Source organism: Planococcus circulans (genome assembly GCF_020023385.1).
Classification (GTDB): Bacteria; Bacillota; Bacilli; order Bacillales_A; family Planococcaceae; genus Planococcus.
This window is the reverse complement of record NZ_JAIQCL010000010.1, coordinates 1-57,671: the sequence shown is the minus strand read 5'-3', so window position 1 is coordinate 57,671 and position 57,671 is coordinate 1. Positions and strand designations below refer to the sequence as shown.

Genomic DNA, 57,671 nt, shown 5'->3' with positions numbered 1-57,671 from the left:
ATTGGCATAGTCGTCCATGACCGGTCCAAGCTCAATCCCCGTGTGGAGCTTGGCCGCAATTTCTTCCGGCAATGGAATCTGGGCTCCGGCTGCTGTAAACAGACGCCCGTCTTTAGCTGCTAAGGCACCCCAGTTGCATAAATAGAGCGCGCCTTCCATCTCGTAGACACCGCCTTCCAGGCCAATGGCGAAATCATTGTCACCTAACGCGTTGTTTGCCCTATTCATTGCTCCCTGCCGTGTTTCCTGCTGGGAAAAAGGCTGCGCTGAAACATCCGATTCTGCATCTATCGCCGATAAATCGACGGACCAGTCCAAACTAGCAAGAACGCTGGACACGGCATTGATTTTTGCTGGATTTTTTGAGGCTATTGCTGCACGAATTTTTTTCATTTCCATTAGTCCTTTCAAAAAAAAAGAGCCCGAAGGCACTTTTCAGACATTTTCTTTGATGGTTTCAAGTGTTGTACGGTCGGACGCTTTAACAAGTTTCGTCAAGAGTTCTTTCGCCGCTGCATAATCATCCGTATGAATGATGGACGACGAGGTATGGATATAGCGTGAGCAGATGCCGATAACAGAACTTGGAATCCCTTCATTGGCTGTATGCACACGTCCTGCATCCGTCCCCCCTTGTGAAACGAAGTATTGATAAGGGATATTATGCGTTTCAGCAGTGTCCAGGATAAATTCGCGCATGCCACGGTGCGTCACCATGCTCTTGTCCAGGATGCGCAATAACGTTCCTTTGCCCAGCTGGCCAAATTCGTTTTTATCGCCTGTCGCGTCGTTCGCCGGACTGGCATCCAATGCGAAGAACAGATCCGGTTTGATCATAGCTGCTGCTGTTTGTGCTCCGCGCAGACCCACTTCTTCCATCACTGTCGCGCCGGAAAATAATTGGTTCGGAAGTTTTTCGTCTTTCAATTCTTTTAGAAGTTCAATCGCAAGACCACAGCCATAGCGGTTATCCCAAGCTTTCGCCATAATTTTCTTATCATTGGCCATTGGTGTGAACGGACTGAATGGAACAATTTGCTGGCCAGGTCGAATCCCCAGCGACAGGGCATCCTCTTTATCGTCTGCCCCGATGTCGATCAGCATGTTCTTGATGTCCATCGGCTTGCTCCGAAGTTCCTCGCTCAAAAGATGTGGAGGAATCGAACCGATGACGCCTGGAATTGTACGCTCTCCAGCAATGATATCCACGCGCGTTGCCAGCATCACCTGGTTCCACCAGCCGCCCAGAGTCTGGAACCGGATCATGCCATTGTCGGTGATTTGCGTCACCATAAATCCGACTTCGTCCATATGGCCTGCAACCATGATCCGTGGCCCATCCTGCTGTCCATCTTTTACGCCAAAGATACTGCCAAGATTGTCCTGGATCAATCGATCGGATACTTGTTCCAGTTCCTGCCGCATAAACTTCCGGACTGCATGTTCATTTCCGGGGGCTCCCGGCAGTTCGGTCAAAGTTTTAAACATTTCACGAGTTTCAGCATTCATATCAAAGTTCCTCCTAAATAAATTACCTCTATTAAGTTTAGAGCTTCTGTCTGACAATTTCCAGTTATATAATTCGTTTTTCGAAAGATTAGCGACATTCAAGCTTTCATTTCGCCCTTCAAAATATTTATGGTACAATTTATCCAGTAAGCAGAGGAGGGATTTTAGTGAACAATCGTGATTTACTTATTGGATTCGCTACAGGCGTAGCAGCAGCTTATTTGGTAAAAGAAGTGGTTGACCGCAAGGAAAAACTATACCCGGCAGATGATGTACTGAAAGAAGTCAAATCTGCATTTAAAGAAGAAGGCCCAATCGACGGTTCTTGGATCTTCATGAAAACCGAGCCTTACAAGCAACATGCGTTGACGACTGAAGTCTATAAAGGCGGCATCACCCGCCATAAAGAAGACGAACTCCAGCAGTTCGAGTTTTTGGCTGATGCTTTTACAGGCGCAGTAATCGAAGTCAAACAGGTATAAAAAAAGGAGCCGAATCGGCTCCTTTTTTATAGGACTTTTTCTTTGCGCTCAAGTGATTCGACAATTTCTTTGCCGTCCGCACTCCATTTCAGGATGCGGTAATAGGCATCATGGTAAAAGCTGAAATAATAGCCGTTTTCCAGCGCTTCTTTCATGAGCTTTTCTTTGGCATAAATCGAATCCATTGGATAATCATCGAATGCCAATACCCATAATGGATTTTGATGGGCGTGCGTCGGCATGATATCCGCCATATGAAGGATGGCTTTATTGCCGCTGGTCATCTTGATGACACTGTGCCCATCGGAATGGCCTCCGGTATGGATCAGTGTAATGGCACCAAATAAGGTTTTTTCGCCTTCAAAGGTTTCGACCTGATCGACGATCGGCTCCCAATTTTCTTTCCAGTAGGTGTTGCGTGAACGGATATTCGGATGCTGCATTTCATTCCATTCCACTGCAGAGACATGGATTTTAGCATTCGGAAAAGCGGAAACCAACTCTTCCCCCTGCCATTTCGTCAAACCCGCTGCATGGTCTCCGTGCAGATGGGTCATCAGGACCGTATCAATATCTTCAGCCGTCAAGCCAAGCTCCGCCAAATCCTCTTCAACACGCGACTGTTCAGAAACCCCTAAGTTGCGCATTTGGCGTTCCGTCAATTTCCCGGCGCCAAGGCCGCTGTCAATCAGGATATTGTGGCCATCGTATTGGACCAGGATCGGATGTGTCGGCAATTCGATTTGGTTTTTTTCATTGACCGGATAACGTTTTGACCAAACTACTTTCGGCACTACCCCAAACATCGCGCCGCCATCCAAAAAAGTCGTTCCCCCATCAAGCCAGGTCAGATTCATTTCGTGAAATTGAAATTTCTGCATTCCCTAATCCCCCTTGTCATGATCAACTAACTGAAAACTGTGCTTCCAACCGGTAAATCGGCTGGCCTTTTTTCGAAAACTTCTCTTCGTACTCCGTCATGATATTCCATTCAGGTTCATTGTCGTGAAGATCCAATGAGACATCCTTTAATAACATACCATATTCAGAAATGCTCGTAAGTGAATATTCAAAAAGTTTTCGGTTATCGGTCTTAAAATGGACTTCTCCCTTTTTAGGCAATACCGCTTCATAGAGTTTCAAAAAAGATTCGTGTGTCAATCTGCGCTTGGCATGACGCTTTTTCGGCCATGGATCCGAGAAGTTCAGGTAGAGCCTGTCCACTTCCCCTTTTTCGAAATAATCGGCGACGTTTTTCGCGTTGACTTTCAATAAGCGCAAGTTGGGAACACCCTTCTCCTCTTCTAAGATGGTCTCGAGCGCCGTAACGATGACACTGTCGAATAGCTCGATGCCGATATAATTGATAGCGGGATTGGCTTTTGCCATACCGATGATAAAACGGCCTTTGCCGGTTCCTGCTTCAATGTGAAGTGGATTTTTGTTGCCGAATACTTCCTGCCATTTCCCTTTTTGCTGCTCCGGGTCCGGAATGACGATCTCCGGATGTGTATCGATTAAATCTGCTGCCCATGGTTTAAATCGTGATCTCATGTTTCATCCTCTTTCTATTCCATTAATTTATTGAATTCCATTTTTTATGGCCGACCGTATAAACAACCGTTTCGTTTTGTGGGCTCATACCAGCATCATCGCCATCCACATGGCGGCAAATCGGTCTGTCGGTAGAAAGACGGAATTCCGGGCCGCTCATTTGGCTGAGCTCCTTGAAACGTGTATGTGCTCCGCTGAATACCGTACCAAAAACCAGCAAGAGTTTCAAACGCGAAATGTGGTGGACGACCGTCAATTCAAGCAATCCGTCATCTGTTTTCGATGTCGGGGATATTTTCATACCTCCGCCGAAATAGGGTTGGTTGCTGACGGTCGCCAGCCAGACATCTTTATAGACAACTGGAGTCCCGCCGTTTTCCACGGTTAAAGTGAATTTCTCGAACTTCAGGAACGTCCTGACTACATAAAGCAGATAGATCAGTTTCCCGAGGCCGACCTGGTTGAGCTTTTTCTTGATGATCGACCGGTTGACCGCAATGGAGATTGCCGCATCAAAGCCGATTCCTGAGCTGCTGACGAACTGATAACCCTCGCCATCGCGAAATTCGCCGAGGTCTTCCTTACGGGAAAAAGGCTGATTGAGAAACTGTTCAATTTCCTGTGCATCTTTGAACGTTCCATAAGCTCTCGCAAAATCATTGCCGGAGCCTGCCGCTACAGAGCCGATCATCAGCTCTTTCGCTCCTGCTGCCCCCACGACGATTTCACGCAAGGTTCCATCTCCACCGAAGCCGATCAACAAGACTGGCTGCTGCAGTTCCCGGAAGCCGGCCGCTATCTCGGTGGCATGTCCAGGAAACCGGGTAATGAGCTGTTCGAATGGAAACTGGATGGTTTTTTCAAAGTGACGCCATTTCTTTAGCGCTCTGCCATTACCCGCGACCGGATTGATGATAAATACTGTTTTCATAAACACTCGCCTTTGGACGTATTAAATGCCGGTGCTCAACGGATAATTCGCGATCTTTTGATAACGCGGATTTTCCATTGGTGCAATTCGAAACAGTGAAAACTCCGTCACTTCGAATAGCATTTTGTCGACTGAAAAATGCATTTCTGCCGGATCGCCGCCAGCCCATTTGCTGGCCAACGTAATATGCGGCACAAACTTCTTTGAATCAGGGCGGATCTGCAGCGATTTCAGATTTTCGAGCACCTGCTGCTGCAGTTCCTCCAATTCCTTGCTGTCTTCAAGAGAGGCATAAATCACTCGGGGAGTTGCAGGATTGCCGAATTTCTTAATGCCATCAATGGTCAGGCTGAATGGCTGCTGATCAATCCCTGCAAGCAGTTTTTCCACCTGATCGATTTCATCGTGCACATCTTCGCCGATGAACAAGAGCGTGATATGCATATCCTCCGGCGGCGTTTGCCTTTTATGGCTCTGTAAATTCCAGGAGCGCCGCTCTTCATCCAACTTCTCCGCAATAGCTGACGGAATTTTTATCCCAATAAAATAATGTGGTTTCATTGTCATCACCTGGCTTCAGTTTACCATGCCACGAGACACAAAAAAATAGTGATTGGCCGGGGCCAATCACTTTTCTCAAGAACTGTATCTGTTTACGATTTTACGCCCACTCCAACGCGTGCTTCAAAAGCGGTCTGCAGTTTACGGGTCAATTCCCCGGGTACACCTTGACCGACTTTTTGGTCGCCGATTTCAACGATCGGCATCACTTCAGAGGTTGTGGAAGACATGAAGAATTCGTCCATTTCGAGTGCTTGCGTTTTCGTGAAAGCTATTTCTTCCACTGGAATGTCCAGCTCTTTGCACAGCTCAAGAATGACTCTTCTCGTAATGCCATTCAAAATAAGGTTATTGGCAGGATGGGTATATAGAATGCCATCTTTAAAACCATACATATTCGATGAACAGCCTTCTGTCACGGTTTCACCACGATGCAGAATGGCTTCAAAAAACCCTTCTTCGGTAGCTTCCTGTTTGGCCAGCACATTGCCGAGCAGATTCAGGCTCTTGATGTCGCAGCGCAACCAGCGGATATCTTCGATGAATTTAGCTGTTACGCCGGATTTCATGCTTGCAATCGGGCGTTCCACCGTTTTGGTATTGCCGGTGATGACCGGAGTTGCCTGAGTCGGGAACTGGTGCTGGCGTTCTGCGGCACCACGGGTGATCTGCACATAAACCTGGCCATTATCGATATTGTTCATTTCAACAAAATCATACATCATTTTATGGAATACGTCTTTTGTATGCGGAATGACGATTTTGATTTTATCGGCGCTTTCATAAAAGCGGTCAATATGCTCTTTCGCTGTAAACAGATTGCCGTCGTAAACGCGAATCACTTCATAGATCCCGTCTCCAAATTGATAGCCGCGATCTTCCTTCGAAATCACCAAATCCTCTTCACGAATAAACTCTCCATTATGCAATATCATATCCATATCCATTCCCTCTTTCCTCATTTTTTACAAGCTAATTGGTAAATCGCTTCCGCGTAGATCGCAGTCGCTTTAATTAAGTTGTCGATGTCGACAAATTCATCCGCTTGATGGGCAACATCCGGTTCGCCTGGGAACAGCATACCGAAAGCCACTCCTTTATCCAAAACACGCGCATAGGTGCCTCCACCAATAGCGATTAGTTCTGCTTTGCTGCCGGTCTGCTTTTCATACGCGTTTTGAAGCGTCTTAATGAACGGATCGTTTTCGTCCACATAATGAGGCGGAGAATTGGACGCAATGTCCACTACGAAATCCTTTAACTGGTAGGCAGCCATCTTCTCTTCAAATGGGTAACTGACGGAATACCGCATGCTGACATTGATCATGGCGGTTTTGTGTTTCTCAAAACGGATAATTCCGGCATTGAATGTCGTATCCCCTGACTGTTCATCCGTAAAATCGAGGCCGAGCTTGCGGCCCCGTGAATCCTGATAGAACGTGTCTGCAACGAATGCAACAAATTTCTGGCCGTCGCCTTCCAACCGGTCCTTCAAAAACAGTGCCAAAAGAATGCCGGCATTGATGCCGTTATCCGGTTCCATCGCATGCGCTGCTTTTCCGTTAAGGGTCAACTCGGTTGAGCCGTTATGCTGTTCGACCACCCCTGTCACCTGATGCTCTCTGCAAAACTCCTTGAATTCTTCCTGCCACTCCTCCAGCTGGCCATTTAAAATGGCTGTCGCCTTATCGGGCACCATATTGGTCCGGTACCCAGCAATAAATGATTCCAGGATGGCATCTTCATACATCGAAAAAGTCGAAAAAACCAGATTGGCGATGCCTTTTTCCGCATTGATAATGGGGAAATCAGCGTCTGGCGCAAACGCCATCGTCGGCATTTCTTCCGTCTCGAAATAGCCTTCTACACAACGGAAGCCGCTTTCTTCGTCGGTCCCGATGATCAACCGGATCCGTTTGGTAAATTCCACATCCGCATCTTTCAGCATATTCAATGCTGTCCAGGCGGCAATTGTCGGTCCTTTATCATCGATGGCACCGCGGCCATAAAGACGACCGTCCTGAATTTCTCCACCGAACGGGTCTTTGGTCCACCCTTCGCCAACCGGCACGACATCGACATGCCCTAAAATTCCGAGTAATTCTTCACCTTGTCCAATTTCCAGATGTCCTGCGACATCCGCTACATTTTTTACCGAATAGCCTTGCTCTCTTCCTTTTTCCAAAAACCAATCCAATGCCTGCTTAACTTCTTTTCCAAAAGGAGCTGTTGGCGTTGTTTCGTCACTCAACACGCTGGGAATTGCCACTAATTCCTGTAATTCACGCAGCATGGTTTCTTTGCGTTTTGTTGCTTCTAGCAGCCAATCCATGTTTCACACTCCTTTTTGTTATGGCTATTGTACACCTTTTTTCAGTAATTTAAAGAATTTGTCTCTAATTTGCATAAAAAATTCTGTCTTTCTAATGTTATTTTTGTGTAAAAATAAAGGAAAATCCTAGAATTCGAGATGTTTTTCCGCTATAATCTAATTGTCAGACTAGTAAGAATGACACATCTTTTTAGGAAAAGGGGCTGTCTTTGGCATCTATCATAAACCTGCTGTATAAACCTCAGCACATCGTCCGCTAGTCTTTGCCAATGGGAAAAAAGATGAAGGAGTGGTTCTATTACTATGAAACCTACAACCGATCGCATGCTCATTCGAATTAAAGATATGTATAAGTACATTCTCGAAAATGGGACTGTAACGACGCAAGATCTTGTCGACGAATTCGGCATCACTCCTCGCACCATTCAAAGAGATTTGAATGTGTTAGCCTTTAACGACTTGGTGACCAGCCCAACTCGAGGCAAATGGACAACGACGCAACGGAAAGTGAAAATGACGTCCTGAAAAGATTTCCTAAACAAAGAAAATGACCGCAGCTATGCGGTCATTTTCTTTGTTTTAAACTGTTTACTTCTTCTTCCGTCAAATGCCGGTATTCCCCGAGATCAAGCTCCGGATCAAGGCTTAACGGTCCCATCGATAAACGCTTCAAGTAAACCACCTGTTTGCCGACACTCTCGAACATCCGCTTAACCTGGTGGAACTTGCCTTCTGTGATGGTCAATTCGATTTTGGAAAAAGCACCGCTTTCGAGAATGTTGAGGCTGGCGGGCTTCGTTACATAACCGTCGTCCAGCGTGACGCCCTCCTCGAATGCTTTTGTATCTTCTTCTGTAACAATTCCTTCGATCTTCGCATAATAGGTTTTGTCCACATGCTTTTTGGGCGACAGTAATTCATGTGCCAATTTACCATCATTGGTCAGCAACAGGAACCCTTCGGTATCCTTATCCAGACGTCCGACCGGAAACGGTTCGAAATGCCGGTCTTCTTCCGCCAACAGATCTATGACTGTCTGATCGTATTTATCTTCTGTCGCCGAAATGACGTCCTGTGGTTTGTTCATCAGCAGATAGATGAACTCGGTATAGGCAACCGGCTCTCCGTCGACCAGCACTTGGTCAGCGTGTTCATCGACATGGACTTTCGGGTCACGGACGACTTCGCCGTTCACTTCCACCGCTTTTGTCTTCAGCAGGATCTTGACTTCTTTTCTGGAACCGAAGCCCATATTGGATAGGTATTTGTCTATACGCATGCTGTCACTCCTAAAAGCCTAATTTCCGGGAAATTCTTGTTATTTTCGAGCCAAGCAATTTTTGCGCCAAGCCGGTTTTCAAACCGAGATAACCGTAAACGATGGCACCCACGCCACCGATCAGGATAATGCGCAGCATTGACAGGAATTTATTGTCCAGCCCGATGAATAGATCCAAACCTGACATCACCAGGTAAACCGCACCGGCCATGATCAGATTCAGGATAACGATCAAGATGACACGTCTTCCGACCATCTGCGAGCGATAGTTCATCGTTTTGACGATGACCAGCATATTCATGCCGATGGCCACCAGATAGCCGATAATCGTCGCTGCGATGGCGCCATCTGTTTCAAAACGTTCGATGAGCGGAGTGTTCAAAATCCATTTCAACAATAAGCCGAGAGTTAAGTTGATGATGATCCATTTTTGTTTGTTGATGCCCTGGAGGATTGAGGCCGTTACCGGGAAGGCCGCAAACAGAATAGCCACCGGCAAGTAATGAGCCAGGATTTCAGAACCTACATCACTGACTTCATAGAAGACATGATACAGTTCGTCGGATAACATCGTCATGCCGATAACGGCAGGCAAAGTCAGGAACAGCAGGACCTGTATTGACTGGTCCAGTGTCCGCGACACTTGAAGATGTTCATTGCGGGTAAAATGCTTGGTGATCAACGGAATCAAGGCCATTGAAAATCCAGTGGCCAGCATGACCGGAATCATGACCAGCTTATGGGCCGTCAAGTTCAAAATTCCAAGCAGGTCGATTTCTGAGAAATTGCCGCCGGAACTCATCGCCCGGTTGAAAGTCATCAGATCGACAAATTGGAACAAAGGATTGGCGATGCCGAGGAAAATGACAGGAATCGCATAGATGACGATTTCTTTGTACATATCCCGCAATTTAACATCGTAGGATTCAACTGAATTGGCCAAGAGGCGATTGTATTCCGGCTTTTTCTTTTTCCAGAAATAAGCCAATGTGACGATTCCGCCAAGTGCTCCAACGGCCGCAGACAATACAGCAAATTGAATGGCTGTTTTCGGTGTGCCGCCAAAAATATAGATGACCGCAAACGCTCCGCCCAATAGGAAAATGATGCGGACAATCTGCTCGACCAGCTGCGAAACCGCCGTTGGCATCATGTAGTTATAGCCTTGGAAAAACCCTCTCCATAGACTCATGAATGGAACGACGATCAACGCAAAACTGACCCAACGGATCGCTTCCGTAACATCCCCGACTGAATAGATTCTTTCATCTTCGGAAATGGTGATGCGGGCAAGCGGTTCTGCAAAGAGGTAAAGCAGGAGGAAAGCAACAAAGCCGGTGACCATCATGGTCAAGAGGCCTGACTTCAATAATCTCCTTCCGGTTTCATAATCTCCGAGGGAATTGTATTTGGCGGTGAATTTCGAGAAAGCGATCGGGGCTCCTGAAATGGCCAGTGCCAGCATCAGGTTATACGGTATGTATGCGTATTGATAAAGACCGATATTGTCTTCTCCCACCATGCTGTAGAACGGGATGATATAAATAACGCCAAGGATTTTTGATAAAAACAAACCCAAGGTTAAGATGGCTGTACCTTTAATTAATGACGACATTTTGCACTTCCTGACTTGTTCATGATAAAAGCAATCTACACGATAGTTTACACCTATAGAAGAAATTACTCAACGAGTTTCGCATCATCGTGTATACTGAAAGAAAAACGAAAGCGAGTTCTTATTTTATGTATGACGTTATAATCATCGGCGGGGGTCCCTCCGGTTTAATGGCATCGATTGCCGCAGCTTCCAATAACCAAAAGGTTTTATTGATCGAAAAGGGTAAAAAATTAGGGAAAAAATTAATCATTTCCGGCGGTGGGCGCTGCAATGTGACCAATCGCCTGCCTCTTGACGAAATTGTGAAACATATTCCAGGGAACGGCCGTTTTCTGCACAGTCCGTTTTCCGTATTCAATAATGAAGACATCATTTCTTTTTTCGAAGGACTCGGCGTCGCTTTAAAGGAAGAAGATCACGGCCGGATGTTCCCGGTATCCAACCGCGCACAGGATGTGGCTGATGCCATGTTCAAGGAAATGGACCGGCTGAATGTCACCGTGCTGCTCGACTCGCCTGTCAAGAAGCTGTTGATGACGGATGACAAAGTAACAGGTGTCCGCCTGCACACCGGCGAAGAGTATACCTCTAAAGCAATCGTCGTAGCGGTAGGCGGAAAAGCGGTCCCTCAAACGGGCTCTACGGGAGACGGCTACCCTTGGGCGGAAAAAGCGGGGCATACTGTCACCGACCTTTACCCGACCGAGGTGCCGCTGCTGTCGAAAGAACCGTTTATCGTCAGCAAGGAACTTCAAGGCCTTGCGCTGCGTGATGCAGCTGTAACCGTCTTGAATAAAAAAGGCAAAGTTCTCGTGACACATCAAATGGATATGCTGTTTACCCATTTCGGATTGAGTGGACCTGCAGTGTTGCGCTGCAGCCAGTATGTCGTCAAGGAAATGAAGAAAAACGGCGGCCAGCCTGTTGAAATGCGCATCAATACCCTTCCGGATGAAAATGCGGAGTCCGCTTTCCAGTTGCTCTTTAAGATGATGAAGGACGAACCGAAAAAATCGCTGAAAAATGTCTGGAAGAGCCTAGCACAGGAGCGCTGGCTGCTATTCCTTCTTGCGCGTGCAGAGATAGATCCTCAATTGACCGGCGCGGAACTTGCCAGCGATAAAGTGCGTGCATTTGCGCAGCAATTGACTGCTTTCAGCATGTTTGTCAACGGCACTCAGCCGATTGAGAAAGCTTTTGTTACCGGCGGCGGTGTGTCCATCAAGGAAATTGAACCGAAGACGATGGCTTCCAAAAAGAAACCGGGCTTGTATTTCTGCGGTGAAATTTTGGATATCCATGGTTATACCGGTGGCTACAACATCACATCTGCACTCGTGACCGGCAATGTCGCCGGCCAAAGTGCAGCACGGTTCGCTAAGGAAAGCCAGGTAGAAAGCGGAGTTTAAGAACAACGACATCGATAATATAAAAAGAGTCAGACTGGAAATTCTCCAGTCTGACTCTTTTTATGTTTCATATTCTATTTTTCTTTTGTCCAGACTCCGCTGTTCTTTTTACCCAACTACAATATTGACCAATTTCCCTGGAATGACGATGACTTTGCGTACTTGTTTGCCATCTGCCGCTTTTTGGACTTGCTCGTCCGCGAGCGCCGCCGTTTCCAGCTGTTCTTTCGTACTGTCTTTAGCGATGGTCAACTTGGTTTTCACTTTACCATTGACCTGCACCACGACTTCGACTTCATCATCGACCATTTTCGTCTCGTCGTACTGCGGCCAGTTTTCGTAAGAGACCGATCCTTCGTGGCCCAATTTCTCCCATAGCTCCTCTGCTACGTGAGGCGCAATCGGTGACAGCAATTTCACGAAGCCTTCCACGTATTCTTTCGGAATGGAATCCACTTTATAGCCTTCATTGACGAAGACCATCATTTGCGAAATGGCTGTATTGAAACGCAGTCCTTCAAAGTCGTCGGTCACTTTTTTGACGGTTTGGTGATAGATTTTGTCCAGCTTGCCGTCATTGGCATCGGTGACTTTCGCACTCAATTGCTCATCGTCCATCAACAGGCGCCAAACGCGGTCAAGGAATCGGCGGGAACCGTCCAAGCCGTTTGTCGACCAGGCGATTGACGCTTCCAGTGGACCCATGAACATTTCGTACATGCGCAAAGTGTCTGCTCCATGGCTTTCGATGATTTGATCCGGATTGACGACATTCCCTTTGGATTTCGACATTTTCTCGTTGCCTTCACCCAGGATCATGCCTTGGTTAAACAATTTCTGGAACGGTTCTTTCGTTGATACCACACCGATATCGTAAAGTACTTTATGCCAGAAGCGCGCATACAATAGATGAAGTACGGCGTGTTCGGCACCACCGATGTAAACGTCTACTGGCAGCCAGCGTTTCAAGAGTTCCGGATCAGCGAGCATTTCATCATTGTCCGGATCGATAAAGCGCAGGTAATACCAGCAGCTTCCTGCCCATTGTGGCATCGTATTGGTTTCACGGCGCCCTTTCATGCCGGTTTCCGGATGGACAACATTGACCCACTCATCGATATTGGCAAGCGGTGATTCACCGGTGCCGCTCGGCTTGATGTCCGTTGTCACCGGCAGCATCAATGGCAGGTCTTTTTCTTCGACCGGCGTCATTGTGCCGTCTTCCCAGTGGATAATTGGAATCGGCTCGCCCCAGTAACGCTGGCGGCTGAACAGCCAGTCGCGCAGACGGTACGTAATTTTCTTTTCGCCGACCTGCTTGTCGACCAGCCAGTTGATGGCTTTTTCAATAGCTTCTTTTTTATTCAATCCATTAAGGAAGTCGGAATTGATCAATTCGCCGTCGCCAGCGTATGCTTCTTCTTCAATATTGCCGCCTGAAACAACTTCGACGATCGGCAAATCGAATTGCTTGGCAAACTCGTAATCGCGCTCGTCGTGAGCCGGAACGGCCATGATGGCGCCTGTCCCATAAGTAGCCAATACATAATCGGCAATCCAGATCGGCATTTTTTCGCCGCTTGCCGGATTGGTCGCATAAGCGCCTGTGAAGACACCTGACTTGTCTTTCGCCAAATCCGTGCGCTCCAAATCACTTTTCGTCTTGACGTCATCGATGTATTTTTCCACAGCCTGTTTTTGATCGGCTGTGGTGATGGCCGCCACCAATTTATGTTCAGGTGCCAATACTGCATAAGTCGCCCCGAAAATCGTGTCCGGACGTGTCGTGAACGCACGGAAGGAATAATCGGTGTCGGCAACCTGGAATTCCAGCTCTGCCCCTTCGGATTTGCCGATCCAGTTGCGCTGCATGTCTTTCAGGCTTTCCGGCCAGTCCAGTTCATCCAGGTCTTCAAGCAAACGGTCCGCATACTCAGTGATGCGAAGCACCCATTGGCGCATCGGACGGCGCTCGACCGGATGGCCCCCACGCTCTGATTTGCCGTCGATCACTTCTTCATTGGCCAGAACTGTGCGAAGTTCCGGACACCAGTTGACAGCCACTTCATCTACATAAGCAAGGCCTTTATTGTACAATTGGATAAAAATCCATTGCGTCCATTTATAGTAGGAAGGGTCCGTTGTGTTGATTTCACGGTCCCAGTCATAGGAAAATCCAAGTTCCTGAATTTGGCGCTTGAATGTTGCGATATTTTTGGCTGTGAATTCCGCCGGATCGTTGCCGGTATCCAATGCATACTGCTCTGCTGGAAGGCCGAATGCATCCCAGCCCATCGGATGAAGGACATTATAGCCCTGCATACGTTTTACGCGGCTCAAAATATCCGTTGCCGTGTAGCCTTCCGGATGGCCTACGTGAAGCCCGGCGCCTGATGGATACGGAAACATATCCAATGCGTAGAATTTTGGTTTGGACGGATCGTCCACCATTTTGAATGTTTTGTTGTCCTGCCAATATTTTTGCCATTTCTTTTCAACTGTCTTGTGCTTGAATGTCATTTCCTGTTCCTCCTCAAAATAAAAACTCCCGTCCCTCATAAATAAGGGACGGGAGTTTTCCCGCGGTACCACCCAAATTAGCGATCGCTCGCTCAACTTGACTCCTTAACGCGGAAAACGGTGTATCTTACTTGGTTTCACATACACTGACTCCAAGGTGAGTTCGGTTGCGCGTTTTACCGGCTTGCACCATCCGCCGGCTCTCTGTGGAAAACACACAAACTACTAGTCCTCTTCGCTGTCATTGGCTATTGTCTTCATTTTAGACGAACGGCCGTTTTTTGGCAATAGCCTACGAGACTTTAACGTTATCGGTATTCAGCGGTGCATCGGTCGAGTCGATGATATCCTGGACCGTAAAGCCCTCGAACACCTCTGACAGCACCAATCCAGCTTCTGTCACTTCGATAACCGCGCGTTCTGTGATGATTTTGTTGACCACGCCTTTGCCTGTCAGCGGCAAGTCGCATTGCTTCTTGATTTTGGAAGAACCGTCTTTTGAGACATGATCCATGATGACAATGACCTTTTTGGCGCCATGGACCAGATCCATCGCTCCACCCATGCCTTTGATCATCTTGCCGGGAATCATCCAGTTCGCCAAATCGCCGTTTTCAGCGACTTCCATGCCACCGAGTATCGCCACATCGATATGGCCCCCACGGATCATTGCGAAAGACTCGGCACTTGTAAAGAACGCGGAACCCGGAATGGTGGTGACCGTTTCTTTTCCGGCATTGATCAGATCCGGATCCACCTGATCTTCTGTCGGATAAGGTCCGATTCCCAATAGACCATTTTCTGATTGAAGAACCACACTCTTGTTTTCAGAAATGAAATTTGCGACCAGAGTTGGCATGCCGATTCCCAGGTTTACGTAATCGCCGTCATTGATTTCTTTTTCGGCTCGCTTTGCAATACGTTCTCTGACTAATTGTTTATCCACGATTTTCTCCACCCTTTCCTAGACAGTGCGCGTTGTTAGACGTTCGATGCGTTTTTCCTGTTTGGCCTGAAGCAAGCCTTGCACATAGATGCTTGGCGTTTGGACATGATTCGGATCGATCGCTCCGATTTCCACGATTTCTTCGACTTCTGCAATCGTAATCTTTCCAGCGGCTGCAGCCAATGGATTGAAGTTCTGGGCTGTCTTGTTATAAACGAGATTGCCCATTTTATCTGCTTGATAAGCTCTTACAAGTGAAAAGTCTGCTCGCAATGCGTGCTCAAGTACGTATTCTTTGCCATCAAATTCACGGATTTCCTTGCCTTCAGCAACTGTTGTGCCAACGCCCGCCGGTGTAAAGAAAGCTGGAATCCCGGCTCCGCCTGCCCGCATCTTTTCAGCAAGTGTTCCCTGCGGCGTCAATTCAACTTCGATTTCACCCGATAATACCTGGCGCTCGAACTCTTTGTTTTCGCCTACATAAGAACCGATCATTTTTTTTATCTGTTTGTTTTTCAATAATAACCCAAGGCCCCACTCATCTACTCCGCAATTATTGGAAATGACAGTGAGGTCGGTAACCCCTTTATCGACAAGTGCCAAAATCAATTGTTCAGGTATCCCCACTAATCCAAATCCGCCCACCATGATTGTGGCGCCATCCTGAATCTGTTCAACTGCTTCCTTCGCAGAACTGTAAATCGGTTTCATCCCATTGTGCCCCCTCTGTCCATTGTCTGAATACCCATCAATAAAACGCTTACATACCCAATTTAAACAAACTATTGAAGTAAACGCAATAATCATAAAATCCGCCAGCCTATATTGAAGTATTGTTGCCTGTTTTACCGACATGCTACAATGTCAGAAGAGGAGTTGTTTTTGAGTGAATACAGAATTTCCTTTTTCATCTGATGGAAAACGCTACTATACATGGAATCGCCATCTGCGCGATCATTTTGGTTTTAAAGTCATGAAAATCGCTTTGGATGCGGGCTTTGACTGCCCAAATCGCGACGGTACAGTCGCCCATGGCGGCTGTACATTCTGCAGCGTTGCAGGGTCCGGGGATTTTGCGGGCGACCGGGTGGATTCGATTCCCGAACAGTTCGATAAAATCAAAGTAAAAATGCACCGCAAATGGAAAGATGCCAACTATATGGCTTATTTTCAAGCCTACACCAATACACATGCGCCACTTCCGGTCATCAAGGAAAAATTTGAAGCGGCGCTGGAACAGGACAATGTCATCGGTTTAAGCATCGCGACACGCCCCGACTGCCTGCCGGATGACGTTGTCGATTACCTCGCGGAACTGAACGGACGGACATACCTGTGGGTCGAGCTCGGACTTCAGACAGTTCACGAACGGACGGCGCTATTGGTCAACCGCGCCCATAACTTCGAGGCATATGTCGAAGGCGTCACGAAATTGCGCAAGCGCGGCATCCGGGTCTGCACCCATATCATCAATGGCCTGCCGCTGGAAGACCGGGACATGATGATGGAGACTGCACGTGAAGTCGCAAAACTTGATGTGCAAGGCATTAAAATCCACCTGCTGCATTTGTTGAAAGGCACGCCAATGGTAAAACAATACGAAAAAGGCATGGTCGAATTTCTGGAAAAACAGGAATACATCAATTTAGTGGCCGACCAGCTCGAAGTGCTGCCGTCTGAGATGGTGGTCCAGCGCATCACCGGCGACGGCCCTATCGATTTGATGATCGGGCCGATGTGGAGCGCCAATAAATGGGAAGTCCTGAATGGCATAGATGCTGAACTGGAGCGCCGCGGAAGCTGGCAAGGAAAATTGGCTGCGGGAAGTGTCACGTTATGACATTGCAGCGTGTTTTGCCTTACACCAAATTCCTTCTCGAGCAGGCCATCTCCCCGGGAGACTGGGTAATCGACGGCACTGCCGGCAACGGCCATGATACGCATTTCCTCGCCGGATTGACCGGAGCCACAGGAAAAGTCTTTGCTTTCGATATCCAGGCAGAAGCGATCCTGGCCACTGGCGAACGGGTCAAGGATTTCCATCATGTCGAGCTTGTCCATGACAGCCATGCCAAAATCAAGGAGTACGTCACAAGCCCGATTTCAGCAGCTGTCTTCAATCTCGGCTATTTGCCGAAAGGCGACCACAGCATCATCACGAAAGCACAAAGCACCTTGACAGCCCTCGAACAATGCTTGGAGCTCTTGTCAGTCCATGGCTTGTTGCTGGTGGTCGTGTACAGCGGGCATGAAGGCGGCAGCGAAGAGAGAGATGCTGTCATGGAATTCGTTTCAGCACTTCCGCAAAAATCATTCGATGTCCTAAAGTATGAATTCATCAACCAGCAGCATTCTCCGCCCTTTCTATTGGCGATCGAGAAAAAATAATAGAAAATGCCGAAAGAGACCTCGTCCCTTTCGGCGTTTTTCTGTTAGACGAACAATTGATCATTCGGGATTCCATTTTGAGTCTGTTCGAAAACTCCGTTCATAATTCGTCAACTCTGAATCAGACATCTTTGCATAAACTTCGGAATCAACCGCTGCAGCTGCAGCTTTATCCATGAGAGCATTCGTCCGTTGACCTGTTTCCACTGCCTCCAAAAGAAGCGAAGCTGCCTCTATTCGGTAAAGAATAGCTCCTTCCAAATATAATTTATAATCGTGCAGATGCTGGGCATGGGCTGTCGAGCTTTTAAATTCCATCACCCTTATTCGGTTCAGCAACGATTCATATTTTCGTTGTATGCTCGTCAAATGATTGTACAATGCATCTTCATCCAGCGATTCCGGATCTGTGACCAAAACTCCCCAATGGCTTTGCCAGATTTCATTGAATCTGCTGTTCACTTCATTGATTTCCAGCCAGGCAGAATTCATAGAAAAATCATATTTGCTTAATACGGCATGTGCAACATGCGGCTCGTTAAAGTCATCCGATGGCACATTGATTTCGGTTGGATCTTTCAATGAAAGAACCACCATCTCCCATCCTTCTTTTTGTAAACGCCTGAGGAGCTCGCCGCCGATTTCATGGCTTATAACTATCGTTTCTACCTTTACGATTTCCATTTCTCCAACTGCCTTTTCTTCTTGTTGACCGACCTCATGAGAAATCTCCAGTTCTTCCGCCGACTTTTCCTGCGCTTCTTTTTCTTGCGTCGTTTGTTCATTCATTTCACTGCAGCTCCCTAACAGAAGACAAACCACAAGAAAATGACTTGCCCGTAACAACCGAACACCGACTCTGCTTTGTGTATTCATAAAACTCAACCTTCCTCCATAGGTTGTTGTGAATTAGATTCCCTATGACATCAGCGCAAGGTCTTTCTGCCCATAACATGGAACAGAGCAGCTTTTCTATGTACTTTGTTATAGAGGTTGAATTTTTATCATCACTTGATTAGTTTATCAATACCATCTTTTCCCTTTTTTAAAACACCGAATCCAAACATTCCGTGCACGAAAGAGAATGAACTGCCCTTTTGCAAAAGATAGGGTTCCACTTTCGGCTGACACGCACCAGTACTAAAACAAATCTCTATTAGTTCAGTTTTCCTGTTTAAAGGAAAATGTAAATGACAGACAAAAGCCGATTCCCTCTTGGCAAAAGGAAATCAGCTTTTTTCATTTTAATCCAGCTAGACACTTCACACTTTTAACAACTTGGCATTGATGGCGACAATAACGGTACTTAGGCTCATGAAAACCGCCCCGATTGCCGGGCTGATGACAATTCCCCAAGGCGCCAGAACACCTGCAGCTAGTGGAATCGCGAAAATATTATAGCCAGTCGCCCACCATAAGTTCTGCACCAATTTCCGATAGGTTTTTTTGGAAAGTTCAATCAGCGCCACTACATCGTTCGGATTGCTCCTTACAAGCACAACATCAGCCGTTTCCATGGCTACGTCCGTTCCAGCTCCAATCGCAATTCCAAGGTCAGCGGTTGCGAGTGCAGGCGCATCATTCACTCCATCTCCGGTCATCGCCACTTTCCAACCTTTATCTTTTATCTTTTTGATTTGGTTGGCTTTGTCATCCGGCAGCACTTCTGCATAGACTTCATCAATGCCCAGTTGTTTCGCTACCCAATCCGCCACCTTTTGGTTATCTCCAGTCAGCATGATGGAATGGATGCCTTTTTCCTTAAGGGCCGCTACAGCTTCTTTCGCGGTTTCCCGAATAATATCAGCTAAAGCAATCATACCGGCAAGCTGATCTTCCACAAGGACGAAGACAACGGTCTTCCCTTCTTCTGATAGCTCATTAAAATCCTTCTTGCTATAGCTTAAGTCATTGCTGTTCATATATCCGGGACTGACAACATTGACTTTCTTTCCATCTACTGTCCCTTGGATGCCTTTGCCGGTAATCGATTCAAAATCGCTCACTCGGCCGATCCGTATCTCTTTTTCCTTGGCGGATGCAACAATGCCTGCAGCAATCGGATGCTCCGAATTTTGTTCGATTACTGCTGCTAACTGCAGCAGGTGTTCATCAGTATAGTTGCTTTCAGTGACGATGTCCGTCACACCGAATTCACCTTTTGTCAATGTGCCGGTTTTATCAAATACCACTGCATCCAGATTTCGTGCTCCTTCAAAATTTGCACGGTTTCGGATCAGCAGCCCCTGTTTAGCGGAAATGGATGTAGAGACAGCAACCACCAGCGGCGCTGCCAGACCCAAAGCATGCGGACAGGTAATGACCATCACCGTAACCATCCGTTCAATGGCGGTATCAAACGCATATCCGAACGCCAACCAGGCGAATAACGTGACGAAGCCAGCAACCAAAGCTAAATAAAACAGCCACTTGGCCGCACGATTCGTGAGGTCTTGCGTTCTGGATTTAGACTCCTGCGCTTCTTTCACCATTATGATGACTTGGGACAAATACGATTCTTCCCCTGTTTTCTCCACTTCAATAATCAAGGAACCTTCTTTGTTCACCGATCCCCCAATGACGCCATCGCCTTCTGTTTTATCGATAGGAACAGATTCCCCAGTCAGCATCGATTCATCAATTGTTGATTTCCCTTCAAGAATTAACCCATCCACCGGAACTTTTTCCCCCGGCTTCACCAATACCCGGTCCTTATGGCGGATTTCGGATAACGGTATATCTTGTACTTGGTTGTGTTCATCCAATTTATGCGCTTCACTCGGCATTAATTTCACCAGCTGCTCCAATGCATTCGATGCTCCCATAATTGACCGCATTTCAATCCAGTGGCCGAGCAGCATAATGACCACAAGTGTCGCCAGTTCCCAATAAAGCTGATTGCCATCCCACCCAAAAACGACCAAGGTACTGTAGCTGTAAGCAATACTGATGGCTAAAGCGATCAAAGTCATCATGCCTGGATTTTTTTCTTTCAGTTCGCTGATGCCGCCGGTTAAAAATGGCCAACCACCATAAAAGAAAACGATAGACGATAGGGCAAATAAGATGTACAGATCGTTTTCAAAACGCCAGTCGACTCCCATAAAATGCTGAATCATCGGGGACAATGCCACTATTGGAATGGTGAGGACCAAAGATACAAAGAACCTCTTCTTGAAATCCTCTACCATCTCTTCATGTCCGTGATGTCCGTGATTGCCATGTTTTTCAGGAGTTGACTGACCCTGTTCTTCTTGGATGGTCGATTCGTCCTGTCTCCTATCTGGATGATGACTAGGTTTTTCAGTGGAATGTGAATGTTCTGCATGACTGTGTTGATTTTCTTGGTTTTTTGCCAACGGAATCCACCTCTCAATCAATATTCGTCTTGTAAACTGCTCATGCTGCTAGTATAAAATCGAGTTGTCGAGAATGTGTGCAGAGTTACTCCCCTCTAGCAGATTTTCTTCGCATCCCTGCTTTTTCCAAAGAAAAAAAGAGCCCATTTAGAGCTCCTTTCCATACTGCTGTTATTTCACAATCAAAACCGGACAATTTGCGCGCTTTACAACTTTATGGCTGACACTGCCAAGAACCATTTCCTGCAGTGAGTTCAACCCGCGGCTGCCGATGACCAGGACATCGAATTTTTCTTTATTGGCATATGCGACGATTGTCGGCCCCGGTGTGCCGTGTAGGATTTCCAGCTTGTAATTGATGTTTCCGATTGCCAATGCCTCTTCGATTGGTTGAAGTTTCTTTCTGCGCTTCAAATCCAGCTCGACAGAACTGCCGCTGTGCAGCACTTCGTATTTGGCGTTGTCATAGTCTGCCACAAACACGATGGTCACTTCAGACTCTGGTGAACCTGAGGCTAACTTTACGGCCTCTTTTGCCGCACGTTCTGCGTGCTCCGAACCGTCCACTGCCAGCAATATTCGATTATACATCCTCAACACTCCTTAAGGTTTTAATGGCTTGGTAATTTGGCATTCTCGCTGTTAAAGATCGCCAGCTGATCGATCAGCTTTTGGCTGCCTGTATCCAAGCCGATAATTCCCACTTCATTGCGGTTTTCCCTGAACTTCAAGACGACGCGGTCAACGGCACCGACACCGGAATCATCCCAAATATGCGCTTCGGTGAAATCAATGATGACTTTCTGACCTTCTGCGTCATAATCGAATTTCTCAAGGAAATCTTCAACCGAGGCGAAGAACAATTGGCCGCTCACCTCATAATGCGTAGCTTCGAGTAATTTCTTCTTCACTTTAATTTTCGAGATCTTGGCGACAAAGAAGATGGCGCTCAAGAGCACGCCGGCCAATACACCGATGGAAAGGTCATGTGTATAAACAACGATTGCAACGGTTGCGACCATGACGATCGAATCGGCTTTCGGTGCTTTTTTCAAATACGTAAATGACGACCAATCAAAGGTGCCGATGGAAACCATGATCATGATACCAACCAAAACCGGCATCGGAATCTGGACAACCACGTTCCCTAAGACAAGGATGAGAAACATCAGGAAAGCACCGGCAACCAGCGCTGATAATCTTCCCCGGCCACCTGACTTGACGTTGATGATGGATTGTCCGATCATAGCACAACCGGCCATTCCGCCGAAAAATCCGGTGATGAAATTGGCTATCCCCTGCCCTCTGGATTCTTTGTTTTTGTCACTGGTCGTGCCTGTCATATCATCGACAATATTGGCGGTCAATAACGATTCCAGCAAGCCGACCACTGCCAAAGCCAGTGAGTACGGTAGGATGATCATCAAGGTTTCCAGGTTAACCGGCACATCCGGCAATAGGAAAGTCGGTAAGGTCTGGCTGATGGTTCCTAAATCCCCTACTGTCCGGAGATTGAAACCTGAATAGATGGCGACAGCGGTTAAAAGGACCAAGGCAATGAGCGGCGCTGGTATCGCTTTGGAAAACCGTGGAACAATGTAGACGATTGCCAACGTCACTGCGACAAAGACATAGGTCAGCATATTGATGCCGATGAAATGCGGCACCTGCGCCATGAAGATCAGGATGGCAAGTGCATTGACGAAGCCGATCATGACAGCCCGAGGGATGAATTTCATCACTTTCGCCACTTTAAAGACGCCGAACAAAATCTGGATGACGCCTGTTAGGATGGTGGCTGCCAACAAGTATTCCAGGCCGTGTTCCCGCACGAGCGGCACCATCAACAAAGCCATGGCTCCAGTTGCGGCCGAAATCATACCTGGACGGCCACCTACGAACGCGATGATCACCGCGATGCTGAAGGATGCATATAATCCCACCATTGGGTCGACACCGGCGATGATGGAAAAGGCGATGGCTTCCGGAATCAATGCCAAAGCGACGACTATCCCCGCAAGGACATCTCCCCGGACATTCCCGAACCATTCCGTTTTAATTTTTTTCCACACAATATTTTACCCTCCTACTATTTATGTTGATGGCTTTTAACTCTCATAAAAGCCGTGCTTTTTTCAGGAATGGGATTAGTGTATCATCAAATTCCCCAAAATAGTACCTTTTTGGGAATTTTTTTATTGTACTTATGTTATGATGGATAGAAACTGTAATGTGAGGGGATTTTAACGTGTTAATCGGATATGCAAGACCCAGCGCCGAAGATTCGGATTGCCGAAACCAATTGCTGCTCCTGAAAAATTCAGGCTGCACTGAACTATATACAGAAGAACATGCCTCTCCTAAAAACCGTGAACAACTTAACAAAATGTTGGAAGACGCGGAATTCGGTACCCAAATAGTCGTTTCAAAACTTTATACATTTGCGGACTCAACGCGCCACTTAGTGGAACTTTTGGATAAGCTTGAAACAAAAGGCCTGTCTCTTCTTTCCATTCAGGAAAATATTGAAACCAAAAACGATATGGCATATCCTTTCACTAAAATACTTCACTGCCTGGCTGATTTTCAAAGTGATGCCATCAGTGAGAAAACCAAAGCCGGCTTGTCTGTGGCTAAAGACAAAGGCGCCGTCTCTGGCCGGCCTCGAAAAGCAGATGAAAATGTCAAAAAGGCAATTGAAATGTATAACAGCAAAAAATACAGTTTAGTAGAAATCAAGGAAAAGACCGGCATCAGCAAATCCACTTTATACCGTTACTTGGAAAATTAAAGCTTGGCGCTCATTTAAAAGGAGAATTTAGATGTTAACTAAAAAATGGCCAAAACACACGATACTCGCAATCGCTATCATCGCTACCTGGCTGAAAACTTATATCGCCTACCAAACAGGGTTTTCGATTACGCTTGATAACGGCATGCAGGAAGCCATCCTGTTTCTCAGTCCGCTGAGCTTGCTTCTCTTCCTGTACGGGTTATCCTTGTTCTTCAAGAAGCCCAAAAATAAAAACCGGTATTTGCTGGCGATGACCCTCGTCACTTCCATTATTTTGTATGGCAATATCGCTTTTTACCGTTTCTTCAACGATTTCATCACGTTGCCGGTGCTGTTTCAGACCGACAACTTTGGAGACCTCGGCACTAGTGCCGCCGCAAGCATCTATCCGACAGACATCCTTTATTTCAGTGATTTCATCCTGTTGTTGCTTGCCGTAAAATTACTAAAGATCAAAGAAGAAAACACAAAATCCCAGACCACTGCGCGGAAAGCCTACTTTGTTCTTTCTGCAGCTATTTTATTTTTGAATCTTGGATTAGCTGAAGCCGAACGTCCTCAATTATTGACCCGCAGTTTCGACCGGGAAATGCTGGTGAAGAATCTGGGGATCTACAATTATCATTTGTATGATATTTACGTGCAGTCCAAGTCCCAGGCACAACGGGCTTTTGCGGATGGTTCAGAATTGACGGATGTCCAAAACTACGTTCGAGCCAATAAAGTCGAACCGTCTGAAGACATGTTTGGGATTGCGAAAGGCAAGAACTTGATCGTTGTGACATTGGAATCCATGCAGACTTTCACTATGAATGAGGAAATGAACGGCCAAACTATCACGCCGTTTCTGAATGAGTTGACGAAAGACGAGGACACGGTTTACTTCCCTAATTTCTATCATCAGACGGGTCTCGGCAAAACATCCGATTCCGAATTTCTGCTTGAAAACTCCCTTTATCCGTTAAGCGGAGGAGCCGTATTCTTTACGCACGGCGGCAATACCTATAACTCGATGGCAGAAAAGCTTGGCAAGCATGGATATGCAACCAATGTCCAGCATGCCAATAGCAAAAGTTTTTGGAATCGCGACATGATGTATGAGTCGTTGGGTGTGGACGAATTCCTCGATATCCAAAATTATACGGTCGGAGAAGGCGAGGCAGTCAATTGGGGAATGAAAGACATCCCCTTTTTCGAACAGTCTGTTGCCCATATGGCAGAGATGCCGCAGCCTTTTTACAGCCGGTTGATCACATTGACCAATCACTATCCTTTCACTTTGGACCCACAAGACAAACTGATCGATGAGTTCGATTCCAATTCAGGTACACTCAACCGTTTTTTCCAGACGACGCGTTACCTGGACGAAGCTGTAAAGGAATTATTTGATGATCTGAAAGAACAAGGCCTTTACGAAAATTCGATTATCGTCATGTACGGTGACCATTACGGCATTTCAGAAAACCATAACGAAGCCATGACCCAATACCTTGGTAAAGAAATCACACCTTATGAATCCGCACAGCTTCAACGGGTTCCCTTCTTCGTGCATATTCCCGGTTCAGGACAAGGACATGTAAACGAAGAGATTGGCGGACAAATCGATATGCGCCCGACCATCCTCAATTTGATGGGTGTAGAATCCAATACGGATATGCAGTTCGGCAGTGACCTGTTTTCTGAAGAACATGAAGAATTTGCTATTTTCCGTGACGGACGATTTATCACTGAAGAATATGTCTATGCCGGCAATACGTGCTACGAAAATGGAACTGGTGCAGCAATTGACCAGGAATTATGCGCACCGTTCGCAGAGCGTGCATTTGAAGAACTTGGATATTCAGAAAAAGTGATCAATGGCGATCTGCTCAGGTTTTACGATGAAGAAACCGGTCAATTGCTGGGTACAGAACAATAAGAAAAAAGGAAGATCGGATGCCATTCGGCAACCGACCTTCCTTTTTTTACTGAGTATATTAACTGAACAAGTCCTTAAGCTTCCTGTTCTCTTTTTTTCTTGATGCTGATTAAAGCGCCTACCAGCACAATTCCCAGCAGCACTGCCCAGAAAATCAGTTTCCATTCTGTTGAATGCGCAAAGTCATATGGAAGATAACCTAGCTTTTCGTGTGACAACGTAAGGACGGTCAACTTGACGCCTACCCACCCGACAATCACAAAAGCAGTCGTTTCCAATTGCGGATAGTTTGCCAGCAGCTTGACGAATTTATGGGCTGCAAAACGCATGACGATGAGACCAACGATTCCACCAGCAAGCATGACGCCGAATTGCCCGCCATTAATTCCTCCGATTTCCATACTTCCCAGATGCGGCAGGGTAATCGCTAAGGCAACGGCAGCCAGCATCGAGTCAACTGCAAAAGCTATATCCGCCAGTTCCACTTTCAATACCGTCATCCAGAATCCTGAGCCTTTTGTCGTTTCCGGTTCGATGGAATGTTCTTTTCCTTTTCGCTGATCATAAATGTGCTTGAAAGCGATAAACAATAAGTACGCGGCTCCCAAAGCTTGGATCTGCCATACATCGACCAGCAAGGTGATCATAAACAATGCAGCAAATCGGAAAACAAACGCCCCGACCAATCCGTAAAATAACGCTTTTTTCTGTTGCTCTTTCGGCAAGTGCTTCACCATAACCGCCATGACCACTGCATTATCTGCAGCAAGCAACCCTTCTAATGCTATTAAAACCAGCAGTACCCATACATACTCCAATAAAATCGCTTCCATCTTCCATCATCCCCCTAATTTTTGCCAACAAAAAAGACCCTTGCCTAATTAAAGGCAAAGGTCTCGCTAAGCAAATTTCTGCTATCACAACCGATGGCGTTGAACCATGTAATGACGATTGTGAAATAGGTTTCCCTAAAGCTACTCCCCTTTGACGTGAAGTCAAAAGTATATTTCGTTGTATAAATACAATAGCATGGCCCAGTTGTTTTGGGAAGAGCATTTTTGTCGGAATTGCGAATTATTTTACTCTTTCGTCGAAGTGGTATCAACTCCAATCAAGAAACACTCACTTCCACTTTAATAAGCTGTTTAAATCATCAAACATATAGTCCGGCTCTAAATCGAGTTCTTCCACCGATAGGTTCTTTCGGTTAATCCAAGCCGTTTGAAAGCCGAAACTTTTAGCTCCTGAAATGTCCCATCCATTTGAGGACATAAACAGGACTTCACTGTTTGCCAGGCCAAGCTTATCCAATGCGTATTGATAGGATGCCGGTGCCGGCTTGAACTCCTTAATCTCATCGACGCTGAGGATATGCTCAAAAACACCGGTCAATCCCGCGTTTTCGATCAATGGATCCAGCATATCATGGGAACCGTTTGAAAAGATCACCAAATTTTTGTCTTTCAGTTGGCTTAGAACTCCCTCCACTTCTTCGTAAAGCGGCAGATGTAGATAAGCAACCATCAATTTCTGCTCGGTTTGTTCATTGGATTGCAGGTCATTTTCCTTTAGCACATACTTTAATGCCTGATGTGTAATGGTCTGGAGGGTAGCGTAATTGCCCATGAGCTGCCGCAGCATGAAATACTCGACTTGTTTGGCCCTCCAGGATTGGCTGATTTTTTCACCGTACCCCGGATAGAGATCCTCACATTCTTTTTTGATCGCCGTTACATCAAACAAAGTGCCATAGACATCGAATACAAAAGCTTTGATGGATTTGTCCATTGAATATCCTCCTTTGGCTGTCCACTTGAAGAAAAATTTCTGCAGTCTTTTACATTCTTTACCCCAATGCAATCAGGCTAGTCTTTGTAAAAAATGCGTTCGAGAGACTCTTTCAATTGTGGCTTCACCATGATGACCGGTCGTATAGCAGTTGCTTGGGCTTCTGCTTCCTCGACTGTATCCGCTTTGCCGAGTGCCAGAAGTGTCCCGATCGCTACAGTACCCGCCCGGTTGCTTCCGCCTGCACAGTGGAAATAGACTTTCTTTCCATCATTATAGGCATCCACTACTTGGTCAATCGCTTTCTTAATCGATTCATCCTGCTGTTCGTCGGAATCATCAACTATCGGACTGTGGATCCGGACATAGTCGTAATCCCCTTCTGCCGCTTCTGCACGCAAGTCGACGACTACATCAATCTTTTCGGCTTCTGCCGCCCCTTTTGCATCGGCTGCACCGCCAATGAAGATGCGGTTTTCTACCAGTTCCTGATATTCTTTCGCCATTTTATTTCCTCCTATTCATATCAAAGTCTGTCTATTTTCAGAGTAACATATGTCTTTCCCCAGGAGTAATTGCAGCATCCGAGAGGAAGGTTGAAAAGGAGCCAGAGACCTCTGTCAAACAGCAAACAGCTTTTCATTTGCTCGCTCTATATTTTTGTTGCAAATGCAACTAATTGATGATATATTCTATTCATCCCGTTTTCCAGCGCATTTACCGGCAAATTTATTGAATGAGGAGATTGTTATGAAAGAGATTTTGCGTGAAATCGGCATGATAGCAAGGGCATTGGATTCCATCAGCAATATCGAATTTAAAGAGTTCAACCTGACCAAGGGACAATATTTATACGTCGTTCGAATCTGTGAAAATCCCGGAATCATCCAGGCACAGCTATTGGAATTGATCAAAGTGGATAAATCCACTGCAACACGTGCACTCCAGAAACTTGAAATGAATGGTTTTATTGAAAAGAAAGACGATCCGCATAATAAAAAAAACAAACATCTTTATCCAACGGAAAAAGCGCAGGCGGTCTATCCAATCATCAAAAGAGAAAATGCCCATTCCAACGATATTGCTTTAAGCGGCTTGTCGGAAAAAGAAGCCGAAACTGCTTTCGATCTTCTCCAGCGCATCCGCAAGAACGTTGAAAAGGATTGGGAATCTGTAAAAAAAGGCAGCAAGCGGGACTATTAATCGACTGAAGGAGCGGCAACCCATATGACAACGATGATTAAAAAATGTACACGCGACGATCTTCATGAACTTCAAGCCATCAGTATTGAGACATTCACCGAGACATTCAAGGACCAGAACTCGCCTGAAGACCTTCAGGCTTATTTGGACAAGGCCTATGACCTGGGCAAACTCGAACAGGAACTCGCCATCCCTTCTTCCTCTTTCTTTTTCATTTATTCAGATCAGGAAGTGGCCGGATACCTGAAGCTCAATACAGAAAATGCACAGACAGAGTCCATGGGAAATGACTCCCTCGAAATCGAACGGATTTATATAAAGAAAGCTTTCCAGAAATATGGTTTCGGGAAAATTTTGATGAACAAAGCGATTGAACTGGCAAGGGAACAGAACAAAAAGAACATCTGGCTCGGCGTTTGGGAAGAAAACGACAACGCGATTGCATTTTACCGGAAAAAAGGGTTTGTGCAGACAGGATCCCATTCCTTCTTCATGGGGGATGATGAACAAGTCGATTTGATCCTGGTTAAGCCGCTCCATTAACTCTATCCTGAAAGGCGGAATGACATGTATACTCCAAAACATTTTAAAGTCAGCGATTTTGAGGAAATCCGCGAGTTTGTTCAACAGAATTCCTTTGGAACGCTCATCACTACCAAAAAAGGAAAGCCGATTGCCACCCATCTTCCTTTGCAGCTGATAAAAGAAGGCAAAGAGTTCTTCATAACCGGGCATATGGCTTACGGAAATCCACAGTGGCGGACGTTTGAGGCCTGTGAAGATGTTCTGGTCATGTTCCAGGGACCACACGCCTACATCTCTTCTTCCTGGTACGAACAGGAAAACGTTCCGACATGGAATTATCAGGCTGTCCATATCTATGGAACCGCTCAACTTTTAACGGAAGACGAACTGAAACAGGACCTGACAAGCTTGATGGAAAAACATGAAGGCCATCGTGAAAATCCTGTCCTATGGGATACACTCTCCTCTTCATTGCTGGAAAAAGAACTGAAAGGAATCGTTGGATTCAAAATTCCAGTGAGGGAAGTTCAAGCTGCCTATAAAATGAGCCAGAACCGCAACGAATCGGATTACCAGAATATCATCGACCGCTTGCAGCAGGAAGAGGATCCGAACTCAAAACAACTGGCTAGCGTCATGCGCACGAAATCGAAAGACTCTCTTTGAATCCCCAGCTGTTCATCTGCACAGGTATCAAAAGCTGTTTCATTGAAAGATTCCTGCAAAGCAGATACACTATAGACTAATTGCATATCTGAAATGTTTTCTAGGGTTCCGCAGCAAACAAGCTGGCCTGGTCCGAGAGAAAACTCACAGCTCTGCTGTGCCACGGAAGGACAAAAGCCTGGGAGAAACTGTTTTTACAGTTCTCCCAGGCTTTTTTTAGTTTCTGTGAACACCATAAGGAGGTGGATAAGATGAATTCGAATTGGTTGAAAGTCGTAATGGCGGCGATGTTTGAAGTGGTTTGGGTCATCGGCCTGAAACATGCCGATGGATTCTGGGATTGGATGATTACCGTTATAGCAATTGTCATCAGTTTTATCGTCATGATCATGGCGGGTCGAAAGTTACCGGTCGGAACCGTCTATTCGGTTTTTGTCGGTCTGGGGACAGCCGGTACGGTGCTGTCTGAAATCATTATTTTCAACGAAGCCTTCAGTGGCGCAAAACTGCTGCTGGTCGGCGTGCTGTTGGCAGGGGTCATCGGGTTGAAACTGGTCACCAAAGATCCGGTTTCTGAAGGAGGGGAAGCGTAATGGCGTGGGCAGCATTAGTGTTAGCTGGGCTATTTGAAATGTTCGGTGTGGCCATGATCAACAAGTTGCACCAAGACCGCAATTGGCAATCTCTTGTGTGGCTGATTTTCGGATTCGGGTCGAGCTTTGTCTTTTTGGCTTACGCTATGGAAACATTGGCCATGGGAACAGCCTATGCGATTTGGACCGGCATCGGCGCTTCTGGCGGAGCAATAATCGGCATGCTATTTTACAATGAATCCAAAGACTGGAAGCGGATTTTCTTTATTGCGATGGTGCTAGGTGCGGCAGTGGGATTGAAGCTGGTTTCTTAGGTCTAATTCCATCTATTCACTAAAGTAAGCGGAAAACATAACTCTATGTTTTCCGCTTACTTTAGTGAATATAATGCTTTGCAAAATTTCAACTTATTTTCAATCCCAGTTTCCCTACATAATGTTTCTTTAAAGCAAAATGAGCTGTAGACGCTTGTTCCAATGGGAAGGAATGATCGATATGCGCTCTGATATTTCCACTCTTCACGTAATGGGTAAACCGGCTTAGTATATCCGCATCGGGATCCCCATTGTAAGCAACGGCCTTAACTTCATCACTTTCCGGCAGTGGAAAAATACCGTTCGGATAGGCGATTCGCCCATCCGCTTTCATCATCTGGGCAATCGTTTTAACGGCTTCCCCGCCTGCAGTCAATAAAGCTGCATCAAACCCTTCCGGTTCAACCGCTTTCGCTGCAGACAGCAGATCATCCTTATAGCCATCCACTGCATTCTCAATGCCAAGCTTCTGGAGCATCTCAACACCATCAGCTCCTGATGCAATAGCAAAGACCCTCGCACCGATCTGCTTAGCGAGCTGAACGGCCAAATGGCCAACTCCACCACTCGCTCCAAACACAACGATCGACTCATCTTTTTTCAGCTGCAGGACATCTTCCAAACCACGCAAAGCCGTTATTCCTACTCCTGAAATAACACCCGCTTCTTGAATACTGATAGACGGTGGGAGATGCGTTACGTACTTTTGGTCGATTGCGGCAAACTCCGCATAGAAACCGCCTTTAGGATTCAGAAATCCTGTCGCCATTACTTTATCACCTACTGCAAGCCCTTTTACCTCCTTGCCTATCGAAACGATTGTTCCTGAACCTTCAGATCCCAGCACATAAGGGAATTTCACATTCATTTCCAGCATCTCCGCGTAACCGCCTTCTCTTTCAAAGATGTCCCATTGCCCGATCCCTGCAAATTCTACTCTGATCAATACTTCGGAATCACCCACATCAGGTAACCGAATGGTTTCAGTGACCAGCTGTCCTTCAGATCCGAATTCATGTAAGACAGCGGCTTTCATCAATTCAGCAGGAGTACCTGAGTTACTGTTCATTGTTTTTCCTCCCCTCATTAATTTAGTATTTATTTTAACATTTCCCTCTAGAAGTTTACGCTTCAATCGTCGTTTACGACTTTTTCCCGACTGGAACATTTCTCTTCAATACAGCCGTTTCAACTATTCATACAGATCAAATTTCAGGCGAACTGCTAAAATCCAATCACGACGTTAACCTGCTGCCGCAACTATTCTGGCCACTGTAACCTCAAAATGAGCTTCAGAGGTTTAGAAATGACTTAAACTGAGAATCCAGTCTTTATACAGTGAATATAATCCAATAAGTTTAATGAGCAGAATTTTATCAAACATTGCTTTTGCTGGAAAAGTGGTAAATCTAAATGTTAGGGGATTTTAAACATGATTGATTATACGGAGACCTCCTTCAACGGAAACGAATCCATTCTCTTTATTCATGGACTTGGTGCGAGCCGTTGGATGTGGTGGCAACAAGAACCAGCATTCTCGGATTATCAAGTTATTCTGGCAGATTTACCCGGACATGGAAAAAGCGTCTCCACTCCTTGGTTAAGTTTGGCGGATACTACAAATCTGATTGCACAACACGTGATAAAAAGTCGAAAGATCCATGTTGTAGGGATTTCATTGGGAGGCCATGTTGCTTTAGAATTAGCAAAACATTACCCTGAAAAGATTCTCAGCACATTCATCAGCGGTATTACCGTCCAACCCATGCAGTTCCAGTTCTTGCTTAAAATACAATCCCGAATAGTTCAACGAGGCATCAGGAATGACCGATATCTCAACAAACTGGCTCATGGCTACTACCATTTGCCTCCCAATAAATCGGCTGAGTTCATAGCGGACTATCAGCTACTGACTAAAGAAACATACGAAACCATCTGGCAAGAAATCATGCAGTTTCGTCTGGATGAATCATATGGGCATATCGATAGTCCGTGTCTGATAGTTGCGGGAGATCAGGAATCGCGAGGCATTCTGGAATCCATCGAGATAGCCCCGCAGTTCATACCGACCGCGGTAACCAGGTTGATCTCTGATGCCCAGCATGCTTGGCCCGTGCAAAAAGCACAGCAATTTAACCGTACTTTGAGAGAGTGGTTAGTTCACCAAAGTAATGGGATGGATTCACGAAATAAAAATACTGAATAAAAGATCGGCTATGACCTTCATTATTTATATGTTCAGGCTCCTTGTGCCTCTTTTAGCAACTAGTTTGAAATGCACTAAGCTACAACAGGATCATTGGCCATTCCGGGATGTCCAATACTCCCCCAAAAACGCCGATAGGAACTCTCCTACCGGCGCTTCTTCATTTCTTCCGCTACGAGCTGGAAGGTTCTTAGTTTGTCGGTAAAATTGTAGGCAGAGGAAACCAGCATCACTTCGTCTGCTCCATACTCGTCTGCAAAGTCTTCCAACCTGTCCACTACCTGTTCCGGTGTCCCGACGACCATCCGGCGGCGGTTTTCGGCGACCAGCAGTTTTTCGAATTTGGAATAGGGGTAGTCCATTGCTTTTTCAGGCGGTGGCGTACCTTTTGAAGGCATCCCCTGCGCTCCCATGCACAATGAAAGATCCATTGACGAAGCGACTCGTTCCGCTTGTTCCGGTGTTTCCTGGCAGACCACAAAAATAGCAAAGCCGACATAAGGTTTACTGTCCTTATAAGGCTTGAAGCGATCACGGTATTCTTTGGCAAACTGCTGTCCGCCTTCGCCGTTGATGAAATGGGCGAACATATAAGGCAGCCCTTTTTCCGCTGCCAGCTGCGCTGAGTTTTCACTCGAACCCAGCACCCAAATTGGTGGGCTGTGCTTGGTTACCGGTGTCGCTTTCATGCCGTAATATGGATGTTCTTCCGGTATGGAATCCGTCAGGTACATGCGAAGATCGTCGATTTGCCTCGGGAATTGGCTGGTGTCCCGCTTTTTGCCTTCGTTTAAAGCATAGGAAGCACGCGGCATGCCTCCTGGCGCTCTTCCGACTCCTGCATCAATTCTATCTGGATACAAAGCTTCCAACAGCTTAAAGTTTTCCGCAATTTTAAAAGGCGCATAATGCGGCAGCATAACGCCCCCCGAACCGAGCCGGATGGTTTTGGTCACGGCTCCAAGATGTGCAATCAACACTTCCGGAGAAGAGCCGGCCAGAGTCGTTGCATCGTGGTGCTCTGACACCCAAAACCGGGTATAGCCCCATTGCTCGGCTTTTTGTGCAAGGATCGCCGTCTGCTTCAGGGCTTCCTGGGGGGAACTGCCTTCTGAAATCGGGGATTGGTCCAGTATGCTGTAATTTAAAGCCATTTTGATCTACTCCTTTGTCCCGCGTATACGACCAGTAGATAAAGAAAAACCCCCTGGCAATAATTTATACGTTTTCTTCGATCAGGTAACCGACAGAACGCAGAACGGTGTGGATAAAAGCCTGCGTAGCCAGAAAGACTTCTTCTTTTTCGGGTTCCTGAAAAATATCATGATAGCAGAATTTCCATTCCTTGTAACTGAATTCGGTCAGCTGCTGCTTCATTAGCCACTGCCGGGAAGCTTCCACTTCTGTGATCATATCCCGTTCTGCTGTATGCAGATAGGTGGGAATCTGTGGATACAGCTCGACAGCGGCCGCAGTTTCTTTCATATAGCCCTGCAATTCCTTATACCACCCTGCCGTGATGACCGAATGATACAACTTGTTTTCCGTTTCCTGGTCAAAGGAAAATTGGTCTCTGGTCAGATGCCGAAGCTCGATTCCATGATCCATTTTTCTGCGGCCCGTCAATTGTGCAACGCCGGGAAAAGCATTGGGTGCTTTAGGGGGCAATTTTTTCAATTGAAGCCACGGCGACGTAAAGATGGCTCCGGCTACATTAAATTTTCGGTTGCCGAGGACATTCATGGCGATTGTAGCTCCAAGGCCGTGCGCGATGACAAACACCGGCAAATCGTTTTCCGATGATAGCTTCAGCATTTCGCTCACTGCCCGTTCATAATCCTCAAACGATTCCCGGTGTACATGATCCGCTCCGGCGTTCTTGCCATGGCCCGGCAGATCAGCCGTATAGACATGAAACCCTGCCGATCGCCATTTCTCAATTTGCCACGCATAGCGCATATGCTGTTCGTACGCATTATGGATCAATACCACTACTGCTTTTGCTGTTCCTTCCGCCTGCCATTTCCACATAGTCCGACTTCCTTTCTTCGCCAATCGACTCTTATTGCTGATTTCCTATTTGACGTTTCGATTTGATTTGTTACGATTATAGAATATCTTATCTTTTTTAAAGGAGCTTTGCCATGATTTATCCATATAAAGACAAATTCCCCCAAATCGATCCAACTGTTTTCATCGCAGACTACACGACCATTTCTGGCGATGTAACCATCGGTGCTGAATCATCGGTTTGGTTCAACACCGTCATCCGTGGCGATGTATCTCCAACTGTCATTGGCAATAAAGTCAATATCCAAGATCTTTGCATGCTGCACCAAAGCCCTGGCAAGACATTGCTTCTGGAAGACGAAGTGACCATCGGCCATCAGGTGACCCTTCACAGTTGCACGATCCGTAAAGGTGCCTTAGTTGGGATGGGGTCCGTCATCCTGGATGGCGCAGAAGTCGGTGAAGGCGCATTCGTCGGAGCCGGCAGCCTGGTGCCGCCCGGTAAAGTTATCCCTCCGGGCATGCTTGCTCTTGGACGCCCGGCGAAAGTCGTTCGTGAACTCCGCGAAGACGATAAGATCGACATGGAACGGATCGTCCGCGAATATGCGGAAAAAGGAGCTTATTACAAATCTCTTCAAAAGCAATGAACCCTGTTAGAAAGAAGAAGCGATGGACCCAGTCCACCGCTTCTTCTTTTTTCAGTGAATTCACCTATGAGATCAATCCGCTCCTGATCGCTTCTCCGATAGCTTGTGCCCGGTGCCTGACGTTCAATTTTTTCATGGCAGAGGCAATATAATCCCTTGCCGTAAATTCACTGATCCCCATATTCGACGCCATCTCTTTCGTGCTCCATCCGAGCGACAGCTGTTCAAGAACTTCAATTTCCCGTTTGCTCAACTTATGCTCCACCTGTTCCTCATTGATGAAAGACAATTTGTTGAAGGCTTTTCCAAAATAGTTCTCCACCAGTTGGACCAGCGTTTCCTTTACACTGTCTTCCCCTTTGTAGCCGTCGATCAACACACAGCCGATGACCAACGCCCCTTTTTTGATGGGGACTACAAGAACAGAAGACAATTTATATTTTTCGACATACTTTGCAGGCAGCTCAGATTTATTTTCGCCGACCGTTATGTATCTTGCTTTTTTGTCCAGAATTGCGTCGTAAATAGGCTGGATCGTCCGAATGTCTTCCCGGATGGCATCTTGATTGAGTGTCGATCCATCGGCATGCAGCGAAAAAATCAATTCCCCTACGAAATTGATGGGGGAATAAGAAAATAAGGACAGCCTGGAAAAAGGAAAGAAACTGAAAAACCCTTCCACAATCCGGCTGATTTTTTCCTCAGGACTTTCTGCACCTATCAGACCATTGATATATTCCTCTACAGAAACCGGTAACCCTTGCATGAGTGTCCCCCTCTTTCCCCCTACATTTTCAGGGATGTACTTTTCTCTTGCCCTATTCTAAGCTTCAACTGTAAGCCCTTACATTTTTATTGGAATATTCCGTCTTTTTACAGATCAGTTCCATCATAGCCTGTCTGACAGAAAAATTCAATTGGAGGTAAAGCCATGTCTATTCAAGTTGGAGTTCAGAACTTTTCACATTTCATCAACGGCGCTTGGGTTTCTTCTTCAAGCGGCGAAACGTTTGACGTCCATAATCCCGCGACAGGTGAAGTCGTCGCCAAAGTTGCGAAAGGGTCGGAAGCAGAAGTCGACCAGGCAGTTGAAGCGGCTCATAGCGCTTTTGAGAATTCCGGTTGGAGCCAAATGGCCCCACTGGAAAGAGCCGATGCTTTAAACCGGATTGCAGATGCCATCGCCATGAACAAAGATGAACTCATCTACTTGGAATCCCTGACTTCCGGTGGCACCGTGCGCCGCATTGCAGGAAACGACATCATGAGCATCATCGACCTGTTTCAGCAAATGGCCAAATTCGTCGTGGACTATCCGTTCAACGAAACCTTGCCTTCCCCCCTGTTTCCAGGGCCTGCCCATAACTTCGTCTGGCGGGAGCCGATCGGCGTTTGCGCAGCCATCACCCCTTGGAATATGCCTTTACTGATTGCCGCGTGGAAAATAGCGCCTGCTCTCGCTACCGGCAACACCATCGTTTTAAAACCAGCCAGCCATACACCGGTGACTGCTCTGCGCCTCGCAGAAATCATTTCGGAGGTTGTTCCTCCAGGCGTCATCAATGTCGTCGCCGGATCTGGCACAGAAGTCGGCGAACCGCTCGTGCGCCATCCGAAAGTCGGTAAAGTCGCCTTTACCGGTTCTACTGAAGTCGGCCGCAACATCATGAAAATCGCCGCCGAATCAATCAAGAACATCACCCTTGAACTTGGCGGCAAGTCGCCGAATATTTTATTGGAAGATGCGGACCTTGAAATCGCTTTGCCGGGCAGCCTGTTCGGTGTATTTCTCCATTCCGGCCAATTATGCGAATCGGGCACTCGCCTGTTTGTTCCGGATTCGCTCTATGATGCCGTGGTCGAAAAGCTTGCCGAACTGACGAAAACACTGAAGATCGGAAATCAATTGGAGGAATCGACTGCCATGGGCCCCGTCATTTCTCAACGGCAGAAAGAGACCATCCTCTCCTATATCGAAACCGGCATTAACGAAGGAGCGCGTCTGGTGTGTGGAGGAAAAGAAGCGGTGGTCGAAGGATTCGAAAACGGGTATTTCGTAGAGCCGACGATTTTCGCGGATGTCACCAACGACATGGCCATTGCACAGGAGGAGATATTCGGTCCGGTCCTGACAGTTATCCGCTACAGCGATGTGGACGAAGCCATCCGTATGGCCAATGACACGATCTATGGCCTCGCGGGTGGTGTCTGGACTCAGGATGTCAACAAAGCCTATGACGTTGCACGCAAAATTAAAGCCGGTGTCATTTGGATCAACGACTGGCATATGCTGCGCAACGATGCACCGTTTGGCGGTTATAAGCAGAGCGGCATCGGCCGCGAGATGGGCAAGCATTCTCTTGACGCTTATACGCAATTGAAGCATGTCCATACCTCCATGGTGCCCGAGCTTGAACGCCGGATTGCATTTGGACTGCTGTTCCCGGAAGGTACGAACGACCAATAATTTGAAGATTGGGGGGACTCTCATTGATTACAACGTATTCGAATTTTGCATTGATGACCACCATCCATAGCGGCTCCAATACCAGAGCCATGATTCCGGACCTTTTCAACGGACTGGGAGCCAAGCGTGTTGTCCTGTTCAGCGACCAAGGCTTAAAAGACGCCGGCATCGTCGATAAAGTAGCAGAAATCTTCCGCTTGACGCAAAACGGCACTGGCGCACAATTAGTCGGCATCTTCACCGATATCCAACAGGATGCCGGCAGTGAATCCGTAAACCGCGCCATCCAATATGCCCGTGAAATGGCCGCTGACTCTTTGCTTGCCGTCGGCGGCGGCAGTGTGCTCGATACCGTAAAAGGCGTCAAATTCGCATTGCATCATGGAATGACGGACATCAAAAAAGCGATTCCAGGCGGATTGGCATATTATACTTGGCCGGAAGCACAATTCATCCCGATTCCGCATATCGCTGTTCCGACGACAGCCGGAACCGGTTCGGAAGTATCGCCGATTGCGGTCATCTACAACGAAGAAAAAAGGATTAAGACGAATATCATCCACCCTTTTATCAGCGCCAATATGGCCGTGCTGGACCCGGATCTGACCCTTGGTCTGCCGCCATTCATTACGGCCTTCACCGGCTTTGACGCATTGACCCATGCCATTGAAGCTTTGATGTCGCCTACAGCAACCGGCTTTACCGATGCCTATGCGCTCCAGACCATTCGGATGTTCGAAAAGAACATCGTTGAAGCTGTACAAAACGGCAGCAATGTCAAAGCGCGCATGGAAATGCTGCAGGCCAGTACCATGGGCATCACCGCCTTCAGCTTCGCGCTGAACGCCATTCCAGTCCATAATCTGGCACATGCCTACGGGGCACTTTACCGTATACCGCACGGCCTCGCGAATGCCGTTTTCCTGCCCCATGTCATTGAAATGATTCCGGCGCTGTACTTGCCGAAAATCGATCAATTGGCGCAGGTCCTGAATCTGGATATCCGCAATAAATCTCCACAAGCTCTACTCGAGGAAGTGGTCGAGAAAATCCGCAATCTGCAGGAGCAAGTCGGTTTGCCGAAAGATTTCTCGAAATTCGAGATTCCAGAGGATTCACTGCAGACCACTATTGCCGCAGTCCAATCAGATCCGGCAGCCATGAACTTCCCATTGCCAGCTGAATTGATTGAAGCCATCGGAAAGCGTGTCGACAAACTGCAGACAAGCTCCACTTCATAAGAAAAGGACGACCGGGCATCGCTGCCCGGTCGTCCTTTTTTCTTTTCAATTTTAAATGCCGGCTTGAACGCCAGCTTGTTCTTTCAGGATAGCGGCTTTGTCTGTACGCTCCCAAGGAAGATCGACATCCGTACGGCCGAAATGTCCGTAGGCTGCAGTCTGCTTGTAGATCGGGCGGCGAAGATCAAGCATTTTGATGATTCCGGCAGGACGCAAATCGAAGTTCGCGCGTACCAAATCGTCCAATTTGTCTTCATCGACTTTGCCGGTACCGAATGTATCAAAAGCGATGGAGACGGGATGTGCCACACCAATTGCATAGGCCAATTGCACTTCGCATTTGTCTGCTAGGCCAGCCGCTACGATGTTTTTCGCTACATAACGGGCCGCATATGCTGCTGAACGGTCCACTTTTGTGGCGTCTTTACCGGAGAATGCTCCACCGCCGTGGCGAGCATAGCCACCGTAGGTATCCACGATGATTTTGCGGCCAGTCAAGCCCGCATCTCCCTGAGGTCCGCCAATTACGAAACGCCCAGTTGGGTTGATGAAGTATTTAGTATCTTCATCGATCCATTTTGCTGGAACGACTTCATTGATGACGTATTCTTTGATATTGCGTTGAATCTGCTCAAGCGTTACTTCCGGGTGATGCTGAGTAGAGATGACAATCGTATCCACGCGAAGGGGTTGATTGTTTTCATCATATTCAACAGTCACCTGCGTTTTGCCATCCGGACGCAAATACGGAAGAATTTCTTCCTTGCGTACTTCAGCCAAGCGGCGCGCCAATTTATGTGCCAATGAAATCGGCAACGGCATCAATTCTTCTGTTTCGTTGTTAGCATATCCGAACATCAACCCTTGGTCGCCTGCTCCGATATCATCCATTTCTTTATCTGTCATTTGGCCTTCACGTGATTCAAGTGCCACGTTGACTCCTGCAGCGATATCCGGTGATTGCTCATCAATTGCTGTAAGAACTGCACTTGTTTCTGAGTCGAAACCATATTTAGCGCGTGTGTATCCGATTTCTCTTACGGTTTGTCTAACGACTTTCGGGATGTCCACATAAGTGGAAGTGGTGATCTCCCCAGCTACTAAAACAAGTCCTGTCGTGACGGTCGTTTCGCACGCAACACGCGCATTTGGATCCTCGGTTAAGATAGCGTCCAAAATAGCATCTGAGATTTGGTCACAGATTTTATCCGGATGTCCTTCTGTTACTGATTCTGAAGTAAATAATCGACGGTTTTTCAAAAAATGTTCCTCCTTATATCCTGCGAGATTGCTCTCGAAATTGATACGGTACTCGTTTCCCATGTCAAGTCCGTTCCAGACAAAAGCCGGATTGAACTTCAAGCCGTTTGTGGCCTTTCACACGAGGATTAAGGGCATTCCATAAAAAAATCCCTTCACTCATTCATCATGAGGAAAGGAGAATCATCATAAGCACCTTTCACTCTTATCATCCAAGGCCTGTAAGCCTTGTTTCAGGTTTGGCACCATCACTGCAGTTGCAGCAGGTTGCCGGGTTTCATAGGGCCTGTCCCCTCCACCAGCTCGGAATAAGAGTATCCGTTCAATTTTTCATCATACGGAAATAGCACCTGGATGTCAACGTTTTTGATCAAAAAAAAACTAAAGCAGTTTATGGTAGTTAAGAATTCAGCGTTTTGTCTGGCAAAGATGACAACTCCTGCATGTGCCCGGTCATTCTCACTTTAATCGTGAAGCTATCAGGTTTATATAGTACAACTTATATAAATTCAGACCTACTGATTAACAGATTAAAAACTGTAGAAAAAATAGTGGAATCCGGACTGCAAAAGCTCTCATCCCACGTTTCCCTAAGTAATGGCTAATAGATTTTTCCCTATTATAGAAACCTGATTTAATATTTTTTGAATTCTGCAATGGATTAGTATAGACTAATAAACCTAATGTGTTATACTAATGAACGAATATACATCCTCCCCATCGCTATGGGAATAACAGAAAAGGAAGGTACATATATATGACTTCAGTGAACTTTGCAAACGATTTGAAGGATCTTTTAACTGGCCAAAATGTACATGTTCAATTATCAGTGCCACAATTAGTGGAGGCAGCAACATCCCGCGGCGAAGCGGTATTGACTCGGGAAGGCGCTGTAACAGCGGAGACTGGCAAATACACAGGCCGCTCACCGAAAGACAAATACATGGTGGAAGAAGAAAGTTCTAAAAACAAAGTCGACTGGGGCAATGTGAACCGTCCGATTTCCAGCGAAGTGTTTGAAAAACTATACGCTAAAGTCATCAAGCACTTAAAAGAAAAAGATGCGCTTTTCGTATTCAAAGGATTTGCAGGAGCAGACCACGAATCTCGTGTGCCGATCCAAACAATCAATGAATACGCGTGGCATAACCTGTTCGCCCACCAATTGTTCATCCGCCCGACGGCTGAAGAATTGAAAACGCATGATGCTGAATTCACTGTAGTCTATGCACCTACATTCAAAGCAGACCCTTCAGTGGACGGAACAGCTTCTGAAACCTTCATCATCGTGTCGATGGAACAACGCATCATTTTGATCGGGGGGACTGAATACGCTGGCGAGATGAAGAAATCCATCTTCTCAATCATGAACTACCTATTGCCTGAAAGAGGCATCCTACCGATGCACTGTTCAGCTAACGTTGGACAAGATGGCGATGTTACCTTGTTCTTCGGTTTATCCGGTACTGGCAAAACGACTTTGTCGGCTGATGGTGACCGTAAACTGATCGGTGATGACGAGCACGGCTGGTCCGATAACGGCGTCTTCAATATTGAAGGTGGCTGCTACGCAAAAACCATCAACCTGTCGCGTGAAAACGAACCACAGATCTACGACGCCATCCGTTTCGGTTCAGTTCTTGAAAACGTCGTAGTGGATCCTGACACGCGCATCCCGGATTATAATGATGATTCATTGACAGAAAACACACGCGCTGCATACCCGATGCAGGCAATCGACAATATCGTGGATCCTTCAGTTGCGGGACACCCGAAAACGATCGTCTTCCTGACAGCGGATGCTTTCGGCGTCCTGCCTCCTATCAGCAAGCTGACAAAAGAGCAGGCAATGTACCACTTCCTAAGTGGCTACACATCGAAATTGGCTGGTACGGAACGCGGCATCACGTCTCCTGAAGCAACATTCTCGACTTGCTTCGGTTCACCGTTCCTTCCACTGCATGCAACCGTGTACGCTGAAATGCTCGGCAATAAAATCGATGAGCACGGCGTTCAAGTCTTCCTTGTCAACACTGGTTGGACTGGCGGCGTATACGGAGTCGGAAGCCGCATGAAGCTTTCTTACACACGGACAATGGTTCGCGCTGCCATCAAAGGCGAATTGAATGACGTTCCGACTGAAAAAGAAGCATTCTTCGGCCTTGAGATTCCTGTAGAGGTACCGGGAGTTCCAACAGAAGTGTTGAACCCGCGCAACGCATGGGCAGATAAAGAAGCCTACGACCAAAAAGCATTGGAATTGGCACAGGAATTCCAAAAAAACTTCGAGAAATTCGGCACCGTCGCACCTGAAATCACGACACTTGGCGGCCCGCTTCAAAAATAAGCATTCGTTAAAACCCGTTCGGAGTAAAATCCGAACGGGTTTTTTGTATATGCTGATCAAACTTAATCAGCTATATTCAGCCTAATATGCTGATTTTCAGAGTTCGCTATGCTTCCTCCTGATCTCTCATCCATTTGCAGACCGCTTTGACTGCATTGCGGTTGGCTGCCGGTGGAAAGAAATGTGTATACTCCGGGAAGTACCACGTTTCGTGCCTCTGGCCATTCAGCTTCAGCGCCTCTTCCAGCAAATAAGCTTGCGCCGGATAGACGTTTTCATCTTTCAATCCATGGATGATCAGAATAGGCGCGCTGCTTTCTTCGATCCGCAGCAGTGGATTGCGTTCTTCATATTCCGTCAAGGCTGTATTCGGTGTGCCTCCATAGAGCCGTTTCATCATGCGCCGCATATCGGGACGCTCTTTATAGGTCAGCACCGTATCCGTAACCCCTGCCCATGTAACGAGCGACGTGATATCACTCCGCAGGATTGCCGTCCATAAGGCCATGATGCCCCCTCTGGAAAACGCCAGCAGGTGCACTTTCCCGTTGCTGTACTTCCTCAGTACGTCTACCGCATTGACTGCATCCCAGCGGTCCGCTCCCGCAAATTCATCCCGGCCTTCTCCGCCTCGATTGCCCCTGTAATAAGGTGCAAACACCACGAAGCCCTGTGCTGCAAATTGGGCAATCCGTGCAGGGCGCACCATCCCGATCGACTGGATCCCTCCCCTTAAATACAGGATGCCGCTGTAGGTGCCTGGCTTTTTCGGTTCCGCCAGCATGCCTTTCACCCGCAATCCCTCCGACCAATAAACGATTTCCGTTAATTGGACATGAGGATTCGGTGAAGGGTAGCGTTTTTTCGTTTCAATCGTCCCATTTTCCAAGCTGCTTCACCTTCTCAATTATTTTACGCATTCCAGCGTCCTTCATTAAAAAGCTGAATCCATCCCCCAGCTCTAATTCCTTCAGCAAAAAAATTCCCTGCGTTTCAAGAAGCGGAATCGGATCCACACTGTCCACTGTCCCGATATAAACCGTTTTGCAGAACGGCTTTTCCGAATAAACCACATATTCAGCGAACCATTCCAACTCTTTAACGTGAGCGCCTGTTTCTTCATAGACTTCCCGCTTTGCAGCCTCCTGCAAACTTTCACCGGCTTCCACTTTCCCGCCTGGAAATTCAAGACCCCGCTTATTGTGCCGAGTCAGAAGCCATTTCCCCTGATACCGGCAAATCACCAGCACATGCCTGCTTTCAAAAGGAAATGTTTTTTTTTCGAATGATAGTTCACAGGGATAACCGTTCAGATCCTGATAGTGCATTTTTCCACCTCGATGCCATAAGAAAAGCGTACACTAGAATTCAGTGTACGCTTGTATAATCCTATTTTACTTCTTTTCGCCCAAGAATGCTGATAACATCCAAGAATGTTTTTCAAGATTCTGGTGAATGGCGTTCAACATATCTTCTGTCATGTCATCGCCGTCTTTAGCAGCCAATTCCATGCCTTTTTTCAAGGATTTCATGATTTTGTCGTAATCACTGACAATGGTATCCACCATTTCTTCAGCAGTTTCCTTTTTGTTCGCTTCTTCTATAACGGATAGCTCAAGCTGCTCTTTCATTGTGGCGACAGGTTTTCCGCCAAGTGCAAGCAAGCGCTCTGCGATTTCATCCATATGAAGGGTCGCTTCGTTGTACAACTCTTCGAATTTTACATGCAATGTAAAGAATGAAGGCCCTTTTACGTACCAATGAAAATTATGTAATTTCGTATAAGCTACAGACCATGTTGCCACTTGCACGTTTAGTTCCTGGTTTAATTCGTTAGACATTTCCAATCACTCTCCAATTAGTTTGATAAGTACTTATACTTTATTTATACCTCTAATGCCCCTACAATAAACATATGAAGTATTTCCCCCGAAAAGAGCTGAATGATCATGAAGACCGTTTTACTGAAGATTTTCCGCTTTTACCAGCGGTTCATCTCGCCTTTATCTCCGCCGAGCTGCCGTTTCTACCCGACCTGTTCCCATTACGGCATCGAAGCCGTCGAGAAGCATGGTGCCCTGAAAGGCGGATATTTAGCAGCCAAACGTATCTTAAGCTGTCACCCTTTCCATAAAGGCGGAATCGATTTTGTTCCGGAAGAATGGCCACCAAAAAAATAATTGGTGGTTTTTCTTGTGTTTTTTAAGAGCATCCTGTAGTATTCTAATAGTTATTAAAACGTAATCGTTACATTTTGGAGGTTGAACATGAAAAAGATTCTATTATTGATGCCCTTATTATTATTAGCCGCCTGCGGACAAACAAGCGAAGAAGCGCAGAGTATTGACCAAGACCCGGAAAAATTGCAGGTTTACACGACGGTTTATCCCTTGACTTATTTCACTGAACGCATCGCCGGCGATTTGGTTGATGTGCAGTCGATCTATCCTGCCGGTTCAAATGAACACACCTTTGAACCGACGCAGCAGGAAATGATCAAGCTGGCAGACGCAGACCTGATGTTCTCCATCGGTCTCGGCCTGGAAGGATTCATTGACAGTGCCAAAAAGACTTTGCAGGACGAAAATGTCGAATTTATCGCCACTGCCGATCAGATTTCAGATGAAGAGTTGGAAGCGGCACTTGGCCATAAAGAAGACGGCCACGAAGAAGAGTCCCATGATGAAGAGGCACATGGCGAAGAAGCACACGCTGAGGAAGCCGGGAGCCACGACGGCCATGACCATGGTTCAACCGATCCGCATGTCTGGATGTCTCCGGTCCTGAGCGAAAAACTGGCAGAGTCCATCAAGGTTTCATTGACGGAAGCCGATCCTGAAAATGCGGAAACCTACGAAAGCAATTACACGGAATTGGTTGTAGAGCTGGAAATGCTGGATCGGTCGTTCGAGGACTTGTCTGAACGCGTCAGCAAAGATACGTTCTTCGTATCCCATGCGGCTTTCAGCTATCTTTCCGAACCATACGGTTTTGAACAAGTGGCCATTGCAGGGTTGAACAGCCAGGACGAGCCTTCACAAAAAGAATTGACGGAAATCGTTGATTTGGCAAAAGAAAAAGAGATTGAGTATATCGTCTTTGAGCAGAACGTTTCGTCGAACCTGACGGAAGTCATCCAGAACGAAGTGGGTGCTGAAGCGATTGAAATGCATAACCTTGGTGTTTTAACACAGGAAAACATCGACAACGAAGAAACCTACTTCACCTTGATGGAAAAAAACCTTCACGTGCTGGAAACGATCTTGAAATAAGAAAAGCATGATAAAAGCACTGCAGCGAGCGTTCGCTGCAGTGCTTTTATTTTTTAAAAAAACAACAACCGGGTTAGCCGCCGGCTGTCAATTTGATTAATCGCTTGGTCAAAAACTGACGCCAGTCATCGGCCAGTTCTTCCGCTTCTAATACTTTGACGATTCCATCGATATCTTTTGGACGGTGGTAATTCACTTCATTGGCATAAAGAACCGATACTTGCTGAGAATCTTTCGCCACAGGACGGATGGTCGAATCTGCCCTGACCATTCCTTCTTCCAACACCCGGCATAGATAGCCCGTATAGCCGGTCTTGACCATCTCCTTCAACAACGGCTTCATATCAAGCCTTCTATCAATGACATTGCAAGGCACTCTTCCTTGCGTCACCTGAATGACCGCCTCTCCTATTTGGAAAATGTCGCCGATGCAGATATCCCGCTCCAGCATATTCGTCACCGTCAGGTTCTCCCCAAAAGCAGCACGGGGCAATTCGGTTTCAAAAAAGTCATTCCAGTAAGCATAGTGTTCATAAGGATAGATGCACACGGCTCTCTCCGGCCCTCCGTGATGCTTTAAATCCGCAACGCCGTCCCCTTCAAATCCGTCCTTGGTTAAATACGCTTCCTGTACCGGTTGCTTTCGAATAGCTGTTTCCATTTCCTTGCCGTTTCCATAAGCCATCTTTTCCGGCAACCCGACAGCAAAGTTTTTTATGATTGGCTTCTCGGAATTCTTCACATGCCACCCCACCTTATATTCAGTCACAATAAATACACTGATTCAGTTTTCTTTAGTATACAGCTTCACGTCAATCTTCCAGTATCTCTTTCAAAAACTTTTCCCGGTGATCCAAAAAATACTTGGTGATCCGGTAATGGTCTGTCATTTCATAATCGATTTCTTCGATGGAGCCTCCATCGAAACTTAAGATTTTGGCGTCCGGATAGCCCAGGAGAATAGGCGAATGGGTCGCGATGATGAACTGGCAATTCTCCTCAGTGGTCAAGTCCTTCAATAACCGGAGAAACGTCAATTGCCGCTGAGGTGACAATGCCGCCTCCGGCTCATCCAGCAGGTAAAGAGCACGGCCGTTAAAGCGGTTCAGGAACAAGGATAAGAACGACTCCCCATGCGATTGTTCATGCAGGGAACGGCCTCCATAAGACTGAAACCCATCTTCGTCGACATCTTCGAGATGAGTGGCGAAATGGTAAAACGATTCTGCCCGCATGAAGAACCCATTCGTCACTTTCGGCATCCAGGAAAGTCGGATGTAATCGCCCAATACTGCTTGTGCCGCATGCACTTCATAGGTGTTGTTGCGGCCGCCGCCAGCTGTATTGAAACCGCATTTATCCGCGATTGCTTCAAGGAGCGTAGACTTGCCCGAGCCGTTTTCCCCAACGAAAAAAGTGATCGGATTGGTCAAATCCACTTGTTCCATATTGCCGATCGAAGGAACAGAAAATGGATACTCCCCGAAATCCTCAATATCCTCTTTCAATAAACTGATTCGATTTAAAAACACCGGCTCACTTCCTTCGCATTCGTTCGTATTTTATCGGGACAACCAGCAATCGGCTTTACTCTATCCAATGGAAATGAAACCTATATAAAAATTCATAGTTATTCACCTTAGTTAATTTTTATTCATTGTCTCACAATTTCTCTCAACTGAAAACAAAAATCCCAGCTTTATTTTATTTTTAAAAAAGCCTGAACCCCAATCGATTCAGACCACATCATATCCGATTCCCGGTCGGTCGCTCAAAACGATTTTTCCGCTTTCCACGGTGATTTCAGGCTCAATGATGTCCTTCTCCCAGAAATGCCGGGAAGCTGAGAAGTCACCCGGATACACAATCCCAGGCATGGACGCCAAGGCCAGATTATGCGCTTTGGAAACGCCGAATTCAATCATCCCGCCGACCCACATGCCAATGGAATGCGCCTGGCACAACCTAACCACCTTCAAGGTTTCGGTCCATCCGCCTAACCGGCTCATTTTCAACACGATAATATTCCCTGCCCGTGAGTCGATCATCTGTTGAACGTCCTCAAGAGAAGCGATGCTTTCATCCAAACAGATTTTGGTGTTCAACTCTTTTCTGGCCTGTGCATGCAAAGTCCATTGCCGCTCACCGAAAGGCTGTTCAATCAGCGTGAAACCGACTTCATCAAATGCTTTTAAGCATTCAACACCCTGTTCCCGGAAGCTGCAATTGGCGTCTGCAAAAAACTGCAGTCCGGGATAGGCAGCCACCACTGATTTAAGCAAAGTGATATCCATATCCGGCTGTATTTTTATTTTAACGCGCCGGTAGCCGGATTCAGCAGCCTGCGCCACTTGTTCCGCAATTTTTGAAGGATCGGCCGCTACGACGACGCCTGCTGGAATCGGGCCTCCTGAACCCCCGACAAACTTCCATAGCGGCACTTTTTGCTGCTTGGCAAACAAATCCCATACTGCCATCTCAACAGCGGCTTTGGCCATCCGGTTGCCTTTGACAGCTCCGAACAGCTCCCAGACGTCTTGTGGATTTTCGATGGTTTTATTCGCAAGCAAAGGCACCAGTACCTGTGCCAGCACAAAACGGCAGCCCATGATGGTTTCTTCCGTATACCACGGCGTCTCGAATGCCACACATTCCCCGTAGCCGACAAGTCCGGTGTCACCCGTGACCGCAACTACGATCACTTCACGTTCTTCTACCTGCTGCAGCACCGTCTTGAACGGATTCTTCAGCGGCTGCCGGACCGTTGTCAATTGGATGTCCCGGACCTTCACAGCCATGTTCTCAGCTCTCTTCTCAACAGCTTGTTCGATGCGTTGCGCGGCAGCTCCTCGACAAACGACAGCCGCTTCGGCACCTTATAGGATGCAATCTGTTCGCGGCAGTACGCCAGCAAGTCATCCGCGGCTGCTTCTTTGTTCAACACCACGAACGCCACGGGAACCTCGCCCCATTTGTCGCTGGCTGCACCGCAGACACCCGCTTCACGGACTGCCGGATGGGCCAGCAATACCTTCTCGATTTCAGCGGGGTAAATATTCTCTCCACCGGAAACGATCAAGTCTGAACGGCGGTCCACGACAAATAAAAATCCTTCGTCATCCAAATAGCCGACGTCACCTGTATGGAGCCAGCCGTCTTCCTGGACTTTCCGCTCTGCAAATGCCCCGATATAGCCTGGCGTCACTTGAGGACCGTGGATAAGAATCTCACCTGGTTCTCCAGCTTTTTCGGTTCCGTCTATTTTCACCTGGTATAAAAATAAGGGCTTGCCGGAAGAACCGATTTTCCGTTCCGCGTCTGCTGATTGTAAGGTCGTAGTCTGCGAAGAAGTTTCCGTCATGCCATATGTCTGCAATACTGGAATACCACGGTTTTTGGCGCGCTTGATGTAAGCGACCGGAATCGGGCCGCCTCCTGCAAGAGCTGCTTTGAACCGGGGAGACGCCTGCATTGACACTCCTTCCATATGGCTCAGTATGCGTTCAAGCGTGACGCCGACCATCGACATATACGTCACCTTCCCGCTGCAGATTTCCTCTGCACTGCGCTCGGCGTCAAATTTCTCATAGAGCCTTACGCCCATGCCATAGATCAGCGAGCGCATCAGGATCGAAAACCCGCTGATATGGAACAAGGGCACCGAACAAAGCCAGACATCATCCGGTGAAATGCCGATATTAAGGGCCGAAGAAACAGCACTGGAAAAATGGTTTTCCGCTGTCTGCCGCACCCCTTTCGGATTTCCTGTGGTCCCGGATGTATACATGATCGAAATGGTGCGATCTTGCCGCCATTGCTTTTGCGGCTCGATTTCAAGAGCAACCGCCTCTTTTATTTCACTGAACAGAATCATAGTGGAAGAGTCCAGTTTTTCCTTCAGTACGTCAGCCGCCAAAATATGATCCACTTCGGAATCGTCGATTTGATACGCCAGTTCAGCTTTCGCTAATCGTTCGTTCAGCATGACCATCTCGCACCCTAAATGAAGGCAGCCATACATGACAAAGATGGACTCCGGATTGGATTTGGCAAGGATTGCTACGCGTGAATCCGCCTTTACGCCAAGCGCTTTCAGCTTTCCGGCATAGACAAGCGCCACGTCATTGATTTCTGAAAATGTCCATTGCTGCTCCTCGAACGATAAGGCCATTCGGTCTCCGCTCAAATAACTCCGCTGGCTCAACCAGTTCGGATACGTCATGTAAAAAATCCTTTCTCTAAAAAAAGCTGTCCCCTGAGAGGACAGCTTTCAATTATTCGATGATCACGGGAAACGCGGGAATTGGCCAAAGTCCGGTTTGCGTTTTTCTTTGAACGCATCGCGGCCTTCCTTTGCTTCATCCGTTGTGTAATACAATAGCGTTGCATCTCCAGCCATCTGCTGCAATCCAGCAAGGCCGTCTGTATCAGCATTCATTGCCGCTTTAACGAAACGAAGTGCAGTCGGGCTCATTTCAAGCATTTCCTGGCACCATTGAACGGTCTCGTCTTCCAGCTGTTCAAGAGGAACCACTGTGTTGACTAAGCCCATATCCAATGCTTCCTGTGCATCGTATTGACGGCATAGGTACCAGATTTCACGCGCTTTCTTGTGTCCGATGATGCGTGCCAGGTAACCAGAACCGTAGCCTGCATCAAACGAACCGACGCGTGGGCCAGTTTGGCCGAAACGTGCGTTGTCTGCAGCGATCGTCAAGTCACATACTACGTGAAGGACGTGTCCGCCGCCGATTGCATAGCCTGCAACCATTGCCACGACCGGTTTTGGAATGACGCGGATCAAACGCTGAAGATCCAGGACGTTCAAACGCGGAATCTCATCTTCCCCAACATAGCCGCCATGTCCGCGTACGGATTGGTCTCCACCTGAACAGAAAGCCTTTTCGCCTTCTCCAGTCAAAACGATGACGCCTACCTCTGCATTATCGCGTGCACGGGAAAATGCATCGATCAATTCGTGAACCGTTTTCGGACGGAATGCGTTGCGCACTTCCGGACGGTTGATGGTGATTTTGGCAATACCGTTAAAAATTTCATACTTGATGTCTTCATATGTACGTTCTGTAATCCACTCGCGTGTCATAATTTTCCTCCTTGATAGTTCAAACTAGAATACTCTCTTACTATTGTAGCAAATTCAACAGGTTTTTCCACATGTATCGCATGTCCGCCTTCGATAGTTTTGTGAACTGCGTCCGGTATCAGCTCCACCATCTCTTTGGCGATCGCTTCAAACTTCAAATCCGACTGCCCCGTCAACAATAAAACCGGCATGTCCAGATCTTCTAGCCGCTTCCAGTAGGAGTCCTGCGCACCCGTCCCCATGCCTTTCAGGCTGTTCGCAAGGCCGATCGGATTTTGAGACAGCCGCTCTTCACGAACGGCCTGTTTCACCGGCTCCGGCAAGGATTTCTGGCTGTCGAACAAGAGGATGTTTTCCCATCGATCAACAAAATTTCTTATCCCGTCTGCAACAATCCGTTCTGCCAGCCCTTCGTCACGCGTACGGCGTTCCTGTCGCTCCGCTTCACTCCGAAGGCCGGGAGAAGCACTTTCCAGCACCAGTCCTTTAACCCGACCCGGAAAACGGCAGGCATAAGCAAGTGCTGTGCGTCCGCCCATCGAATAGCCCACAAGCGTCAACCGGTCCAAATTCATTTGACCGAACAGCGCATCCAAATCCTTCAACTGCCGTTCCATCGAATAGCACTCGACCGCTTCCGGACAATCCGTTTCGCCATGGCCAATCAAATCGATAAGAACGATTTTTGAATCATCCCATCCTTCAATGACCGGATGCCATGTTTTCGTGCTGCCGGTAAAACCGTGCAAAAAGACAATCGTCTCCTCTTTATCGCTGTTGAACACTTCCACATGGTAACGCACTCCATCAACATCCAACTTCATTGCTTTGCCAGCTCCTCATTAAAACGGCTCCATAATTTGCGGTGTGTCGTAACATTGTTCTGGCGATCCGTGAACACTTCAATGATTTTTACAGTTTTATCTTTCGGCTGATCCAATGCTTCCACCAATTGTTCAGCCGTTTCCACCGCTGCATATTGCGCATCATACATTTTCGCGGCATCCCCGAACGTCAGCCCTGTTGGCGTGGCGAACAAGTCTTCAAAATGACGCTCTTCCTGAGACTGAGGCAGGTAGGAGAATATTCCGCCGCCATCATTATTCATGATGACTATCGTCAAATCCGTCGCCTGCATCTTAGACGCAATCAGTCCGTTCATATCATGCAGGAAGGACAAATCACCGATAAACAGATAAGCTGGACGCTGGTTTGCCGCCTGAACTCCGAATGCTGTCGATACCACACCATCAATACCGTTTGCCCCGCGATTCGCATAGATCACCACATCCCGCTCTGCAGCCTTAAAGAAGGTATCGACATCACGGATCGGCATACTGCTGCCAACAATCAAATCGCAGTTTTCCAATCTATCGAAAAACACTTTCGCCAGGACGCCTTCATCCAGCTCTTCCTCGCAATGGAGGCTTACGACTTCCCAGTAAAGGGCTGAAGCTGCTGTCCATTTTTCACGGTAGGAATTCACTGCTTTCATTTTTAACGGCAACTGCCATAGAGCATTTGGTGACGACTGAATATGATGCGTAGCCAAAGACTGGGCATCCCGCAGCATCGGACTTTCATCAAAAACGGCATAGACTTCCGGCTTCACTGCAGCCAGAAACAAAGTCAACGGCTTCGAAACGGGCTGCGGCCCGATCCGGATGACAGCTTCAGGCACTATGCCTTCTTTGAATGCTTCATTTTTCAGTAAAGCATCATAGGAATCGATGATCAGGTGCTGCGCTTTTAGTGGAACATTGCCCCGCAGATTCGATAAAGGATCTGCCAGCACCGGCCAATCTAGATGCTGGATAAAATCCCAGAATTCAACTGGCATCGGTAGAGTCATTTCTCCGACAATCAACAGGCCTTTTTCTTTTTTCAACAGATCCTGCAGAAATTTCCGGCTGGCGGATGACAATGCCATTTCTCCGCCAAAATGAGCAATTTCCCCAAACGATTCATACCCCTGCTCAAAATCGATGCGCAATGGTTCACGGAATGGCACATTGACATGCACCGGCCCTTTTGGTTCGCTGCTGGCACTCTGGACAGAGCGGTGCAGATGGCGGGACAGGAACGCCAATTGATTTTCCGTTTCCGGCATCGGCAGATCCGTCGCCCACTTGACATGTGATCCGAACAAATTCACTTGGTTGATCGCTTGCGGCGCTCCCACTTCCCGCAGCTCATGTGGACGATCTGCCGTCACTACGATCAGCGGCACCCGTGCATAATACGCTTCAACAATGGCCGGAAAATAATTGGCTGCCGCCGTTCCTGATGTACATAACAGCATCACCGGTTTGCCGGAAGCCTTCGCCATGCCCAGCGCAAAATAAGCCGCTGAGCGCTCGTCGATCTGCCGGTAGACCGACAGCCCTTGCTGCTTCATACAGGCATAAGCAAGTGGTGTAGAACGGGATCCCGGACTGATGACGGCATCCGCCACTCCAAGTTCCACCAGCGAATGGGTAAATGCAGATACGTATTCTGTTAACGCTTCACGACTCGTCACTCAATTGACCTCCCAATGCCCGAAGCATCGGTCTGAATTTAACCCATGTCTCGTCATACTCTGATTCCGGCGTGGAATCTGCTACGATTCCGCCGCCTGCATATAAATAAGCTTTCTCGCCGTCCAATAAAGCCGAACGGATTGCGACCGCAAACTCACCGTCGCCTTTTGCGTCAATCCAACCGATAGGAGCTGCATAATAGCCCCGGTTCATCGCTTCATGTTTGCGGATCATATGCAAGGCTTCCAGTTTCGGCTCTCCTCCAAGTGCCGGTGTCGGGTGGAGAACTTCCACCAGGTCAAATAAAGTAGCGCCTGGATTCAATTTCCCTTCAACAGGAGTATACAAATGCTGGATATCCCTGATTTTCAGTAGTTTCGGCAATTTGGGCACCACTGTCCCGCTGCAATAGTTTTCAAATACTTCACTGATCATCTTGACCACGTATTGGTGCTCAGCCCGGTTTTTCGGATCTTTCAGCAAAGCCTCACCAAGTTCCGTATCCTTCTCCACGGTTTTTCCGCGTGGAGTAGATCCCGCTAAACAAGTGGATAAAGCTTTCTGGCTTTCGACTTTTACCAGCCGTTCCGGAGTCGCCCCAAAGAAAAACTGCTCTTCCGCCTCTAATCCGAACAGGAAGCTCTCAGGCTGTTCGTTTGATACTTGGTACAATGCAGAAGATGGAGATAATTTGTCCTCAAATTCCAACTCCAATGCACGGGCAATGACAACTTTTTCCACTTCTTTTGCCTTAATGATATCCGTAACCCGCTGGATGGAATCCAAGTACTCTTCTTTTCTCAATTCTGCACGGCCGATTGTCCGTGGTTTATCATATTTATCCACTTCGGTTACTTGGGCCGCATGGATCAATTTGTCCCGTTCTTTGCGCATCGCATCAAACTCTGCAAAACTTTCCTGCTGCTCCGTAATTAAGTGGATGCTGACAAAGGCCTGCTCTCCTTTTAATATCAACTGGAAAGTCGGCACCGCAAAATAAGCCTGCGGAAACCTTGTCCACTCACTCGGTTTGTCATTTAACGGATCAAATGAAAATCCGCCGAATAGGACAGGCTGAACCGAATGTTCTTCATTGACGATTTGATTGCATAAGCTCTTCCAATCTTTTTTTATCTTTTCAAAGCGTCCAGTCGGTTGATCTGTAGAAAGAACATGGGCATGCCCGATTCCGACCAATGTGAAAGTCTTTTCACGATTTTGCCAAAACATGCGCTTTCCTGCATAGCCCTCTCCACCGGCTTCAAAAAATGCCAATGCCGACATGCGTGTCACTTCAATTGTTTCAGTATAAAAGCGGTAGCCTTCGTATGGGCCTGCCGCAAATTGCTGGGTCGATGAAGACGATTCTGAATTCACCTGATTACCTCCGTTTTAAGACCATAGTCTCGTTTATTCCAGTAACTGTTTTACTTTTTAATCTCTACCCTCTATCATACTCTTTTCTGCTAAAATCAGCACATCATTTGCTGTATTCGTGTCTATTTTGAAGTACAATGAAGAGTGGAAAGAATTAAAGGAGAGATAGATTATGACACATTCACTACAGGCAGACAGCGGATGGCGCGTCTGGTGGCAATTGACCCGGCCCCATACCTTAACTGCTTCCTTCGCTCCCGTTTTCCTGGGAACGATGATCGCGCTACACTACAATTCCATTGACTGGCTTCTATTCCTGGCGATGCTTGTCGCAAGTTTATTGATCCAGGCAGCCACCAATATGTTCAATGAATACTATGATTTTGCCAGAGGCCTGGACAATGAGAACTCTGTCGGCATCGGCGGTGCAATCGTACGGAACGGAGTAAAGCCGAAAACCGTTTTGGCTTTGGCTTTGGTGTTCTACGGAATCGCTGCTGTCATCGGCCTCTATATTTGTTCGCAAACCAGCTGGTGGCTTTTGGTTGTTGGTGCAGTTGCCATGATGATCGGCTACCTTTATACCGGCGGCCCCTACCCGATTGCGTACACTCCTTTCGGCGAACTCTTCTCAGGAGTCGTTATGGGCTATTTGATCGTCATCATTGCCTTCTACATCCAAACCGGCATGGTGACTTTGGAAGCTTCCTTGCTGGCTGTACCTAGCACCTTATTGGTAGCAGCAATCATGTTGTCCAATAACATCCGTGACATTGTCGGAGATGAGGAAAGCGGCCGTAAAACGTTGGCGATTTTGGTCAGAAGGCCAGCCGCAGTCAATATCCTAATGTTCTTCTTCATCCTTGCCTATGCTTGGATTGTTATCCTTGTGGTTTCTGGCACGTTGACGCCTTGGGCATTATTGGTCTTCCTCAGTGTCCTGAAACCCGTTAAAGTCGTTCAGATCTTTAAACGCTACACTGAACCGTTAAAAGTAATGCCAGCAATGAAAGATACAGGAAAAACAAATACCTTTGTCGCTTTCCTGCTTGGAATCGGCTTATTGATCGATTATCTTCTATAATTAAAAAATAAACAAAAGGGATTCCTCAGTGAAATCCCTTTTGTTTATTTAAATAACACTTTCAAGTATCAATAAGCATGCGATATAGTAGATAGATAAATTACAGACTTTCATAATATAGGAGGGTACAGTGTGAAACCCATTTTCATCGGTATTATTGCAGCTTTTTTCTTCGCATTTACGTTCGTACTGAATGCCACTATGGAAGCAGGAGGCGGCAGTTGGATCTGGAGTGCTTCCCTCCGTTATGTCTTCATGATCCCCTTTTTGCTGATCATCGTGCTTACAAGAAAGAACCTGAAGCCTCTGTTACTGGAAATGAAAAATAACAAAGGGGCTTGGGCATTATGGAGCTTTGTCGGGTTTGGATTATTCTATGCACCACTTTGTTTTGCGGCTGCCTATTCCCCCGGCTGGCTCATAGCAGGAACATGGCAGGTCACCATTATCGCCGGGACGCTGCTAGCCCCTTTATTTCTAATTACCATACATACAAACAAAGGGCCTATTCAAGTAAGAGGACAGATTCCTATAAAAGGTTTATTGGTTTCTGTTATCATCTTGGCTGGCGTCAGTTTGATGCAATTGGAGCATATAGCTGCCGTCTCTTCTTCAGCAGTATGGTTCGGCTTTATGCCTGTGATTCTTGCTGCCTTTGCATATCCACTGGGAAATAGAAAAATGATGGATCTATGCGGGGGCAGATTAGATGCTTACCAAAGGGTGCTCGGAATGACATTAGCAAGCCTTCCTTTTTGGCTGATACTATCATTATATGGCTTTATTACCATCGGTGGTCCAACAGCTTCACAAAGCTTCCAAACACTGATTGTCGCCCTAAGTTCAGGGGTAATTGCCACGGTTCTATTTTTTAAAGCTACAGATCTGGTCAGAGGAAATATGCAAAAATTAGCAGCAGTTGAAGCGACACAGTCGATGGAAGTATTGTTTGCTTTATTGGGAGAAATCCTTTTCTTATCGATTGCCTGGCCGTCTTCCTTGTCTTTATACGGTATTTTACTTGTCATGATCGGAATGATCACACACAGTTATATATCCGGTAAAAAGAAAAAAAGTGTCATGCAATTGAATGCATGACACTTTTTTATGANTTCCTTGTCTTTATACGGTATTTTACTTGTCATGATCGGAATGATCACACACAGTTATATATCCGGTAAAAAGAAAAAAAGTGTCATGCAATTGAATGCATGACACTTTTTTATGATGACCCCTACGGGATTCGAACCCGTGTTACCGCCGTGAAAGGGCGGTGTCTTAACCGCTTGACCAAGGGGCCTAATACTGGCGGAGAAGGAGGGATTTGAACCCTCGCGCCGGTTGCCCGACCTACACCCTTAGCAGGGGCGCCTCTTCAGCCACTTGAGTACTTCCCCAGTATGGCTCCGAAGGTAGGACTCGAACCTACGACCATCGCATTA

57 protein-coding genes, 2 tRNA genes, 2 riboswitches and 1 other annotated feature (1 of these 62 running past the window's edge) are annotated in these 57,671 nt (G+C 47.0%); of the genes, 21 read left to right on the top strand and 38 right to left on the bottom strand.

The features are described from left to right. Both K8U60_RS15555 and K8U60_RS15550 read right to left on the bottom strand, forming a co-directional pair. Positions 1–393, bottom strand: partial view of a DUF84 family protein gene (locus K8U60_RS15555; RefSeq protein WP_223642158.1) — the 5' portion only. It extends 126 nt beyond the left edge of the window; only the first 393 of its 519 coding nucleotides appear in the window; it begins with the start codon at positions 391–393; its stop codon lies off the left edge, out of view. 42 nt (positions 394–435) lie between these two features. Further along, positions 436–1,509, bottom strand: coding sequence for a M42 family metallopeptidase (locus K8U60_RS15550; RefSeq protein WP_223642156.1), 1,074 nt, complete (start codon positions 1,507–1,509; stop codon positions 436–438). A gap of 167 nt (positions 1,510–1,676) precedes the next feature. On the opposite strand from K8U60_RS15550, the gene K8U60_RS15545 reads away from it, so the two are divergent. Further along, complete coding sequence (locus K8U60_RS15545) at positions 1,677–1,991, top strand: PepSY domain-containing protein (RefSeq protein ID WP_223642155.1); 315 nt, start codon at positions 1,677–1,679, stop codon at positions 1,989–1,991. 26 nt (positions 1,992–2,017) lie between these two features. On the opposite strand, the gene K8U60_RS15540 is transcribed toward K8U60_RS15545, so the two are convergent. The 6 genes from K8U60_RS15540 to pepV all read right to left on the bottom strand — a co-directional run bounded on the left by K8U60_RS15540 (position 2,018) and on the right by pepV (position 7,369). After that, positions 2,018–2,872 carry a YtnP family quorum-quenching lactonase gene (locus K8U60_RS15540; RefSeq protein ID WP_223642153.1) on the bottom strand — a complete coding sequence of 285 codons (855 nt, stop codon included), beginning with the start codon at positions 2,870–2,872 and terminating at the stop codon, positions 2,018–2,020. 22 nt (positions 2,873–2,894) lie between these two features. Beyond that, positions 2,895–3,545 carry a tRNA (guanosine(46)-N7)-methyltransferase TrmB gene (gene trmB / locus K8U60_RS15535; RefSeq protein WP_223642151.1) on the bottom strand — a complete coding sequence of 217 codons (651 nt, stop codon included), beginning with the start codon at positions 3,543–3,545 and terminating at the stop codon, positions 2,895–2,897. A gap of 22 nt (positions 3,546–3,567) precedes the next feature. Beyond that, complete coding sequence (locus tag K8U60_RS15530; RefSeq protein WP_223642149.1) at positions 3,568–4,476, bottom strand: diacylglycerol/lipid kinase family protein; 909 nt, start codon at positions 4,474–4,476, stop codon at positions 3,568–3,570. 21 nt (positions 4,477–4,497) lie between these two features. Next, positions 4,498–5,037 carry an RNA 2',3'-cyclic phosphodiesterase gene (thpR, locus tag K8U60_RS15525; RefSeq protein ID WP_223642147.1) on the bottom strand — a complete coding sequence of 180 codons (540 nt, stop codon included), beginning with the start codon at positions 5,035–5,037 and terminating at the stop codon, positions 4,498–4,500. Positions 5,038–5,129: 92 nt separating this feature from the next. Further along, positions 5,130–5,978, bottom strand: a complete 849-nt coding sequence (gene dat / locus K8U60_RS15520; protein ID WP_223642145.1) for a D-amino-acid transaminase — start codon at positions 5,976–5,978, stop codon at positions 5,130–5,132. Between the two features lie 17 nt (positions 5,979–5,995). Further along, positions 5,996–7,369, bottom strand: coding sequence for a dipeptidase PepV (gene pepV, locus K8U60_RS15515; RefSeq protein ID WP_223642143.1), 1,374 nt, complete (start codon positions 7,367–7,369; stop codon positions 5,996–5,998). 303 nt (positions 7,370–7,672) lie between these two features. Here pepV and K8U60_RS15510 point away from each other — a divergent pair, with 303 nt between their 5' ends. Further along, positions 7,673–7,894: a DeoR family transcriptional regulator gene (locus tag K8U60_RS15510; RefSeq protein WP_142829443.1), complete on the top strand. Its 222-nt coding sequence runs from the start codon at positions 7,673–7,675 to the stop codon at positions 7,892–7,894. 40 nt (positions 7,895–7,934) lie between these two features. On the opposite strand, the gene K8U60_RS15505 is transcribed toward K8U60_RS15510, so the two are convergent. Further along, entirely contained in the window at positions 7,935–8,648 is a 714-nt protein-coding gene (locus tag K8U60_RS15505; protein ID WP_223642141.1) for a pseudouridine synthase, read from the bottom strand. A 10-nt stretch (positions 8,649–8,658) separates the two neighbouring features. Further along, a complete protein-coding gene (locus K8U60_RS15500) occupies positions 8,659–10,263 on the bottom strand; it encodes a putative polysaccharide biosynthesis protein (protein ID WP_223642139.1) in 1,605 nt (534 codons plus the stop codon). 128 nt (positions 10,264–10,391) lie between these two features. Here K8U60_RS15500 and K8U60_RS15495 point away from each other — a divergent pair, with 128 nt between their 5' ends. Beyond that, complete coding sequence (locus tag K8U60_RS15495) at positions 10,392–11,675, top strand: BaiN/RdsA family NAD(P)/FAD-dependent oxidoreductase (RefSeq protein WP_223642138.1); 1,284 nt, start codon at positions 10,392–10,394, stop codon at positions 11,673–11,675. Positions 11,676–11,783: 108 nt separating this feature from the next. Here K8U60_RS15495 and leuS read toward each other — a convergent pair whose 3' ends face one another. The 3 genes from leuS to K8U60_RS15480 all read right to left on the bottom strand — a co-directional run bounded on the left by leuS (position 11,784) and on the right by K8U60_RS15480 (position 15,852). Continuing rightward, on the bottom strand, positions 11,784–14,195 hold the full coding sequence (gene leuS, locus K8U60_RS15490; protein WP_223642136.1) for a leucine--tRNA ligase: 2,412 nt from the start codon (positions 14,193–14,195) through the stop codon (positions 11,784–11,786). A 41-nt stretch (positions 14,196–14,236) separates the two neighbouring features. Further along, positions 14,237–14,443, bottom strand: a binding site (T-box leader). Positions 14,444–14,487: 44 nt separating this feature from the next. Further along, complete coding sequence (locus K8U60_RS15485; protein WP_223642134.1) at positions 14,488–15,141, bottom strand: 3-oxoacid CoA-transferase subunit B; 654 nt, start codon at positions 15,139–15,141, stop codon at positions 14,488–14,490. A gap of 18 nt (positions 15,142–15,159) precedes the next feature. Next, on the bottom strand, positions 15,160–15,852 hold the full coding sequence (locus K8U60_RS15480; protein ID WP_223642132.1) for a CoA transferase subunit A: 693 nt from the start codon (positions 15,850–15,852) through the stop codon (positions 15,160–15,162). Between the two features lie 175 nt (positions 15,853–16,027). On the opposite strand from K8U60_RS15480, the gene mnmL reads away from it, so the two are divergent. Next, positions 16,028–16,981 carry a tRNA modification radical SAM protein MnmL/YtqA gene (gene mnmL, locus K8U60_RS15475; RefSeq protein WP_223642130.1) on the top strand — a complete coding sequence of 318 codons (954 nt, stop codon included), beginning with the start codon at positions 16,028–16,030 and terminating at the stop codon, positions 16,979–16,981. Next, entirely contained in the window at positions 16,978–17,529 is a 552-nt protein-coding gene (gene mnmM / locus K8U60_RS15470; protein ID WP_223642121.1) for a tRNA 5-(aminomethyl)-2-thiouridylate-methyltransferase MnmM, read from the top strand. Before mnmL ends, mnmM begins: the two co-directional genes overlap by 4 nt. Positions 17,530–17,589: 60 nt before the next feature. Here mnmM and K8U60_RS15465 read toward each other — a convergent pair whose 3' ends face one another. From K8U60_RS15465 to K8U60_RS15450, 4 genes are all read right to left on the bottom strand, one after another. Further along, entirely contained in the window at positions 17,590–18,318 is a 729-nt protein-coding gene (locus K8U60_RS15465; protein ID WP_223642119.1) for a hypothetical protein, read from the bottom strand. A 473-nt stretch (positions 18,319–18,791) separates the two neighbouring features. Further along, positions 18,792–20,648 (bottom strand): copper-translocating P-type ATPase, encoded by a 1,857-nt coding sequence (locus tag K8U60_RS15460; RefSeq protein ID WP_411730375.1) that lies wholly within the window; start codon positions 20,646–20,648, stop codon positions 18,792–18,794. Positions 20,649–21,059: 411 nt separating this feature from the next. Continuing rightward, entirely contained in the window at positions 21,060–21,479 is a 420-nt protein-coding gene (locus tag K8U60_RS15455) for a universal stress protein (RefSeq protein WP_223642117.1), read from the bottom strand. Between the two features lie 20 nt (positions 21,480–21,499). Further along, entirely contained in the window at positions 21,500–22,960 is a 1,461-nt protein-coding gene (locus K8U60_RS15450) for a SulP family inorganic anion transporter (RefSeq protein WP_223642116.1), read from the bottom strand. 176 nt (positions 22,961–23,136) lie between these two features. Here K8U60_RS15450 and K8U60_RS15445 point away from each other — a divergent pair, with 176 nt between their 5' ends. After that, the gene (locus tag K8U60_RS15445) at positions 23,137–23,679 is read left to right on the top strand and encodes a recombinase family protein (RefSeq protein ID WP_223642113.1); all 543 of its coding nucleotides are present in this window, start codon (positions 23,137–23,139) and stop codon (positions 23,677–23,679) included. A gap of 31 nt (positions 23,680–23,710) precedes the next feature. After that, complete coding sequence (locus tag K8U60_RS15440; protein ID WP_223642111.1) at positions 23,711–25,600, top strand: LTA synthase family protein; 1,890 nt, start codon at positions 23,711–23,713, stop codon at positions 25,598–25,600. 74 nt (positions 25,601–25,674) lie between these two features. On the opposite strand, the gene K8U60_RS15435 is transcribed toward K8U60_RS15440, so the two are convergent. The 3 genes from K8U60_RS15435 to K8U60_RS15425 all read right to left on the bottom strand — a co-directional run bounded on the left by K8U60_RS15435 (position 25,675) and on the right by K8U60_RS15425 (position 27,894). Then, entirely contained in the window at positions 25,675–26,433 is a 759-nt protein-coding gene (locus K8U60_RS15435) for a TerC family protein (RefSeq protein WP_223642109.1), read from the bottom strand. Between the two features lie 289 nt (positions 26,434–26,722). After that, positions 26,723–27,388, bottom strand: a complete 666-nt coding sequence (locus K8U60_RS15430; protein WP_223642106.1) for a haloacid dehalogenase type II — start codon at positions 27,386–27,388, stop codon at positions 26,723–26,725. A gap of 77 nt (positions 27,389–27,465) precedes the next feature. Beyond that, positions 27,466–27,894, bottom strand: coding sequence for a protein-tyrosine phosphatase family protein (locus K8U60_RS15425; protein WP_223642104.1), 429 nt, complete (start codon positions 27,892–27,894; stop codon positions 27,466–27,468). 244 nt (positions 27,895–28,138) lie between these two features. On the opposite strand from K8U60_RS15425, the gene K8U60_RS15420 reads away from it, so the two are divergent. The 5 genes from K8U60_RS15420 to K8U60_RS15400 all read left to right on the top strand — a co-directional run bounded on the left by K8U60_RS15420 (position 28,139) and on the right by K8U60_RS15400 (position 30,689). Beyond that, on the top strand, positions 28,139–28,591 hold the full coding sequence (locus tag K8U60_RS15420) for a MarR family winged helix-turn-helix transcriptional regulator (protein WP_223642102.1): 453 nt from the start codon (positions 28,139–28,141) through the stop codon (positions 28,589–28,591). A gap of 24 nt (positions 28,592–28,615) precedes the next feature. Next, positions 28,616–29,134: a GNAT family N-acetyltransferase gene (locus K8U60_RS15415; RefSeq protein WP_223642100.1), complete on the top strand. Its 519-nt coding sequence runs from the start codon at positions 28,616–28,618 to the stop codon at positions 29,132–29,134. Between the two features lie 24 nt (positions 29,135–29,158). Next, positions 29,159–29,782 carry an FMN-binding negative transcriptional regulator gene (locus K8U60_RS15410; RefSeq protein WP_223642098.1) on the top strand — a complete coding sequence of 208 codons (624 nt, stop codon included), beginning with the start codon at positions 29,159–29,161 and terminating at the stop codon, positions 29,780–29,782. A gap of 89 nt (positions 29,783–29,871) precedes the next feature. Beyond that, positions 29,872–29,969, top strand: a riboswitch (guanidine-I (ykkC/yxkD leader). Between the two features lie 64 nt (positions 29,970–30,033). Then, positions 30,034–30,375 (top strand): DMT family transporter, encoded by a 342-nt coding sequence (locus tag K8U60_RS15405; RefSeq protein ID WP_223642096.1) that lies wholly within the window; start codon positions 30,034–30,036, stop codon positions 30,373–30,375. After that, positions 30,375–30,689 carry a DMT family transporter gene (locus tag K8U60_RS15400; protein WP_223642087.1) on the top strand — a complete coding sequence of 105 codons (315 nt, stop codon included), beginning with the start codon at positions 30,375–30,377 and terminating at the stop codon, positions 30,687–30,689. The genes K8U60_RS15405 and K8U60_RS15400 overlap by 1 nt, the downstream gene beginning before the upstream one ends. Positions 30,690–30,777: 88 nt before the next feature. Here the strand turns inward: K8U60_RS15400 and K8U60_RS15395 are convergent, their stop codons facing one another. Then, a complete protein-coding gene (locus K8U60_RS15395; protein WP_223642085.1) occupies positions 30,778–31,758 on the bottom strand; it encodes an NADP-dependent oxidoreductase in 981 nt (326 codons plus the stop codon). Positions 31,759–32,121: 363 nt separating this feature from the next. Here K8U60_RS15395 and K8U60_RS15390 point away from each other — a divergent pair, with 363 nt between their 5' ends. After that, positions 32,122–32,895, top strand: coding sequence for an alpha/beta fold hydrolase (locus tag K8U60_RS15390; protein ID WP_223642084.1), 774 nt, complete (start codon positions 32,122–32,124; stop codon positions 32,893–32,895). A 146-nt stretch (positions 32,896–33,041) separates the two neighbouring features. Here the strand turns inward: K8U60_RS15390 and K8U60_RS15385 are convergent, their stop codons facing one another. Both K8U60_RS15385 and K8U60_RS15380 read right to left on the bottom strand, forming a co-directional pair. Beyond that, positions 33,042–34,049, bottom strand: a complete 1,008-nt coding sequence (locus K8U60_RS15385) for an LLM class flavin-dependent oxidoreductase (RefSeq protein ID WP_223642082.1) — start codon at positions 34,047–34,049, stop codon at positions 33,042–33,044. 64 nt (positions 34,050–34,113) lie between these two features. After that, positions 34,114–34,926, bottom strand: a complete 813-nt coding sequence (locus tag K8U60_RS15380) for an alpha/beta hydrolase (RefSeq protein ID WP_223642080.1) — start codon at positions 34,924–34,926, stop codon at positions 34,114–34,116. A 113-nt stretch (positions 34,927–35,039) separates the two neighbouring features. On the opposite strand from K8U60_RS15380, the gene K8U60_RS15375 reads away from it, so the two are divergent. Further along, the gene (locus tag K8U60_RS15375; protein WP_223642078.1) at positions 35,040–35,555 is read left to right on the top strand and encodes a gamma carbonic anhydrase; all 516 of its coding nucleotides are present in this window, start codon (positions 35,040–35,042) and stop codon (positions 35,553–35,555) included. A 64-nt stretch (positions 35,556–35,619) separates the two neighbouring features. Here K8U60_RS15375 and K8U60_RS15370 read toward each other — a convergent pair whose 3' ends face one another. Continuing rightward, the gene (locus tag K8U60_RS15370; RefSeq protein WP_223642076.1) at positions 35,620–36,321 is read right to left on the bottom strand and encodes a helix-turn-helix domain-containing protein; all 702 of its coding nucleotides are present in this window, start codon (positions 36,319–36,321) and stop codon (positions 35,620–35,622) included. A gap of 165 nt (positions 36,322–36,486) precedes the next feature. On the opposite strand from K8U60_RS15370, the gene K8U60_RS15365 reads away from it, so the two are divergent. Beyond that, positions 36,487–38,022 (top strand): aldehyde dehydrogenase family protein, encoded by a 1,536-nt coding sequence (locus K8U60_RS15365; protein ID WP_223642074.1) that lies wholly within the window; start codon positions 36,487–36,489, stop codon positions 38,020–38,022. Between the two features lie 23 nt (positions 38,023–38,045). Continuing rightward, positions 38,046–39,263: an iron-containing alcohol dehydrogenase gene (locus tag K8U60_RS15360; RefSeq protein ID WP_223642072.1), complete on the top strand. Its 1,218-nt coding sequence runs from the start codon at positions 38,046–38,048 to the stop codon at positions 39,261–39,263. Positions 39,264–39,314: 51 nt separating this feature from the next. Here K8U60_RS15360 and metK read toward each other — a convergent pair whose 3' ends face one another. Continuing rightward, positions 39,315–40,523 (bottom strand): methionine adenosyltransferase, encoded by a 1,209-nt coding sequence (metK, locus tag K8U60_RS15355; RefSeq protein WP_223642063.1) that lies wholly within the window; start codon positions 40,521–40,523, stop codon positions 39,315–39,317. Between the two features lie 202 nt (positions 40,524–40,725). After that, positions 40,726–40,838: riboswitch (SAM riboswitch) on the bottom strand. A gap of 442 nt (positions 40,839–41,280) precedes the next feature. On the opposite strand from metK, the gene pckA reads away from it, so the two are divergent. Then, on the top strand, positions 41,281–42,870 hold the full coding sequence (gene pckA / locus K8U60_RS15350; protein ID WP_223642061.1) for a phosphoenolpyruvate carboxykinase (ATP): 1,590 nt from the start codon (positions 41,281–41,283) through the stop codon (positions 42,868–42,870). A gap of 106 nt (positions 42,871–42,976) precedes the next feature. On the opposite strand, the gene K8U60_RS15345 is transcribed toward pckA, so the two are convergent. From K8U60_RS15345 to K8U60_RS15335, 3 genes are all read right to left on the bottom strand, one after another. Beyond that, positions 42,977–43,759 (bottom strand): alpha/beta hydrolase family protein, encoded by a 783-nt coding sequence (locus K8U60_RS15345; protein ID WP_223642059.1) that lies wholly within the window; start codon positions 43,757–43,759, stop codon positions 42,977–42,979. Continuing rightward, a complete protein-coding gene (ytkD, locus tag K8U60_RS15340) occupies positions 43,740–44,198 on the bottom strand; it encodes an RNA deprotection pyrophosphohydrolase (protein ID WP_223642050.1) in 459 nt (152 codons plus the stop codon). Before ytkD ends, K8U60_RS15345 begins: the two co-directional genes overlap by 20 nt. Before the next feature lie 66 nt (positions 44,199–44,264). Continuing rightward, positions 44,265–44,711: a Dps family protein gene (locus K8U60_RS15335; protein ID WP_223642048.1), complete on the bottom strand. Its 447-nt coding sequence runs from the start codon at positions 44,709–44,711 to the stop codon at positions 44,265–44,267. Between the two features lie 108 nt (positions 44,712–44,819). Here K8U60_RS15335 and yidD point away from each other — a divergent pair, with 108 nt between their 5' ends. Continuing rightward, positions 44,820–45,050 carry a membrane protein insertion efficiency factor YidD gene (gene yidD / locus K8U60_RS15330; protein ID WP_191716661.1) on the top strand — a complete coding sequence of 77 codons (231 nt, stop codon included), beginning with the start codon at positions 44,820–44,822 and terminating at the stop codon, positions 45,048–45,050. An 87-nt stretch (positions 45,051–45,137) separates the two neighbouring features. Further along, positions 45,138–46,142, top strand: a complete 1,005-nt coding sequence (locus K8U60_RS15325) for a metal ABC transporter solute-binding protein, Zn/Mn family (RefSeq protein WP_223642046.1) — start codon at positions 45,138–45,140, stop codon at positions 46,140–46,142. 73 nt (positions 46,143–46,215) lie between these two features. Here K8U60_RS15325 and K8U60_RS15320 read toward each other — a convergent pair whose 3' ends face one another. The 8 genes from K8U60_RS15320 to K8U60_RS15285 form a co-directional block, all read right to left on the bottom strand. After that, positions 46,216–46,827: an MOSC domain-containing protein gene (locus tag K8U60_RS15320; RefSeq protein WP_223642331.1), complete on the bottom strand. Its 612-nt coding sequence runs from the start codon at positions 46,825–46,827 to the stop codon at positions 46,216–46,218. A gap of 127 nt (positions 46,828–46,954) precedes the next feature. Then, on the bottom strand, positions 46,955–47,674 hold the full coding sequence (locus tag K8U60_RS15315; protein WP_223642044.1) for an AAA family ATPase: 720 nt from the start codon (positions 47,672–47,674) through the stop codon (positions 46,955–46,957). A gap of 204 nt (positions 47,675–47,878) precedes the next feature. After that, positions 47,879–48,940, bottom strand: coding sequence for an o-succinylbenzoate synthase (gene menC / locus K8U60_RS15310; RefSeq protein ID WP_223642042.1), 1,062 nt, complete (start codon positions 48,938–48,940; stop codon positions 47,879–47,881). Further along, positions 48,931–50,364, bottom strand: coding sequence for an o-succinylbenzoate--CoA ligase (locus K8U60_RS15305; protein WP_223642034.1), 1,434 nt, complete (start codon positions 50,362–50,364; stop codon positions 48,931–48,933). The genes menC and K8U60_RS15305 overlap by 10 nt, the downstream gene beginning before the upstream one ends. A 63-nt stretch (positions 50,365–50,427) precedes the next feature. Then, complete coding sequence (gene menB / locus K8U60_RS15300; protein WP_223642031.1) at positions 50,428–51,246, bottom strand: 1,4-dihydroxy-2-naphthoyl-CoA synthase; 819 nt, start codon at positions 51,244–51,246, stop codon at positions 50,428–50,430. After that, positions 51,243–52,070 (bottom strand): 2-succinyl-6-hydroxy-2,4-cyclohexadiene-1-carboxylate synthase, encoded by an 828-nt coding sequence (gene menH, locus K8U60_RS15295; protein WP_223642029.1) that lies wholly within the window; start codon positions 52,068–52,070, stop codon positions 51,243–51,245. Before menH ends, menB begins: the two co-directional genes overlap by 4 nt. Next, a complete protein-coding gene (gene menD, locus K8U60_RS15290; protein ID WP_223642027.1) occupies positions 52,067–53,767 on the bottom strand; it encodes a 2-succinyl-5-enolpyruvyl-6-hydroxy-3-cyclohexene-1-carboxylic-acid synthase in 1,701 nt (566 codons plus the stop codon). The genes menH and menD overlap by 4 nt, the downstream gene beginning before the upstream one ends. Then, entirely contained in the window at positions 53,754–55,145 is a 1,392-nt protein-coding gene (locus K8U60_RS15285) for an isochorismate synthase (RefSeq protein WP_223642025.1), read from the bottom strand. The genes menD and K8U60_RS15285 overlap by 14 nt, the downstream gene beginning before the upstream one ends. 172 nt (positions 55,146–55,317) lie before the next feature. On the opposite strand from K8U60_RS15285, the gene K8U60_RS15280 reads away from it, so the two are divergent. Both K8U60_RS15280 and K8U60_RS15275 read left to right on the top strand, forming a co-directional pair. Then, positions 55,318–56,229: a 1,4-dihydroxy-2-naphthoate polyprenyltransferase gene (locus K8U60_RS15280; protein ID WP_223642023.1), complete on the top strand. Its 912-nt coding sequence runs from the start codon at positions 55,318–55,320 to the stop codon at positions 56,227–56,229. 132 nt (positions 56,230–56,361) lie between these two features. After that, positions 56,362–57,327, top strand: a complete 966-nt coding sequence (locus tag K8U60_RS15275; protein ID WP_223642021.1) for a DMT family transporter — start codon at positions 56,362–56,364, stop codon at positions 57,325–57,327. Between the two features lie 130 nt (positions 57,328–57,457). On the opposite strand, the gene K8U60_RS15270 is transcribed toward K8U60_RS15275, so the two are convergent. Together K8U60_RS15270 and K8U60_RS15265 are read right to left on the bottom strand one after the other, a co-directional pair. Beyond that, positions 57,458–57,529, bottom strand: a tRNA-Glu gene (locus K8U60_RS15270). A gap of 6 nt (positions 57,530–57,535) precedes the next feature. Next, positions 57,536–57,626 (bottom strand) — tRNA-Ser (locus tag K8U60_RS15265). Positions 57,627–57,671: the final 45 nt, after the last annotated feature.

Excerpts from the sequence above, each read along its gene's own strand:
- K8U60_RS15425 (WP_223642104.1), bottom strand. The coding sequence starts at position 27,894 with ATGGCGAAAGAATATCAGGAACTGGTAGAAAACCGCATCTTCATTGGC.
- K8U60_RS15530 (WP_223642149.1), bottom strand. The coding sequence starts at position 4,476 with ATGAAAACAGTATTTATCATCAATCCGGTCGCGGGTAATGGCAGAGCG.
- K8U60_RS15430 (WP_223642106.1), bottom strand. The coding sequence starts at position 27,388 with ATGGACAAATCCATCAAAGCTTTTGTATTCGATGTCTATGGCACTTTG.
- thpR (WP_223642147.1), bottom strand. The coding sequence starts at position 5,037 with ATGAAACCACATTATTTTATTGGGATAAAAATTCCGTCAGCTATTGCG.
- K8U60_RS15455 (WP_223642117.1), bottom strand. The coding sequence starts at position 21,479 with ATGTATAATCGAATATTGCTGGCAGTGGACGGTTCGGAGCACGCAGAA.
- K8U60_RS15305 (WP_223642034.1), bottom strand. The coding sequence starts at position 50,364 with ATGACGTATCCGAACTGGTTGAGCCAGCGGAGTTATTTGAGCGGAGAC.
- K8U60_RS15435 (WP_223642109.1), bottom strand. The coding sequence starts at position 26,433 with ATGGAAGCGATTTTATTGGAGTATGTATGGGTACTGCTGGTTTTAATA.
- yidD (WP_191716661.1), top strand. The coding sequence starts at position 44,820 with ATGAAGACCGTTTTACTGAAGATTTTCCGCTTTTACCAGCGGTTCATC.
- K8U60_RS15550 (WP_223642156.1), bottom strand. The coding sequence starts at position 1,509 with ATGAATGCTGAAACTCGTGAAATGTTTAAAACTTTGACCGAACTGCCG.
- K8U60_RS15280 (WP_223642023.1), top strand. The coding sequence starts at position 55,318 with ATGACACATTCACTACAGGCAGACAGCGGATGGCGCGTCTGGTGGCAA.
- pepV (WP_223642143.1), bottom strand. The coding sequence starts at position 7,369 with ATGGATTGGCTGCTAGAAGCAACAAAACGCAAAGAAACCATGCTGCGT.
- K8U60_RS15390 (WP_223642084.1), top strand. The coding sequence starts at position 32,122 with ATGATTGATTATACGGAGACCTCCTTCAACGGAAACGAATCCATTCTC.
- dat (WP_223642145.1), bottom strand. The coding sequence starts at position 5,978 with ATGGATATGATATTGCATAATGGAGAGTTTATTCGTGAAGAGGATTTG.
- K8U60_RS15500 (WP_223642139.1), bottom strand. The coding sequence starts at position 10,263 with ATGTCGTCATTAATTAAAGGTACAGCCATCTTAACCTTGGGTTTGTTT.
- K8U60_RS15385 (WP_223642082.1), bottom strand. The coding sequence starts at position 34,049 with ATGGCTTTAAATTACAGCATACTGGACCAATCCCCGATTTCAGAAGGC.
- K8U60_RS15510 (WP_142829443.1), top strand. The coding sequence starts at position 7,673 with ATGAAACCTACAACCGATCGCATGCTCATTCGAATTAAAGATATGTAT.
- mnmM (WP_223642121.1), top strand. The coding sequence starts at position 16,978 with ATGACATTGCAGCGTGTTTTGCCTTACACCAAATTCCTTCTCGAGCAG.
- K8U60_RS15405 (WP_223642096.1), top strand. The coding sequence starts at position 30,034 with ATGAATTCGAATTGGTTGAAAGTCGTAATGGCGGCGATGTTTGAAGTG.
- pckA (WP_223642061.1), top strand. The coding sequence starts at position 41,281 with ATGACTTCAGTGAACTTTGCAAACGATTTGAAGGATCTTTTAACTGGC.
- leuS (WP_223642136.1), bottom strand. The coding sequence starts at position 14,195 with ATGACATTCAAGCACAAGACAGTTGAAAAGAAATGGCAAAAATATTGG.
- trmB (WP_223642151.1), bottom strand. The coding sequence starts at position 3,545 with ATGAGATCACGATTTAAACCATGGGCAGCAGATTTAATCGATACACAT.
- K8U60_RS15400 (WP_223642087.1), top strand. The coding sequence starts at position 30,375 with ATGGCGTGGGCAGCATTAGTGTTAGCTGGGCTATTTGAAATGTTCGGT.
- K8U60_RS15380 (WP_223642080.1), bottom strand. The coding sequence starts at position 34,926 with ATGTGGAAATGGCAGGCGGAAGGAACAGCAAAAGCAGTAGTGGTATTG.
- K8U60_RS15480 (WP_223642132.1), bottom strand. The coding sequence starts at position 15,852 with ATGAAACCGATTTACAGTTCTGCGAAGGAAGCAGTTGAACAGATTCAG.
- K8U60_RS15440 (WP_223642111.1), top strand. The coding sequence starts at position 23,711 with ATGTTAACTAAAAAATGGCCAAAACACACGATACTCGCAATCGCTATC.
- K8U60_RS15375 (WP_223642078.1), top strand. The coding sequence starts at position 35,040 with ATGATTTATCCATATAAAGACAAATTCCCCCAAATCGATCCAACTGTT.
- K8U60_RS15410 (WP_223642098.1), top strand. The coding sequence starts at position 29,159 with ATGTATACTCCAAAACATTTTAAAGTCAGCGATTTTGAGGAAATCCGC.
- K8U60_RS15335 (WP_223642048.1), bottom strand. The coding sequence starts at position 44,711 with ATGTCTAACGAATTAAACCAGGAACTAAACGTGCAAGTGGCAACATGG.
- K8U60_RS15365 (WP_223642074.1), top strand. The coding sequence starts at position 36,487 with ATGTCTATTCAAGTTGGAGTTCAGAACTTTTCACATTTCATCAACGGC.
- K8U60_RS15505 (WP_223642141.1), bottom strand. The coding sequence starts at position 8,648 with ATGCGTATAGACAAATACCTATCCAATATGGGCTTCGGTTCCAGAAAA.
- menB (WP_223642031.1), bottom strand. The coding sequence starts at position 51,246 with ATGACACGCGAGTGGATTACAGAACGTACATATGAAGACATCAAGTAT.
- K8U60_RS15320 (WP_223642331.1), bottom strand. The coding sequence starts at position 46,827 with ATGGCTTATGGAAACGGCAAGGAAATGGAAACAGCTATTCGAAAGCAA.
- K8U60_RS15465 (WP_223642119.1), bottom strand. The coding sequence starts at position 18,318 with ATGAATGAACAAACGACGCAAGAAAAAGAAGCGCAGGAAAAGTCGGCG.
- K8U60_RS15495 (WP_223642138.1), top strand. The coding sequence starts at position 10,392 with ATGTATGACGTTATAATCATCGGCGGGGGTCCCTCCGGTTTAATGGCA.
- ytkD (WP_223642050.1), bottom strand. The coding sequence starts at position 44,198 with ATGCACTATCAGGATCTGAACGGTTATCCCTGTGAACTATCATTCGAA.
- menH (WP_223642029.1), bottom strand. The coding sequence starts at position 52,070 with ATGAAGTTGGATGTTGATGGAGTGCGTTACCATGTGGAAGTGTTCAAC.
- K8U60_RS15540 (WP_223642153.1), bottom strand. The coding sequence starts at position 2,872 with ATGCAGAAATTTCAATTTCACGAAATGAATCTGACCTGGCTTGATGGG.
- K8U60_RS15420 (WP_223642102.1), top strand. The coding sequence starts at position 28,139 with ATGAAAGAGATTTTGCGTGAAATCGGCATGATAGCAAGGGCATTGGAT.
- K8U60_RS15370 (WP_223642076.1), bottom strand. The coding sequence starts at position 36,321 with ATGCAAGGGTTACCGGTTTCTGTAGAGGAATATATCAATGGTCTGATA.
- K8U60_RS15415 (WP_223642100.1), top strand. The coding sequence starts at position 28,616 with ATGACAACGATGATTAAAAAATGTACACGCGACGATCTTCATGAACTT.
- K8U60_RS15395 (WP_223642085.1), bottom strand. The coding sequence starts at position 31,758 with ATGAACAGTAACTCAGGTACTCCTGCTGAATTGATGAAAGCCGCTGTC.
- K8U60_RS15460 (WP_411730375.1), bottom strand. The coding sequence starts at position 20,648 with ATGATTCAGCATTTTATGGGAGTCGACTGGCGTTTTGAAAACGATCTG.
- K8U60_RS15325 (WP_223642046.1), top strand. The coding sequence starts at position 45,138 with ATGAAAAAGATTCTATTATTGATGCCCTTATTATTATTAGCCGCCTGC.
- menC (WP_223642042.1), bottom strand. The coding sequence starts at position 48,940 with ATGGCTGTGAAGGTCCGGGACATCCAATTGACAACGGTCCGGCAGCCG.